Origin of the sequence: Streptomyces sp. NPDC005483 (assembly GCF_040606035.1) — a bacterium.
In the GTDB taxonomy this organism is placed as follows: domain Bacteria; phylum Actinomycetota; class Actinomycetes; order Streptomycetales; family Streptomycetaceae; genus Streptomyces.
Genome location: NZ_JBEXEA010000003.1, coordinates 444,604 through 497,118, shown reverse-complemented (window position 1 = coordinate 497,118; position 52,515 = coordinate 444,604). Strand labels below are relative to the sequence as shown.

77 protein-coding genes (2 of these 77 cut by a window edge) are annotated in these 52,515 nt (G+C 68.3%); 68 read left to right on the top strand and 9 right to left on the bottom strand.

What is annotated here, in order from left to right:
- The 3 genes from ABZT06_RS08545 to ABZT06_RS08535 all read right to left on the bottom strand — a co-directional run.
- Positions 1 to 217 carry the 5' portion of a hypothetical protein gene (locus tag ABZT06_RS08545; RefSeq protein ID WP_355736808.1) on the bottom strand. The gene continues 173 nt to the left of window position 1, outside the view, so 217 of the gene's 390 nt are visible here — the first part of the coding sequence; its start codon is at positions 215 to 217; the stop codon falls past the left edge of the window.
- A 158-nt stretch (positions 218 to 375) separates the two neighbouring features.
- Entirely contained in the window at positions 376 to 729 is a 354-nt protein-coding gene (locus ABZT06_RS08540) for a hypothetical protein (protein WP_355736805.1), read from the bottom strand.
- 390 nt (positions 730 to 1,119) lie between these two features.
- Positions 1,120 to 1,629 (bottom strand): GIY-YIG nuclease family protein, encoded by a 510-nt coding sequence (locus tag ABZT06_RS08535; protein WP_355736802.1) that lies wholly within the window; start codon positions 1,627 to 1,629, stop codon positions 1,120 to 1,122.
- Positions 1,630 to 1,823: 194 nt separating this feature from the next.
- Here ABZT06_RS08535 and ABZT06_RS08530 point away from each other — a divergent pair, with 194 nt between their 5' ends.
- The 17 genes from ABZT06_RS08530 to ABZT06_RS08450 all read left to right on the top strand — a co-directional run bounded on the left by ABZT06_RS08530 (position 1,824) and on the right by ABZT06_RS08450 (position 11,621).
- Complete coding sequence (locus ABZT06_RS08530) at positions 1,824 to 2,576, top strand: GntR family transcriptional regulator (protein ID WP_355736799.1); 753 nt, start codon at positions 1,824 to 1,826, stop codon at positions 2,574 to 2,576.
- A gap of 174 nt (positions 2,577 to 2,750) precedes the next feature.
- The gene (locus tag ABZT06_RS08525; RefSeq protein WP_355736796.1) at positions 2,751 to 2,993 is read left to right on the top strand and encodes a helix-turn-helix domain-containing protein; all 243 of its coding nucleotides are present in this window, start codon (positions 2,751 to 2,753) and stop codon (positions 2,991 to 2,993) included.
- A complete protein-coding gene (locus ABZT06_RS08520) occupies positions 2,993 to 3,427 on the top strand; it encodes a hypothetical protein (RefSeq protein ID WP_355736793.1) in 435 nt (144 codons plus the stop codon). The genes ABZT06_RS08525 and ABZT06_RS08520 overlap by 1 nt, the downstream gene beginning before the upstream one ends.
- Complete coding sequence (locus ABZT06_RS08515) at positions 3,427 to 3,618, top strand: hypothetical protein (RefSeq protein WP_355736789.1); 192 nt, start codon at positions 3,427 to 3,429, stop codon at positions 3,616 to 3,618. Before ABZT06_RS08520 ends, ABZT06_RS08515 begins: the two co-directional genes overlap by 1 nt.
- Positions 3,618 to 3,791 (top strand): hypothetical protein, encoded by a 174-nt coding sequence (locus ABZT06_RS08510; protein WP_355736786.1) that lies wholly within the window; start codon positions 3,618 to 3,620, stop codon positions 3,789 to 3,791. The genes ABZT06_RS08515 and ABZT06_RS08510 overlap by 1 nt, the downstream gene beginning before the upstream one ends.
- A complete protein-coding gene (locus ABZT06_RS08505) occupies positions 3,784 to 4,143 on the top strand; it encodes a hypothetical protein (protein WP_355736783.1) in 360 nt (119 codons plus the stop codon). The genes ABZT06_RS08510 and ABZT06_RS08505 overlap by 8 nt, the downstream gene beginning before the upstream one ends.
- Positions 4,144 to 4,325: 182 nt before the next feature.
- The gene (locus ABZT06_RS08500; protein ID WP_355736781.1) at positions 4,326 to 4,556 is read left to right on the top strand and encodes a hypothetical protein; all 231 of its coding nucleotides are present in this window, start codon (positions 4,326 to 4,328) and stop codon (positions 4,554 to 4,556) included.
- A 228-nt stretch (positions 4,557 to 4,784) separates the two neighbouring features.
- Positions 4,785 to 4,943 (top strand): hypothetical protein, encoded by a 159-nt coding sequence (locus tag ABZT06_RS08495; RefSeq protein WP_355736778.1) that lies wholly within the window; start codon positions 4,785 to 4,787, stop codon positions 4,941 to 4,943.
- Between the two features lie 40 nt (positions 4,944 to 4,983).
- On the top strand, positions 4,984 to 5,175 hold the full coding sequence (locus ABZT06_RS08490) for a hypothetical protein (RefSeq protein ID WP_355736776.1): 192 nt from the start codon (positions 4,984 to 4,986) through the stop codon (positions 5,173 to 5,175).
- A gap of 38 nt (positions 5,176 to 5,213) precedes the next feature.
- Positions 5,214 to 6,641, top strand: coding sequence for a hypothetical protein (locus tag ABZT06_RS08485; protein WP_355736773.1), 1,428 nt, complete (start codon positions 5,214 to 5,216; stop codon positions 6,639 to 6,641).
- A 40-nt stretch (positions 6,642 to 6,681) separates the two neighbouring features.
- Positions 6,682 to 7,239, top strand: coding sequence for a hypothetical protein (locus tag ABZT06_RS08480; protein WP_355736771.1), 558 nt, complete (start codon positions 6,682 to 6,684; stop codon positions 7,237 to 7,239).
- Positions 7,240 to 7,292: 53 nt separating this feature from the next.
- Positions 7,293 to 9,488 (top strand): hypothetical protein, encoded by a 2,196-nt coding sequence (locus ABZT06_RS08475; protein WP_355736768.1) that lies wholly within the window; start codon positions 7,293 to 7,295, stop codon positions 9,486 to 9,488.
- A gap of 209 nt (positions 9,489 to 9,697) precedes the next feature.
- Positions 9,698 to 10,120 (top strand): hypothetical protein, encoded by a 423-nt coding sequence (locus ABZT06_RS08470; RefSeq protein WP_355736766.1) that lies wholly within the window; start codon positions 9,698 to 9,700, stop codon positions 10,118 to 10,120.
- A 195-nt stretch (positions 10,121 to 10,315) separates the two neighbouring features.
- On the top strand, positions 10,316 to 10,504 hold the full coding sequence (locus ABZT06_RS08465) for a hypothetical protein (RefSeq protein ID WP_355736763.1): 189 nt from the start codon (positions 10,316 to 10,318) through the stop codon (positions 10,502 to 10,504).
- Positions 10,505 to 10,591: 87 nt separating this feature from the next.
- Positions 10,592 to 11,122, top strand: a complete 531-nt coding sequence (locus tag ABZT06_RS08460) for a hypothetical protein (RefSeq protein WP_355736761.1) — start codon at positions 10,592 to 10,594, stop codon at positions 11,120 to 11,122.
- Positions 11,123 to 11,130: 8 nt separating this feature from the next.
- Positions 11,131 to 11,424 carry a hypothetical protein gene (locus ABZT06_RS08455; RefSeq protein ID WP_355736758.1) on the top strand — a complete coding sequence of 98 codons (294 nt, stop codon included), beginning with the start codon at positions 11,131 to 11,133 and terminating at the stop codon, positions 11,422 to 11,424.
- Positions 11,424 to 11,621 (top strand): hypothetical protein, encoded by a 198-nt coding sequence (locus tag ABZT06_RS08450; protein ID WP_355736755.1) that lies wholly within the window; start codon positions 11,424 to 11,426, stop codon positions 11,619 to 11,621. The genes ABZT06_RS08455 and ABZT06_RS08450 overlap by 1 nt, the downstream gene beginning before the upstream one ends.
- Before the next feature lie 125 nt (positions 11,622 to 11,746).
- On the opposite strand, the gene ABZT06_RS08445 is transcribed toward ABZT06_RS08450, so the two are convergent.
- Both ABZT06_RS08445 and ABZT06_RS08440 read right to left on the bottom strand, forming a co-directional pair.
- Complete coding sequence (locus tag ABZT06_RS08445; RefSeq protein ID WP_355736753.1) at positions 11,747 to 12,262, bottom strand: hypothetical protein; 516 nt, start codon at positions 12,260 to 12,262, stop codon at positions 11,747 to 11,749.
- Between the two features lie 14 nt (positions 12,263 to 12,276).
- Entirely contained in the window at positions 12,277 to 12,564 is a 288-nt protein-coding gene (locus ABZT06_RS08440) for a hypothetical protein (protein WP_355736750.1), read from the bottom strand.
- A 148-nt stretch (positions 12,565 to 12,712) separates the two neighbouring features.
- Here ABZT06_RS08440 and ABZT06_RS08435 point away from each other — a divergent pair, with 148 nt between their 5' ends.
- From ABZT06_RS08435 to ABZT06_RS08390, 10 genes are all read left to right on the top strand, one after another.
- On the top strand, positions 12,713 to 13,261 hold the full coding sequence (locus ABZT06_RS08435; protein WP_355736748.1) for a hypothetical protein: 549 nt from the start codon (positions 12,713 to 12,715) through the stop codon (positions 13,259 to 13,261).
- A gap of 92 nt (positions 13,262 to 13,353) precedes the next feature.
- Positions 13,354 to 13,725, top strand: a complete 372-nt coding sequence (locus ABZT06_RS08430) for a hypothetical protein (RefSeq protein WP_355736745.1) — start codon at positions 13,354 to 13,356, stop codon at positions 13,723 to 13,725.
- Between the two features lie 115 nt (positions 13,726 to 13,840).
- Positions 13,841 to 14,314: a hypothetical protein gene (locus tag ABZT06_RS08425; RefSeq protein WP_355736743.1), complete on the top strand. Its 474-nt coding sequence runs from the start codon at positions 13,841 to 13,843 to the stop codon at positions 14,312 to 14,314.
- A complete protein-coding gene (locus ABZT06_RS08420) occupies positions 14,311 to 14,571 on the top strand; it encodes a hypothetical protein (protein ID WP_355736740.1) in 261 nt (86 codons plus the stop codon). Before ABZT06_RS08425 ends, ABZT06_RS08420 begins: the two co-directional genes overlap by 4 nt.
- Before the next feature lie 8 nt (positions 14,572 to 14,579).
- Positions 14,580 to 14,894, top strand: coding sequence for a hypothetical protein (locus ABZT06_RS08415; RefSeq protein ID WP_355736737.1), 315 nt, complete (start codon positions 14,580 to 14,582; stop codon positions 14,892 to 14,894).
- 178 nt (positions 14,895 to 15,072) lie between these two features.
- Positions 15,073 to 15,792: a hypothetical protein gene (locus ABZT06_RS08410; protein ID WP_355736732.1), complete on the top strand. Its 720-nt coding sequence runs from the start codon at positions 15,073 to 15,075 to the stop codon at positions 15,790 to 15,792.
- 45 nt (positions 15,793 to 15,837) lie between these two features.
- Positions 15,838 to 16,392 carry a hypothetical protein gene (locus tag ABZT06_RS08405; RefSeq protein WP_355736729.1) on the top strand — a complete coding sequence of 185 codons (555 nt, stop codon included), beginning with the start codon at positions 15,838 to 15,840 and terminating at the stop codon, positions 16,390 to 16,392.
- A complete protein-coding gene (locus ABZT06_RS08400; RefSeq protein ID WP_355736726.1) occupies positions 16,389 to 16,601 on the top strand; it encodes a hypothetical protein in 213 nt (70 codons plus the stop codon). Before ABZT06_RS08405 ends, ABZT06_RS08400 begins: the two co-directional genes overlap by 4 nt.
- A complete protein-coding gene (locus tag ABZT06_RS08395) occupies positions 16,598 to 16,885 on the top strand; it encodes a hypothetical protein (RefSeq protein WP_355736723.1) in 288 nt (95 codons plus the stop codon). The genes ABZT06_RS08400 and ABZT06_RS08395 overlap by 4 nt, the downstream gene beginning before the upstream one ends.
- Before the next feature lie 158 nt (positions 16,886 to 17,043).
- Positions 17,044 to 17,325, top strand: coding sequence for a hypothetical protein (locus ABZT06_RS08390; protein ID WP_355736721.1), 282 nt, complete (start codon positions 17,044 to 17,046; stop codon positions 17,323 to 17,325).
- 118 nt (positions 17,326 to 17,443) lie between these two features.
- Here the strand turns inward: ABZT06_RS08390 and ABZT06_RS08385 are convergent, their stop codons facing one another.
- Positions 17,444 to 18,601, bottom strand: coding sequence for a transposase (locus tag ABZT06_RS08385; protein WP_355736719.1), 1,158 nt, complete (start codon positions 18,599 to 18,601; stop codon positions 17,444 to 17,446).
- Here ABZT06_RS08385 and ABZT06_RS08380 point away from each other — a divergent pair.
- Positions 18,567 to 18,863: a helix-turn-helix domain-containing protein gene (locus ABZT06_RS08380; RefSeq protein ID WP_355736716.1), complete on the top strand. Its 297-nt coding sequence runs from the start codon at positions 18,567 to 18,569 to the stop codon at positions 18,861 to 18,863. The genes ABZT06_RS08385 and ABZT06_RS08380 overlap by 35 nt on opposite strands.
- Positions 18,864 to 19,126: 263 nt before the next feature.
- On the opposite strand, the gene ABZT06_RS08375 is transcribed toward ABZT06_RS08380, so the two are convergent.
- Entirely contained in the window at positions 19,127 to 19,315 is a 189-nt protein-coding gene (locus ABZT06_RS08375; protein ID WP_355736714.1) for a hypothetical protein, read from the bottom strand.
- Between the two features lie 105 nt (positions 19,316 to 19,420).
- On the opposite strand from ABZT06_RS08375, the gene ABZT06_RS08370 reads away from it, so the two are divergent.
- The 9 genes from ABZT06_RS08370 to ABZT06_RS08330 are packed head-to-tail and all read left to right on the top strand — an operon-like array spanning position 19,421 to position 26,770.
- Positions 19,421 to 19,828: a hypothetical protein gene (locus ABZT06_RS08370; protein WP_355736711.1), complete on the top strand. Its 408-nt coding sequence runs from the start codon at positions 19,421 to 19,423 to the stop codon at positions 19,826 to 19,828.
- 20 nt (positions 19,829 to 19,848) lie between these two features.
- The gene (locus ABZT06_RS08365; RefSeq protein ID WP_355736708.1) at positions 19,849 to 21,348 is read left to right on the top strand and encodes a hypothetical protein; all 1,500 of its coding nucleotides are present in this window, start codon (positions 19,849 to 19,851) and stop codon (positions 21,346 to 21,348) included.
- A complete protein-coding gene (locus ABZT06_RS08360) occupies positions 21,342 to 21,629 on the top strand; it encodes a hypothetical protein (protein WP_355736706.1) in 288 nt (95 codons plus the stop codon). Before ABZT06_RS08365 ends, ABZT06_RS08360 begins: the two co-directional genes overlap by 7 nt.
- Positions 21,630 to 21,680: 51 nt before the next feature.
- Complete coding sequence (locus ABZT06_RS08355) at positions 21,681 to 22,028, top strand: hypothetical protein (RefSeq protein WP_355736703.1); 348 nt, start codon at positions 21,681 to 21,683, stop codon at positions 22,026 to 22,028.
- A gap of 12 nt (positions 22,029 to 22,040) precedes the next feature.
- Complete coding sequence (locus tag ABZT06_RS08350; protein ID WP_355736701.1) at positions 22,041 to 23,192, top strand: hypothetical protein; 1,152 nt, start codon at positions 22,041 to 22,043, stop codon at positions 23,190 to 23,192.
- Positions 23,189 to 25,138: a glycosyl hydrolase family 28-related protein gene (locus ABZT06_RS08345; RefSeq protein ID WP_355736698.1), complete on the top strand. Its 1,950-nt coding sequence runs from the start codon at positions 23,189 to 23,191 to the stop codon at positions 25,136 to 25,138. Before ABZT06_RS08350 ends, ABZT06_RS08345 begins: the two co-directional genes overlap by 4 nt.
- A gap of 11 nt (positions 25,139 to 25,149) precedes the next feature.
- A complete protein-coding gene (locus ABZT06_RS08340) occupies positions 25,150 to 25,857 on the top strand; it encodes a hypothetical protein (protein WP_355736695.1) in 708 nt (235 codons plus the stop codon).
- Positions 25,857 to 26,177: a hypothetical protein gene (locus tag ABZT06_RS08335; protein WP_355736692.1), complete on the top strand. Its 321-nt coding sequence runs from the start codon at positions 25,857 to 25,859 to the stop codon at positions 26,175 to 26,177. Before ABZT06_RS08340 ends, ABZT06_RS08335 begins: the two co-directional genes overlap by 1 nt.
- Positions 26,174 to 26,770, top strand: a complete 597-nt coding sequence (locus tag ABZT06_RS08330) for a class I SAM-dependent methyltransferase (RefSeq protein ID WP_355736689.1) — start codon at positions 26,174 to 26,176, stop codon at positions 26,768 to 26,770. The genes ABZT06_RS08335 and ABZT06_RS08330 overlap by 4 nt, the downstream gene beginning before the upstream one ends.
- A gap of 14 nt (positions 26,771 to 26,784) precedes the next feature.
- On the opposite strand, the gene ABZT06_RS08325 is transcribed toward ABZT06_RS08330, so the two are convergent.
- Positions 26,785 to 26,994: a hypothetical protein gene (locus ABZT06_RS08325; protein WP_355736686.1), complete on the bottom strand. Its 210-nt coding sequence runs from the start codon at positions 26,992 to 26,994 to the stop codon at positions 26,785 to 26,787.
- Positions 26,995 to 27,020: 26 nt separating this feature from the next.
- Between ABZT06_RS08325 and ABZT06_RS08320 the strand changes: the two genes are divergently transcribed.
- The 20 genes from ABZT06_RS08320 (at position 27,021) to ABZT06_RS08225 (ending at position 40,370) form a co-directional block, all read left to right on the top strand.
- Complete coding sequence (locus ABZT06_RS08320) at positions 27,021 to 27,890, top strand: NAD-dependent epimerase/dehydratase family protein (RefSeq protein ID WP_355736683.1); 870 nt, start codon at positions 27,021 to 27,023, stop codon at positions 27,888 to 27,890.
- A gap of 14 nt (positions 27,891 to 27,904) precedes the next feature.
- Positions 27,905 to 28,105, top strand: a complete 201-nt coding sequence (locus tag ABZT06_RS08315) for a hypothetical protein (RefSeq protein ID WP_355736680.1) — start codon at positions 27,905 to 27,907, stop codon at positions 28,103 to 28,105.
- A 21-nt stretch (positions 28,106 to 28,126) separates the two neighbouring features.
- Positions 28,127 to 28,513 (top strand): hypothetical protein, encoded by a 387-nt coding sequence (locus tag ABZT06_RS08310; RefSeq protein ID WP_355736677.1) that lies wholly within the window; start codon positions 28,127 to 28,129, stop codon positions 28,511 to 28,513.
- Between the two features lie 18 nt (positions 28,514 to 28,531).
- Positions 28,532 to 29,038 carry a DUF6221 family protein gene (locus ABZT06_RS08305; RefSeq protein ID WP_355736674.1) on the top strand — a complete coding sequence of 169 codons (507 nt, stop codon included), beginning with the start codon at positions 28,532 to 28,534 and terminating at the stop codon, positions 29,036 to 29,038.
- Between the two features lie 14 nt (positions 29,039 to 29,052).
- The gene (locus ABZT06_RS08300) at positions 29,053 to 29,238 is read left to right on the top strand and encodes a hypothetical protein (protein ID WP_355736671.1); all 186 of its coding nucleotides are present in this window, start codon (positions 29,053 to 29,055) and stop codon (positions 29,236 to 29,238) included.
- Between the two features lie 43 nt (positions 29,239 to 29,281).
- On the top strand, positions 29,282 to 29,596 hold the full coding sequence (locus tag ABZT06_RS08295; protein ID WP_355736668.1) for a hypothetical protein: 315 nt from the start codon (positions 29,282 to 29,284) through the stop codon (positions 29,594 to 29,596).
- Positions 29,596 to 30,030, top strand: a complete 435-nt coding sequence (locus ABZT06_RS08290; RefSeq protein WP_355736666.1) for a hypothetical protein — start codon at positions 29,596 to 29,598, stop codon at positions 30,028 to 30,030. Before ABZT06_RS08295 ends, ABZT06_RS08290 begins: the two co-directional genes overlap by 1 nt.
- Complete coding sequence (locus ABZT06_RS08285) at positions 30,023 to 30,226, top strand: hypothetical protein (RefSeq protein WP_355736663.1); 204 nt, start codon at positions 30,023 to 30,025, stop codon at positions 30,224 to 30,226. Before ABZT06_RS08290 ends, ABZT06_RS08285 begins: the two co-directional genes overlap by 8 nt.
- Positions 30,227 to 30,228: 2 nt before the next feature.
- Positions 30,229 to 30,540 (top strand): hypothetical protein, encoded by a 312-nt coding sequence (locus ABZT06_RS08280; protein ID WP_355736661.1) that lies wholly within the window; start codon positions 30,229 to 30,231, stop codon positions 30,538 to 30,540.
- Positions 30,541 to 30,834: 294 nt separating this feature from the next.
- Positions 30,835 to 31,065: a hypothetical protein gene (locus ABZT06_RS08275; protein ID WP_355736659.1), complete on the top strand. Its 231-nt coding sequence runs from the start codon at positions 30,835 to 30,837 to the stop codon at positions 31,063 to 31,065.
- A 340-nt stretch (positions 31,066 to 31,405) separates the two neighbouring features.
- Positions 31,406 to 32,464: an HNH endonuclease gene (locus tag ABZT06_RS08270; protein ID WP_355736657.1), complete on the top strand. Its 1,059-nt coding sequence runs from the start codon at positions 31,406 to 31,408 to the stop codon at positions 32,462 to 32,464.
- Positions 32,465 to 32,517: 53 nt separating this feature from the next.
- On the top strand, positions 32,518 to 32,874 hold the full coding sequence (locus ABZT06_RS08265; protein WP_355736654.1) for a hypothetical protein: 357 nt from the start codon (positions 32,518 to 32,520) through the stop codon (positions 32,872 to 32,874).
- Positions 32,864 to 34,642 carry a terminase gene (locus ABZT06_RS08260; RefSeq protein WP_355736651.1) on the top strand — a complete coding sequence of 593 codons (1,779 nt, stop codon included), beginning with the start codon at positions 32,864 to 32,866 and terminating at the stop codon, positions 34,640 to 34,642. The genes ABZT06_RS08265 and ABZT06_RS08260 overlap by 11 nt, the downstream gene beginning before the upstream one ends.
- The gene (locus ABZT06_RS08255) at positions 34,639 to 36,102 is read left to right on the top strand and encodes a phage portal protein (RefSeq protein ID WP_355736648.1); all 1,464 of its coding nucleotides are present in this window, start codon (positions 34,639 to 34,641) and stop codon (positions 36,100 to 36,102) included. Before ABZT06_RS08260 ends, ABZT06_RS08255 begins: the two co-directional genes overlap by 4 nt.
- Positions 36,083 to 36,856, top strand: coding sequence for a hypothetical protein (locus tag ABZT06_RS08250; protein ID WP_355736645.1), 774 nt, complete (start codon positions 36,083 to 36,085; stop codon positions 36,854 to 36,856). The genes ABZT06_RS08255 and ABZT06_RS08250 overlap by 20 nt, the downstream gene beginning before the upstream one ends.
- 60 nt (positions 36,857 to 36,916) lie before the next feature.
- Complete coding sequence (locus tag ABZT06_RS08245; RefSeq protein WP_355736642.1) at positions 36,917 to 37,570, top strand: hypothetical protein; 654 nt, start codon at positions 36,917 to 36,919, stop codon at positions 37,568 to 37,570.
- A 19-nt stretch (positions 37,571 to 37,589) separates the two neighbouring features.
- On the top strand, positions 37,590 to 38,546 hold the full coding sequence (locus tag ABZT06_RS08240) for a phage major capsid protein (protein WP_355736639.1): 957 nt from the start codon (positions 37,590 to 37,592) through the stop codon (positions 38,544 to 38,546).
- A gap of 74 nt (positions 38,547 to 38,620) precedes the next feature.
- Positions 38,621 to 39,580, top strand: coding sequence for a glycosyltransferase family 4 protein (locus ABZT06_RS08235; protein WP_355736637.1), 960 nt, complete (start codon positions 38,621 to 38,623; stop codon positions 39,578 to 39,580).
- A gap of 10 nt (positions 39,581 to 39,590) precedes the next feature.
- On the top strand, positions 39,591 to 40,007 hold the full coding sequence (locus tag ABZT06_RS08230) for a hypothetical protein (protein ID WP_355736634.1): 417 nt from the start codon (positions 39,591 to 39,593) through the stop codon (positions 40,005 to 40,007).
- Entirely contained in the window at positions 40,008 to 40,370 is a 363-nt protein-coding gene (locus tag ABZT06_RS08225) for a hypothetical protein (protein WP_355736631.1), read from the top strand.
- Here the strand turns inward: ABZT06_RS08225 and ABZT06_RS08220 are convergent.
- A complete protein-coding gene (locus ABZT06_RS08220; protein WP_355736628.1) occupies positions 40,367 to 40,687 on the bottom strand; it encodes a DUF4429 domain-containing protein in 321 nt (106 codons plus the stop codon). The genes ABZT06_RS08225 and ABZT06_RS08220 overlap by 4 nt on opposite strands.
- 35 nt (positions 40,688 to 40,722) lie before the next feature.
- Between ABZT06_RS08220 and ABZT06_RS08215 the strand changes: the two genes are divergently transcribed.
- From ABZT06_RS08215 to ABZT06_RS08165, 11 genes are all read left to right on the top strand, one after another.
- Entirely contained in the window at positions 40,723 to 41,052 is a 330-nt protein-coding gene (locus tag ABZT06_RS08215) for an HK97 gp10 family phage protein (protein WP_355736625.1), read from the top strand.
- Complete coding sequence (locus tag ABZT06_RS08210) at positions 41,049 to 41,441, top strand: hypothetical protein (protein WP_355736623.1); 393 nt, start codon at positions 41,049 to 41,051, stop codon at positions 41,439 to 41,441. Before ABZT06_RS08215 ends, ABZT06_RS08210 begins: the two co-directional genes overlap by 4 nt.
- A gap of 71 nt (positions 41,442 to 41,512) precedes the next feature.
- Entirely contained in the window at positions 41,513 to 42,100 is a 588-nt protein-coding gene (locus ABZT06_RS08205) for a phage tail protein (RefSeq protein ID WP_355736620.1), read from the top strand.
- 102 nt (positions 42,101 to 42,202) lie between these two features.
- Positions 42,203 to 42,610 carry a hypothetical protein gene (locus tag ABZT06_RS08200; RefSeq protein WP_355736617.1) on the top strand — a complete coding sequence of 136 codons (408 nt, stop codon included), beginning with the start codon at positions 42,203 to 42,205 and terminating at the stop codon, positions 42,608 to 42,610.
- A 44-nt stretch (positions 42,611 to 42,654) separates the two neighbouring features.
- The gene (locus ABZT06_RS08195) at positions 42,655 to 43,020 is read left to right on the top strand and encodes a hypothetical protein (RefSeq protein WP_355736614.1); all 366 of its coding nucleotides are present in this window, start codon (positions 42,655 to 42,657) and stop codon (positions 43,018 to 43,020) included.
- Positions 43,021 to 43,042: 22 nt separating this feature from the next.
- Positions 43,043 to 47,515 carry a hypothetical protein gene (locus ABZT06_RS08190; protein WP_355736611.1) on the top strand — a complete coding sequence of 1,491 codons (4,473 nt, stop codon included), beginning with the start codon at positions 43,043 to 43,045 and terminating at the stop codon, positions 47,513 to 47,515.
- A gap of 10 nt (positions 47,516 to 47,525) precedes the next feature.
- Entirely contained in the window at positions 47,526 to 49,757 is a 2,232-nt protein-coding gene (locus ABZT06_RS08185; RefSeq protein WP_355736608.1) for a hypothetical protein, read from the top strand.
- Positions 49,758 to 49,760: 3 nt separating this feature from the next.
- Complete coding sequence (locus tag ABZT06_RS08180; protein WP_355736605.1) at positions 49,761 to 50,852, top strand: DUF5047 domain-containing protein; 1,092 nt, start codon at positions 49,761 to 49,763, stop codon at positions 50,850 to 50,852.
- Positions 50,849 to 51,460, top strand: coding sequence for a hypothetical protein (locus ABZT06_RS08175; RefSeq protein ID WP_355736603.1), 612 nt, complete (start codon positions 50,849 to 50,851; stop codon positions 51,458 to 51,460). The genes ABZT06_RS08180 and ABZT06_RS08175 overlap by 4 nt, the downstream gene beginning before the upstream one ends.
- Before the next feature lie 12 nt (positions 51,461 to 51,472).
- Entirely contained in the window at positions 51,473 to 52,069 is a 597-nt protein-coding gene (locus tag ABZT06_RS08170; RefSeq protein ID WP_355736600.1) for a hypothetical protein, read from the top strand.
- 62 nt (positions 52,070 to 52,131) lie between these two features.
- Positions 52,132 to 52,515, top strand: the beginning of a protein-coding gene (locus ABZT06_RS08165; RefSeq protein WP_355736598.1) for a hypothetical protein. Its footprint extends 600 nt past the window's final position; the window shows 384 of its 984 coding nt (coding positions 1–384); it begins with the start codon at positions 52,132 to 52,134; its stop codon lies off the right edge, out of view.

The following is a 52,515-nucleotide window of genomic DNA, read 5'->3' as shown; positions in this document are numbered from 1 at the left end:
ACCACGCCGGCGGCGCACCCTCCACAGGAGCCGTCGGAGTGTCGTGCTTCGACCCATCCGCCAACTGTCCAATGACCTGCCAACGCTGCTCCTTACCCGCCACCACCGCCGACAGGGCGTAGGGGTAAGGGCCACCATCAGGCACAGCCACCTGCTGCACCTCCGGACTGTTTTTCAGCAGGTCAACGAGGTGATCGCGGAAATCGGCGGGGCGCATTACGTGGTCCTTTCGGGGAGAGCCCGGCCAGTCTACGAGGGCCGAGGCCAGAGGGAAGAGGTAGGGCAGAAGGTGTCGCAGAGGTAGCCAAGAGGACGGCCAAAGCAGCGGCAAAAGGGCCCCGACTAGACCACAGGCGAGGCCCTTCAACGGGCGCGTCAGGCGACGCGCGCCCGGTACGCGGCCCGGATCTCAACCAGTCGGCGCTGCGTCTCCCGCATCGCGTCGAGCCGCGCCTGAAGGGTGTTGATGAGCGTCTCGTAGCCGTCCGGGTCGAGACCATCGATGAAGTGGTCGTCCACCAGCTCGACGACCGCATACGGCAGGCGATGGGAGACGGTCGGCGACCACGGCTCCACCTTGATCAGCGTGGACAGGATGGCGAACTCCTCAGCCACGCCGCTCGCGTTAACCGACAAGGTCAGAGCCTCCGACGGCGTCCAGCACCACACGTCCTCGCGGAAGTGCGGCTGACCCGCCTCGCGAGAATGATCAAGGGTGCAGCCGTCCATGCACGTGTACTCCACCGTCTCGCCCGTGCGCCGATCGATGAACGACCACGAGAGGGGCGTGACCGGCGTCGCAGGCTGAGTGGCGGCGACGGCAGCAGACTCGGGCGCTACAGTGTGCATCGAGACCTTCTCTCTGGTGAGTGATGGGTTGCGGCAGCGAGCGGGAACTCGCTGTGGATGAACTGGCCGGGCGGGTGCGAACCGTCCGGCCGTTCGCTTGTCTGGACGCTGCCACAAGGCGTGGCCTCGCGATCCAGGGGGCTGCAATTCGCGCGGCTGCCCTTGAGGCGTTGCCCCAGGTTGGAGGGCAAGAGCCCTTCGGCGGAACAGGTCGTTCGGTGATCGGGGTCACATTTCCTGGTCGGTGTGTCGCGCCGAGGATTCACGACCTCAGGTGCGGTAGTAGGGCGCCCGGGGGCGCTCTTGGGAGATGAGCCCCTCCGTTACCAGCGCGCGGTATGCCTTGTAGACGCTAGCCACGTCGGCTGGGAATCTCTCTGCGAAGTGCTGGGCCGGGGGCATCGGTGATCCGCTGGGATACAGACCCTGTCCAATCTCGCGCCTCAGGATGTTCGCGATCTGCACGGAGACGGGGGTTGTGCCGTTGATCCCTTGCGTGATCTCTTCGGAAGGCTCGTTGAACGTAACGAAGAAAGACCCTCTGCGCTTGTCGCGGTTGTGCAGGGGTTTCTCCGAGTTGATCGCGTCTGTCTCCATGCGGTCAGCCGTGTTCCGGTCGGTGAGCCACTGGATCTCCTTTCGCGCGACGGATGGCCACCAGGTGGTCCGATGCTTACGCGCGTGATGCGCCCACCGCTGCGCCGGGGCATTCGTGATGCCGATGTACAGCAGCACCCCGTCGGCGTCGTACAGGCGGTAGAGCGCGGTGCGCTCGGGCATGCGTTGCTCCCTTGCGGGTCAGGACGGCATGGCAGCGTGAAGCAGCTCACCAGTGACTAGGCGGTGTGTTTGCTGCCACACTCACCCTGCGCTAGGTCCTTCGAAGGAGTCAAGGGCTTCGCTAGTTTCGCCCAATTCGCATCACGGTTTGGCAGGTAGATAACATCTTCGAAGAAGTCGATCGAGGAGGACCATTGGCACCACGCAAGGGGGAGCCCGGGCGGTTCCTGTACAGGGAGCTTGCAGCGGAGTTCCGCGCCCAGATCCAGTCCGGCGCGCTGGCCCCTGGCGATCTGCTTCCGAGCGAACAGACGCTCATGGATGGGCGTGGACTCGCTCGATCGACCGTCCGCCAGGCTTACGACCTCCTGAAGGCTGAGGGTCTCGCGGCCAGCAAGCAAGGGAAGGGTGTTTACGCCCTTAACCCCAAGAAGATCGTCCGCAACGCACAAAAGCGACTCTCCCGCGAAGTCTGGGCGGCCGGTCGCTCGATCTGGAGTATCGACCTTGAGGGTCGTGATCCCAATGCTCAAGTGGAAGTCGATGCGGACATCGAGGCTCCGGAGTACATCGCTGGAGTCCTTGGTGTCCGTCGAGTGTGCCGCCGTCGCCGCGTCTTCTCGCTCGACGAGCGCACGCTTCAGATCGCCACGTCGTATCTCCCCGCAGATCTTGCGTGCGAGGCCGGCATCGACCAAGCCGACACCGGCCCTGGGGGCATGTATGCGCGGCTCGCCGACGTGGATCGCGCTCCGGTCGACGCGAAGGAGCGCATCAGGGCGCGCATTGCCATGCCTGACGAGGTGGACGTGCTGGAGCTGGGTGCTGGAGCGTGCGTCATCGTGATCGAGCGCACCGTCACGGATGCTGAAGGTCGGATCCTGGAGGTCAATGAGATGACCCTCGATGCTGCGCGGTACGTCCTGGAGTACGACTTCAAGCTGTAACTGCCCCGCCAGTAGCCCCTGCTGACAACCGTCAGTGGGGGCTTTTTCGTGCGCCCAAATCTCTGCGAACTCAGTTCACTTGGCGAGCTTGACAACTCCTTCGAAGGACTGCAAGGTTGAACCCATCGAGACCTCCTTCGAAGGAGTTCGCAACGACTAGACCTTGGAGCCCGCATGATCGCCGAAGGCCGAGCCGCCGAACCGGACCAGGCCGACGAACTGCTGAACGCCAAGCAGGTTGCCGCCCTCATGAAGGTCCACGTCGCCACCGTCTATCGCCTTGCCGACGCTGGCCACCTCAAGGCCATGCGCTTCGGGGTCGGCGAGAAGCGGCGACGCGGCTTCCGGTGCAAGCGCTCGAACGTCGAGGCGTACATGCAGGAGTCCGAGATCCTCACCGACGAGGAGGTGGCCTGATGGCCACGGCAACCCCCACCACCACCCCCACCGCCCCGCTCCCGACCTCTGCCGCCGCATTGTTGGCGAAGTTGGAGCGCGCGTTCCTCCCGCTCCCCGTCGTCCGTGCCGTGACCCGCTACGAGATCGCGACGGCCCGGTTCGACGAGCTGGCCGCGAAGCCCGCATCCGAGCTGAAGCCGGCCGAGGTGGACGCGTTCAGCCAGGCACAGCAGACGATCGCCGAGTCGGTGGCCGTCCTCGCCGAGGCGGAGCGCCTGGACCTGATCGCCCCGGCGAAGGCGGCGACCCGCTACCGGCAGGCTTCCGCCCACTACCGGGTGCTCGCGGCCTGCGGCGACTACGAGGGCTGCGAGTACGTCCGCGACGAGATGGGCCACTGTCTCTGCCAGCTGGAGGCCGCCGGCCGCCTTGACCTCGTCGGCGGTGTGTGATGGCTGTCGACCGCGTGCAGGTGATTGCGGAGGCGCGGCGTCTGCTGGAGTCGGGTGCGCCGGGTCCGGAGGGTGTGAGCCCGCTGGCCGTGCATGAGCGGCTGGAGCGTGGCGCTGATGGTACGGGCTGTGTCGGGTTCGTGGCATTCAAGACGGCGCAGCGGATCGTCGCCGAGAACGTTGGTGCGTGATGGCCGCCCGCCAGGTCCTGGAGCGTTTCCCTGCCGGTTCCCCGCGTGGTTCGTGGCCGGCGGAGGAGTTCGCTGCGGCCCGCCGCGAGGAGGGCCAGGCGGCCGCCGTCGTCATGGACCTCGACACGGACCAGTTCCTCGTCGTCGCGCCGGGCGGTGAGCGTGGTGAGTGACTCCAACACGTACAAGCTGCGCTGGCAGCGGGATGCGCACCGGGCGCTCGGCGAGTTCCTGGCGTCGGCGGTCGAGCTGGGGTTGCCGGCGCTGTCGTGGACGATCGCAACGTCGGGCAATCTGGTCGGCGATGTGGATTCGTTGGCGACGACCCCGGAGCGTATGCGGGCCGCGCACAAGACGTGGGCCGGCTGCCTCGGCGCCGATGTGAAGCCTGAGCGTGTCGGCTCCGACGGTGTCACTCACCTGTACGCGCAGTTCCGGCACGGCGAGGGCCCAACCGAGGTGCGCGGTGCGATCCGCGCCACCATCTACCCGCCCTTCGACGACGGCGGCGAGTCCGATGACTGACGACCAGGCCGCCGAGCTGTCCCGCAAGGTCGCCGAGGCCAACCGCCGGTCCGAGTCCCGGCCCAAGGGCTAGGCCCTAGACCACCGCGCCGGACGGAGAAATCCGACCCCCACGGCACCCGCCGGCGCGGTGCCCCACCCCGCACCACCCACCTTCTGTTGACCACGTGAAAGGCACCCCCATGTCTCCTTACCTGTTCTCCGGCGACTTCGGAGCCACCGAGCTGGGCCGGAAGGTCCGCGCCGCCACGACTGTCGCTGAGGCGTCGGTGCTGTCGATCACGGACCTGTTCGGCGAGTACGCCAAGGCCCGCAAGGCCGGCGACCTGGCCCTGATGCGGCAGATCCGCCTCCTCGCCGAAGGCGACCTGCTCGCCGAACTCGACGGCTTCGACTACCCGGCCGCCGCCTGATGGCTGGCCTGCTGCGCAAGTGGCGCTGCCGGCATTGCGACACCTGGAACGGCCGCCGCGACATCCGCTGCCACTGCTGCGGAAGGCGGTAGCCCTGATCGGCCGGGTGCGGGAATCCCCCGCCCGCACCCGGCGCCCCTCCTGGTCTGGCTGGCCGGCGCATCACCGGTGCGGCGCCCTGCACGACCAGCACCGCTAACCCATCCATCAACCCGAGAGGACCCGTTCATGGGCCGCTTCAGCAACTTTGTCCTCGGCACCCCGGAGCAGCGCGAGCACAACGACCGCTTCAACCACCGCGACACCGACCCGGACAGCGCCGAATACCTGGCCTCCCACGACCGGGTCGTCGCCGCCGAGAGGGCCGCCAAGGAGGAGAAGCGCTGACCAGCGGCCCGCGACCCACCCAATCCGAGAGGACCAGCCCGTGAACAAGCAGGAGGCCGCAGCCCGCGCCGTGGACGCCGGTGCAGTCGCCGCCCAGGCCGTCAACGACTACGGCATCGGCTCCCCGCAGGCCTACAGCGCCCTTGCTGCCGCCGACGCGGTGATGCGGGACGCGCAGAAGCAGGGCTGCAGCAAGGCCGACTTCGACGCCGAACACGCCCGCCGCGGCTGACCGGCTGCCCGACCTATCAACCGAGAGGACTGATCCGCGTGACCGCCACATCCGTCGAGAAGGTCAACGGGACTCCCGTTACCTCGCCCGAACTCGGGGAGGGGCGGCCCAAGCCCGACCAGGAGCAGAGCAGCCCGGCGCAGCAGCCGTCGCGCCGCGAGGAGAAGCGCCTCGACAGCCAGGTCAACCGTCGCGAGGACCGGGAGGATCGGGCCCGGGAGCGGGAGGAGAACCGCAAGGACGCCGAGCACGCCCGCCAGCTCAAGGAGCAGGAGCGGCAGGCCAAGCTGGAGCGCAAGCAGCAGCAGCGCGCCGACAAGGAGAAGGCTCGCGCCAAGCGGCGCAAGGAACGGCGCACCGCCTGGCACAACTTTCAGACCCGCCTCGCCCAGCACATGCCGCTGTGGGGGCTCCCCGTCATCCTCGTGTCGCTGGTCATGGGCTGGTCTGGGCAGGCTGGTGCCGCTGCCCACCTCGGCATGGGTCTGTTCGCCGCGGGTGTTCCGGTTCTCACCGAGGGCATGGTGCTGACGTTCGCTGGCCTGACAGGGCAGGCGATCGAGCAGGGCCGCCCTTACAGGGGCCTGATGCGCATCACGTGGATTACCACCCTGATCGCGGCCACGATCAACGGCGCCGGGCACCTGATCGAAGACAGCTCAGGGCCGGGCATGTACCGGGCCGGCGCCTACGCTCTCGCCTCGCTCGCCGCAATGATCCTGTGGTGGGTCGCAATGCGGTCCAAGCGTGCAGTTCTCTCGGGCAAGACGGCTGACGAGATCGCCCGCTGGAAGCGTCTCGCCCGCCATCATCCGATCTTGGTTCGCCGGGCCCGTCGGATCGCCGACAACACCGGCGTGAAGATCGACGCAGCGTATGCGACGGCGTGGGAGCGGGCGAACGGGGCGAAGCCGGGGGAGCCGTCGATCCGTGAGATCCGTGCGTCCCGGCGGGCCGAGTTCCGTCGCCGCCGGGCGCAGTCGTGGAACGGTCAGCGGGGGTGGAGGACGCACTCGGATGCGCCCGTTGCGGTGCGTCCCGCCGCTGCGGCCGGCGCGACGGAGGTACCTACAGGAGACGATCTCGGTGAGGTGCGTACCCCCGTACAGCCCCCCTTCCTTCCGGTCGCCTTGCTGGTCCCCGGCGCGCGCGGCGGGTGGGTTGAACACCGGGTGCCGGTGCTTCCGATGAGCGCCCCCGAGTGCGTCCCTGCGAAGGGTGACCGATCCGCTACAACCCGCTCCCCGCAAGGGAAGGGCGCAGTTTTCAAGCGCACCCAGAAAGACGTTGAAGGCAGCCGCCTCCAGGCCGTCCGAAAGCTCGTCGCGAAGGCGTCCGCAGACGGCAAGGACCTTCGGAAGCACCCGTCCAACCGATCCGTCATGCGCGCACTCGGCTGCCGCCGCGAGGTCGCCGCCGATCTTCTCGCCACCGCGCTCGCCGAGCGCGGAGTCACCCGCAACTGACCGCCCGAACGACATCCAACCCACCCCTCAGGAGAAAGCCATGAACACCACCTTCCGCCGGATCGTCGTCTCGGGCAGTGCGGCCGTCGCCCTCCTCGGAGGCGCCGCCGCCATCACCACCGCGACCGCCCCGCCGGCCTCCGCCGCCGAAACCCGCGCCGTCGTCGAGAACGCGGTCACCGCGCCGGTGACCCTGCCCGACGGGCGCACCATCCGGATCACCGGCATGGGCGGCTACGGCCACCGCGCCACCGAGGCGCACATCGCCACCGTCGCCGCGTACACGCCGGGCACCGACCTGCCCAACAGCGGCACTGGATCTCAGCTTCAGACGCCGTACAACACTGGCCAGGTACCCGCCAACTATCAGCAGGTTCAGATGCAGACGGGCGGCGGCACCATCGCCGTCGGCGTGGTCGCGATCCTGCTGCTCGGCGTCATCGCCTGGTTCCGGATCAAGGGGCCGGTCAAGGTCGGCGACGCCGTTCTGTTCCTGTTCCTCGGCGTTGCCCTGTCCGGCACCGTCATCGGCGTCATGGCGAAGACGATGACGGAGAACGGCGTCGGCTCCCTCGGCGGAGTCCTCGGCGGCCTGTAGCCCACCCGGCGGGGCCGATCGGCCCCGCCCCGACATCTGGAAGGAACAGGCCAGTGACCACCGACATCCCGCCGCGCCCCACCTACGCACCCCACCCGCTCGCCGTCGAGGCGGAGCAGGAGCAGACCCGCAGCGACCGCATAAAGGCCGCGTTCGCCGAGCAGCGCGGCCACGCCGGCGCCCGCGTCAAGGACTGGCTGAACACCGGCGACATCGACGAAGTAGCCGCCATCCACATGGCGACCGAGGCCAAGCAGCGCAAGCACGACCAGGCTGTTGCCCAGCAGGAACGCCTCGCTGCCCAGGCGCACGCCCGCTTCGCCGTGGCCAAGGCCCAGTCCGAGCAGGACGACCGCACTGTCAGCGCCAGCAGCCTCGCCCGCCTCGCAGGTGAAGTCGCCGAAGCAGACTCCAAGCTGGAAGCCTTGCGGTCCCGCATCGTCCTGCCGCCCAACGACCGGGAGATCGACCGGGCCCGGCACGGCAAGCGCGCAAGTAGGGCCGCCGTGGTCGCCGCGGGCGGACTCGGAGTGGTGCCCATGCTGGGCGCCGCCGTCGAGCAGACCGTCAACGGCCAGCCGATGATCCTGGCCGCCCTCGGTGTTGCCGCAGGCTACGGCTGGTACCTGGTGTCCCGCCCTTTCGACGCCGGCCAGCCTGCGCCTGCCCCGACGGAGCAGCTGGCCGCCCCGGTGGTCGACATGACGAAGCCGGAACCCCAGCCCGGGGTGCGCGAGTTCAACGCCCCGCCGCCCCCCGCGTGCACGGTGCCGCAGCTTGAGGAAGCCCTCCGCAAGATCGGTATGCTGAAGGGCGACGACCAGCTCGCCGTCCTGGCCGTGCCGCAGCGCGAGAAGGACGGAAACACCACCGTCGTGTTCGACCTTCCCGCAGGTCAGACCGTCGCCAAACTCCAGGACAAGATCGAGGAGTTCGCCGGCGGCCTCGGCCGCGACTCCACCATGGTCGACATCGAGAAGAAGGGCAGCGCGGTCCGCACCAGCCTGTGGATCGCCGACCAGGACCCGTTCGAAGACGTCCGCCCGTCGCCGCTGTTGAAGTCCCCTGCGCAGCTCAACGCGTTCAGGGATGGCGTACCGACCTCGTGGAACAAGCGGGGCCGGACCGTGTTCCTGCCGATCCGTAGCTCCAACATCGTCGTCGGCGGCGGCACGCGATCCGGGAAGGGCGTCGCAGCTTCCAACATCGTCGTCGGCGCCGCCTTCGACCCGCGCATCAACCTGCGGATCGTGGCGGGCAAGGAGAACGCCGAGTGGAACGCCTACGCCAAGGCTGGCGTCGCCAGCACGTACTTCAAGCCCAGTCCGGAAAGGCTCTTGGCCCTGCTGCACGCCGAGATCGCCGACATGAAGCGCCGGGAAGCCGAGCTGAACAGGCTCGGCAAGAGCAAGCTGGTCGAGACTGCGATCGGCGAGCTCGGCGGTCTTGAGCTGATCGTGATCGACGAGTTCGCCACGTTCACCCGCAAGGGCAAGCCGCTTCAGGAGGACATCCTGGAGGCCATGGTCAACCTCGCGTCTGTCGCGGTGGGCGCCGGGATCATGTTCGTGATCATCACGCAGTATCCGAACGCCGACGTCTTTCCGACCGAGCTGGCCATCAACTTCGGCACCAAGTGGGCGATGAAGGTCGAGAACGCCGACCAGTCCAACGCCATCCTCGGCAAGGGGCAGTCCGGCATGGGCCGCGACGCGAGCAAGTTCGATCCGCCCCGGCCGGGACTCGGCTGGCTGGTGAACCCGTTCGCCGGGATCACCGACAAGGCCCGCAGCTTCGACATCGACGAGGACGAGCGCGGCGAGGTCACCATGCTCCTGCAGAAGGCCGCGAAGATCCGCGAGAAGGCTGGCCGCCTGGCCGGGCAGTGGGACGACCCGATCGAGCGGCACCTCCTCAATGCCACCGGGCTGTCGTCGGCAGCTGGCGGTCCGAAGCGGGACGGCATCCCGGGCCGAAACGTCCTCCATCACACGCCGGAGCAGCGCATGCAGATGGATGCGCTGCGCCGCTGCCTCAAGGCCATGGATCACCTCCAGCGGGATGTAGCCCAGTTGGAGGAGATGGCCGAGCTGATCGGTGGCGGGATGACGTCGACTCGGCTTGGAGAGCTGCTGCGGGCTGGGGGCGCCGGCGGGGTCGTCAAGGTCGTCATCGAGGGTCGCAGGCGCGTGAACGGCTACCAGAAGGCCGACATTGCGGACGCGCTGAGCCTCCTTGAAGGCAACTGAGGCGCAGCGTTATGTGACCTTTGACCGGGACTGTCACCCGGACAACGCCCGCTATGCCCCGGACTGTCCGGGTGGACAGCCTGGACGGCACCCGGACACCGTCCGGACGATGTCCACCCTCTATCTGCCCTGTCCAGGGGTGCAGTCCGGGGCAAACCATGCCATGTCCACCCGAACAAACCATTACAACCCTCACAAAGGAGACCATCATGCCCAAGACTTGGCAGCCCCACCAGTCCAAGCAGTTCGCCCGCGATCTGGAGCTCGGCCGGACCTACTACTACGTCAACACCCACGACACGAAGCACAATCCCTACGAGGACCGGCACACCTACGGCGAGATCGTCTTCACCGACCGGCTGTGGCCCACGAACAACCCGTGCACGGAGGGCGGGCAGAGCGCCGCCACGTTCTGTCTCAACTTTGGGCCCATGCACGAAGCCCCGCCGCGCAACATGCGCAACCTGGCGGGGCCCGCCCCGCAGGTCGCCGGCCCGGTCCCGCCCGGCTACAGCGCCAAGCTCGACTCGGCTGAGCTGCTCGCGCTGCAGGCCAGCGTCGCCCGCGGCAGCGACCCCCACACCCGGCCCGGCCGCGGCGGCAAGCCCAAGAAGCGCAGCCGCTTCTTCTGATGTGCGATCACTGCGGCAAGGGCCAGAACTCGCACTGCAAGCGCTGCGGGTGCTGCAACCCGCGCGACGCCGAACACCCCGACTGGTGTCCGGTACAGCAGCGCCGCGACCGTGCGCGCGACTCCTGGCAGCACTGACCACCCAAGACGCCGGGGCACCCCCGAACCCAAACCCAACCGATCAAGGAGAGATCGCATGAGCAGCAAGCCGAACTACGGCGACGTCTATGACCACAACAACTTCGACCAGCATGCGACGGTGACCGACCTCTATACCACCGGTCACGGCCCGACCGTGGGCATCGAGGTGACCGACAGCAACGGCACCTACACCACCGCGATGAACGCCGACCTGTTCGACCTGTCCTACACCAAGAGGAAGTAGCCAGACCGGGGCGCCCCTTCCCGCCTGCCAGCACTCAGGGGCGCCCCATCCACCCACCACGCGCATACGCGCAGAAGGCCAACCCACATGACCATGCCCGCCCTGATTGCGGCAAGCCCGCACCCCGCCCCCGAACTAGACCTCGACACACGGCTCGTCCTCCTCAACATCGAGATGGACGCCCGCCTCAAGCAGGCCGCCATCGCCTTCGAGGTCAACACCGCCCACCTCCCCGGCGCCGACCCCATCCCCGACATCCCCACAGTGCTACCCCTCGTGCCCGTATCGGCGCCCGCCCTCTGCCCCTACGACACCCCGCTTGCCGCACTCCTCTGGCGGGCCCGCCACTACATCGCCACCCGAGGACTCCTCCGCGGAGCCCTCCGCGACGACAGCAACATCGAGGGCGCCCGCTGCCCGATCGGCGCCCTCCGCTACGAAGCCGGCGCCAACCGGCACCTCGCCGACGACGCCTGCGTACTCCTCCTCGACGTCATCCAGGCGGAGTTCGCGGACGCCGAAACCATCCCGTCCTGGGTTGATGCCCAGACCAGTCCCGCACCCGTCCTGGCCTGCATGGGCCGGGCCGCCGAACTCGCCCACAGTCGCGGACTCTAGGAGCCCCCATGACTCAGACCCTCGACATACCCGACTTCCTCCAGGGCGTCGTCACCCCCGGCTCGCCCGCCGCCTACACCGAGACCGACCACGTCGAACTCCGTGACCTGGCCGTCCACTTGCTCGCCGACAACCAGCGCCTCCAGCGTGCTGGCCGCGGCATCCGCATGCACTACCTGCTGCACGTTCAGCCCGCCATCGAGCACGCCGTCACCGTCGGCTGGGACCGCGGCGACATCCACGCCGACGCCGACCGCACCTACGGGCAGTGGCTCATCGACAACGCAGGCCGGGAGGCGTGATGGGATTCCGACGCGAAACCCCCGCCGACGACAACCGACGCACCGGCAACCTCATCGACGCCTTCGACAATGCGGCGTCGAACGGACTGGAGGAAGACTTCGAAGACGTCCTCATGACCGGTCTCATGACCGACAAGGCCGCAGCCGCGGCCGGCAACTACCCGCCCGCCGGTCACGGATACCCGCGGCGAGGCTGACCTACGGCACGTCGAAGCCCCGGCCGGAACCTTCCCCGGCCGGGGCTTCGCTGCGGGTACAGCCCGCGTCATCCACCAGGCGGGGACGTGGGGGAGCGGGGCGGGAATCAGGATTCAGGTGTCGTTCAGGCGGCGAACATCTGCCAGTCCTCCGGCTCCCATTCGTGACCTTTCGTGTGGACGTCGCATCGGCTACACCACTCCGTGGGGCCTGCGTTCGAGATGTGAGGCCACAACTCGCATTCGCCGCACCATCCCCCGTCAACGTGCGCTTCGAGGTGGGCAAGGATCTCCGCCCTGCGAGCCTGGGCGCGCTCGTCGAATGCTGACGCCACTTCGACGATGAAGGCGGCTAGGTGTTCGTCGTGCTCCCGCACCCGGAAGACAGCCCAGCCGATCGTAGCCAGATGGGAGTTGATCGCCGCGTCTCGCTCCTGCCGTGCTGTCGCCAGGGCGCCAGAAGTGTGTTCTGGGCAGCCGTGCCAGTGGCAGCCGTCGACGAAGACTGCGATCTTGCAGTACCGGGACGCCAAGTCTGGGGTACCGGGAAGGCCCTCTCCGCTTCGGTCTACATACCGGGCGTCCACGGCGCTTCGGATCAGGTTGGTGATCTGACGCTCGATGCGGCTCGTTTTGGGCATTCAGTCCTCCGGATCTAGCCAGAGGCTTCGCCCCCGGCTGCTTTCTTGGCGCTGACAACGGTTCGTTCGCGCAGCGGCGGGATGCCAGCTGCTTTGGAGATGCGTCCGACGTGCTGGCGCTCGTAGGGGACGTGGCGAGTGACCTCCGAGGGGCCCAGGGTGCGGGCTTTGAGGACGTCAACGATGCCCTCGTTCAGCGCGGTGCGTGCGGCTTCCAGCTGCTCTTCGGCCTTGGTGAAGGCCGCGCTGAGTTCGTCGAGCCGGTCGCGTGCTGCCTGCTTCTTCTTCTCGGTGGCGGTCATGCGTATAAGGATGCCACGCCGTGTCGCATCTCCACTAGACACCCTAGCGATGCATCGCACAGTTGTCACCTCGCGAGACCTCTTGACGATGCAACATGAGGATGCAATAGTGGAGTCATCGCCAGGGAGACCAGCAGGGGAGACGGCAATGACCGCAACGCAGCAGCCCACCATCACCCGCGAACCGAAGTACCCCGGCTACGACACCCTCCTCGACGACGACGGCTGGGGCGAGGACTTCTACCTCCTCATCGACGGCCAGATCATCGGCGGCACCTACCACTGCCCGCCCGGGGACCGCATCCAGGAGGGCAAGCAGTGGGCGTCCTACGGCCCCGCTGGCTACTCCCTCGGCCACGCCACCCGCGAGGACGCCGAACGGGTTCAGCTGAAGGCTGCTGGCGCGGCCGACGCGACGGTAGCCACCGAAGCGGGCTCCGCTCCGGAGCCTGAGCCGGAGCCGCTGCCCGTCACCTGGGAGCAGGCCCTCGCCGAGGCCAAGGAGAAGGGTGTCGGACGGTGCTCCGATCACGCCGCAATGGCCGCCTTCTGTGACGCCAACATCACGCTCATCGTTGGCGCCGTCTCCGGTCAGCTGATCTGGGAGGGCGCCATGCGCAAGGGGATGACGTTCCGCGAACTGGGTCGCCTCGCGAGCCAGGACCCGATCGCATGCTCTGAACTCATGTGGGTCTGACCCACCCCACGGCCCGGCCTTCACCGGCCGGGCCCGCCGAACCACCGCCCGCTTCCAGGCCGCCTACACCGCCGCCGCGTAAGGAGCACCCGATGCGTGACCCGATCGTCAAGGAAGCGCGGCTCCGCATCATGCGGCTGGCGCGCCAGCGGGACACCCTGAAGACGGTTGGGGGTGTAGAGCAGCGCACGTCCGTCAACGACGCCCGCATCGCGCTGTGCATCGCTCTCGGCGTAGACCCCGACGACATCGACCCCACCTCAGGATGCGCCCTCACTCGCAAGGCCTACGAGAACGTCCGGCATTCCTGGCGGTGGAACATCCAGATGCACGGATGGAACGACTGGTGGGAGCGCAACCTCGACGAGGCGCTGGCCTGGTGGAGGGAACGTCGCCCCGAGTTCGTCAACGAAGACGACTGGGACGAATGGCTCTCCGGGATCGTCAAGGAGGACCAGTCGTGACCGTCCTCCGAGCCACGGTCACCGTGCTCTACCCCGTCGACCTGTCCATCGCAGGCCGCTTCCAGTCCCTCGCTGACGCCCTCGTCGCCTGACCGCCCGACCCGATCGGAGAACCATGGACTTCCGCGACGCCCTCAACATCGTCACCGCCGAACTAACCCCCCAGCCCTGGGACTACACCACCGAGGACGGCACCACCCTCCGGATCATCCCCGCCGGCCTCCGCGAAACCGCCGGCTACGCCGAAGTCCTCATCCGCATCACCCAAGCCGACGCCACTGGTCTCGGCGAGTACGGGATCACCGGCCCGGACAGTCGTGGTGTCGCCGAGGTCGGCGTGACCACCACGGACCTGCCCGCCCTGATCGAGGCGCTCAACGAGCGGGCGGGGTGGGAGGATGACCGGCTTGTCGCTGGGATGCTCACCGTGGTCGTGGACGGCCGTGGTGTGGCGGTGACGGTGACGGAGGTCCACTCTGCGGAGCGGGAGGAGACGGTGTCTGTGCGGCTGCCGGAATCCCAGCGTCTCCCGCTCGCGTCGGCGATGGTCCGGGCGTTGGACGTCGCGCGCGGCTGGGAGTCCACGTGATCGCCTTCCCCCGCACCCCCGTCCCGATCCCGGATGCGGTCGCCGCCCTGTCCGCCCACCAACTCCCGCCCCGGGTACGCGCCGCCCGCCGCCAGTCCTGGGAAGCCTGCGTCCACCTCAGTCTGTGCAGGCAGCCCCGGTACGAGGAAGGCAGGCAGGTGGCGCTCGCCGAAATCGCGGCAGCATCGAAGGTGCTCGCCGCGCACAACCCGAAGCTTGTTCACGGCTGGGGCGACCTGCCCGGCCTCAACCGATAGGAGCCCGCATGGAAACCACGGTCTACGAAGCGGCTGTCGACCAGCTCGCCCAGGAGCACGCCCGCGTGGGCAAGACCGAGCACGGCTCTACCGTGACGCCCGGTTTCGTCGTCTGCGCAGGACCGGACGGCAAAGCGCGGATCTCCCACATGACCCCGTCGCCCGACCTTCTAGACCCCGACCGGACCAGTGACGACGACCTCGCGGCAGAACGGCACCGGATGGTCGACGCATACGCGGCCACGCTCATCGCAGCAGGATGGCGAGTCGAGCGGCGCGGCCCCCGATCCCGCTACCCGTACCTGCTGGCGGGGCGGCCGTGACCGCCAGCACAGCCCCCGCCGTCCCGCTGGCCGAGCGGTAGCAGAGGGCCGCCCCCGCCGACCGGGGCGGCCCTCACGCATGCCTGTACTGGGCCATTGGAGCGGATTGTCAACCCCTCATGCCACCATTGGCGCAGTAGTGCCCCCGTTTCTCGTACCACCGCCGAGGAGCCGCACCATGTACGACCCCGCCGCGATCGCCGAGCAATACGAATGGCCGACATGCGTGACCCCCCGCTGCAACCGCCGGCTGTGGACCGTCGAAGCTGACCGATGGGCTTGTCGGCCGTGCGAGGACGTCACCGCGACCCGCATAGCCGAGCTCCCCGCCCTGTTCCGCCAGCTCGACACGACGGCCGCGTTGATGAAGGGCGCCAGCCGCGTCTCCTCCGGCGGTTCCGGTACGCGCACGGCCCCGATCCCGCCCCGCCTCGACGTGTTGAACCTGGTCGGTCCGGGTGGTGTAGCGGCCCGCCTGTCGGCGATCGAAGACTCTTGGCGGGCTACGCTCGGCTGGACGGTCGCCCCGTGGCGCGGCAACCCCGCCCAAGCCGTACCCGAACTGGCCGCGTTCCTCGCCAACAACCTCCTGTGGGCGTGCTCCAGCTACGAGGAGGTCGGGCAGGACATCGACGACCTGCGGCGCCTCCACGGCGAATGCACGGCCCTCGTTAACGACGAACGGCGGCCGGGCAGGGTGCAGATCGGCAACTGCCCCGCGCGAGTCGAAGGCGGGGTGTGCTGGCAGCCGTTGACGGCCCGCGCCGACAGCCACCGGGTGCGATGCGGCAGTTGCAACAGTGCGTGGGAGACGCTCGGGGAGTGGCGGGAGCTGCGGGCCGGACAAGAAGCCGTGCTCGCCGAGAGTGCCCTCGAAAACCACGCGACGGCAGCCTGAACCGCCACCACCCTGAAGCATCAACGCCCGCACGGAAGGCCCGCCATGCAGAAGATCCCCACCCTGTTCGTCCGCGACCCCGACGACCGCCGCCGCGTCCTCACGGAAGTCACCCCAGGCTGCGAATGGGTCCTGGACGGATACGGCACCGCGACCCGCAAGTACGACGGCACATGCATCCTGCTGGACGAGTCCGGGGAATGGTGGGCCCGGCGAGAGGTCAAGCCCGGCAAGGCGGCACCGCCCAACTACGTGCCGGTGGAGCGCGATCCGAACACAGGGAAGACGGTCGGCTGGGAGCCGATAGAGCAGTCCTCGTTCGCGAAGTACCACGCCGAAGCTGCGGAGATCCGCAGCGCCTGGCCTCACGGAACCTACGAACTCTGCGGTCCGAAGATCAACGGAAACCCGGAAGGGCTCGAACGGCACACGCTCATCCGCCACGCCACCGCCGAGACCATCGAACCCAGCCTCGACATTCGCACCTACGACGAGATCGGCGACTTCCTCGCCTGCCACAACTGGGAAGGCATCGTCTACCACCACCCCGACGGGCCCATGGTGAAGATCAAGGCGCGCGACTTCCCGGGGGCCCCGTGAGCACCGTGTACGTCATCACGGAGAACGCTGGCTACGACGTCGGCATGGTCGTCTGTGGCGTGTTCAGCACCCGTCAGAAGGCAGACGACTGGATCGAGACCCAGCGCGCCGAGCATGCCAGCGAGGTCGAAGCGGGCAAGGCTGTCGGGTGGGGCGCGCCGACCTACGACGTCGAGGAGTATCAGGTCGACCCGGAGGTGACGTCGTGAGCGAGGCAACGCCCAACCAGGGCCTCTTCCGGGTCTACGCCGCCAGCTGGCTCATCGCAGCCGTCTTCGCCGTCACGATCACCTTCACGGCCACCGACCTCCCCAAGCTCGGCGTCGCCGTCTACCTCGGCATCGGACTCGCCCTATGGGCGGGCAACATGCTGCTCACCAAGGGCGGACCCCGAAACGGGCACGGACTCTCGCACGCCGTGCTCGCCGCCGCCTTCGCCCTCGTCTGGCCGCTGGTGACCGTGGCGCTGGTCGTGTACTCGGGACGGCCGTAGTCCAGGCGGTACGGCAGCCGAACTAGGCAAGCTGCTTGACGAAAACGGTCGAAGCTGTAATCGTGATGCTTGATCGTGGCACACGAGTCACAACACGCTTCTGGAGCCCCCGCCGTGCTGATACCGGTGGGGGCTTTCGCGTACCCGGGGGAGGTGTCGTGGTCGCCTACCCCAACCCCGACGGGCTCGACATCCACTTCGCTCAACTCGCAGGCAACCGCGACATCGGTGACCTCTGGGAAGCCGCCCGCACCGCAAGCGTGAAGCCCGGCACGATCCGCGTCTGGGTCACCCGAGGAAAGATCGAACCCGTCCTCGACGGCGAAGCAGGCCAGTACTTCCACCTCCCCACCGTGCGGCAAGCAGCAGCAGGCGGCGCCAAATTCACGCCCGCCGACCCCGCCGCCAACAGTCGCGGCCCGCACGCTCACGCCGCCTAGACCCCTGCGCGCGCGTTGACGTCCTGCTCCACCATCAGGTGGAGCATTCTCTCCCTGGCGTCCGCTCGCGCGGCTCGCCTTGAGTTGGGTTCCTGTTTCATTGGGTCCCGCCTTCCGCTTACGCGGCTGGTCTTACGGTCCCTCCGCAGGCGTTTTCCTTGTCCGCCCGTCCGGCGGCCAAGATGATTCGGGCCGCGTTGACGTCCCGGTCGTGGATGGTCTGGCATGCGCCACAGGCCCAGGTGCGGATATCGAGAGGCTTGGGTCCGTCGATGACGAAGCAGACGTGGCACGTCTGCGAGGACGGCAGCCAGCGGTCGACGCGGTGGAAGGTTCGCCCGTAGCGGGCGGCCTTGTACTCCAGCATCGACACGAACTGCGCCCAGCCAGCGTCGTGGACGGACTTCGCGAGCCGCGTGCGAGCGAGACCCTTCACCGACAAGTCCTCGACGTACACCGTTTGGTTCTCGCGGATCAATGTCGTGGAAAGCTTGTGGTGGTGGTCCCGACGTGCGTCGGCGACTCGGGCGTGCAGCCGCGCTACACGGACGACGGCCTTCCTGCGGTTGCTGCTGCCCTTCGCCTTACGATTGAGGGCCTGCTGCGCCTTGCGGAGCTTGCGTTCCGCGCGGCGGAAGAACTTCGGCGAGGAGATCTTGCGGCCGTCGGAGAGGACAGCGAAGTGCGTCAGTCCGAGATCGATCCCGAGCTCGCCGTCCGCCTCCGGCAGCACCTCGTGCGGGTCCGTCTGCACGACGAAACTCGCGAAGTAGCGGCCCGCAGCGTCCTTGATGACGGTCACCGATGACGGATCCGACGGCAGATCTCGCGACCAGTGGACGGGAAGCTCGCCGACCTTCGGCAGACGCAGCTTCCCGGCAGGCGTGATGGCCCAGCGGTCGGACTTGGTGTAGCGAGCCGTTTGCCGGCTGTCCTTGCGGGACCGGAACCGGGGCGCGCCGATCTTCGGGCCCTTGCGTTTTCCGGACAGGGAGTCGAAGAAGTTCCGGTACGCCGTATCCAGATCTCGTAGCGCCTGCTGCATCACGCCTACCGGGGCGTCAGATAGCCAGGCGCGCTCGGGAGTTCGCTTGGCCTCGGTGATGAGCCTTTTGGCTAGGTCGCCAGTCTTCGGGAATGGCATGCCCGCTGCGTGCGCCTCGCGCCGTACCTGAAGAGCACCGTTCCATACCACTCGCACGCAGCCAAAGGTGCGGGCGAGTGCCTGCTGTTGACCACGGGTGGGGTACAGCCGGAACTGGTACCTGAGCTGCACAATCCACCCCCTTAATCCCACTCGGTGCGAACAGGAACAGTCTATCGTACTGAGTGTGAATAGTGCCGACTTTCTGACCACGGACGAAGCCGCCGAGCTCCTCGGCGTTGAACGTCGATCCGTGTACACCTACGTCCAGCGCCTCGCAGGTTTCCCGCAGCCCGAGCGCATTGGTCGCACATTGCTGTTCGAACGGAAGGCGCTGCTGGAATGGCGGGCTAAGCATCCGCGCCGCCGTAGGCCTGGTCCGACCCAGAACTAGAAGGCGTCCTGCGCGCGGTGGCAGCAGCGCAGGACGGGCTTTGAAGCGCCACGCGCTCAGCCCACCCGTCCGCCCGGCCCTAGCGGGGGCCGGGCGGACAACAACAGCCGGGGCAGGCCGCTCACTCCGAGCCCCGACGTCCCGCCGCCCGCAGCCCCCCGCGCGGGCGGCGGGACCGCCAAGCACCCGAGGAGCCCCGTGCGCCGTCCCGTCATCACCGTCCTGTTCGTCGCCGGATTCCTCGTCGGCCCGGTTGCCTGCAGTCACGACAAGCCGACACCCGCGCCGTCGTCCACAACGCGGTCGCCATCGACGAGCCGGCCGCCCACCAGCCCGACATCGTCGATGCCCACTCCGTCCCCGACGGAGTCGCCGAGCGAGCCGGCCGCCTCGCCTGTACCGAGCGAGTCCGAACAGGGCAGCCCGTCCGCATCCGGCTGAGGAGGCGTCATGGCCAACGAGCACGCATTCGTCCTGACCGTCGAGGCTTCCGGCGAGGTCACCCCCGCCCAGCCCGACGACGACATCAGCCAGCCGGAGCCTGAGGAGGCCGAGCAGTGACCGCAGGACTCGCCCCCAGCCTCGTCTCCGGCTGGCTCAACACGCTCCGCACCACTGGCAACGGCGGCGCCGCCTACTCGGCCGTGGCCGGGACGTTCGTGCAGCTGCACACCGGCGACCCCGGCGCCGCAGGGACCTCCAACGTGTCCGTCGGCTCTACGACCCGCAACAGCTTCATCTTCTCCAGCTCGTCGTCCGGCTCCGCACTCTCGCTCGGCACGGCGCCGTCGGCGTGGACCAACGGCGGCACCAGCGAGACGCTCACCCACATCTCGGTGTGGACAGCCTCATCTGCCGGAACGCTTCTGTTCACGGTGGCGCTGACCGCATCGAAGGCGTGGGCATCGGCGGACTCGTTCTCGCTCGCGACGCTCAGCGCTGCGCTAACTCCCCAGGCGGCCTGACGCCCTGACGGGGAGGCGCCATGGCCACCTTCACCGACGACTTCAACCGCGCCGACGGCAGCCCCGGCGCCAACTGGACTCAGGTGTCCGGCACCTGGTCGATCGTCTCCAACCAGCTCAGCTCGGGGAACGCGGGCGGAACGATCATCCTGCGCGCCACCGGTGCGATGGCGACCAACGACCACTCGGTCCAGACCACCATCGCCGCCACCGCAGCCGTCAGCCACGGCGTGTGGGCGCGCGGCAACAGCACCATCAGCCAGGGCTACCTGCTCCGCAACGACGGCACCAGCTGGAATATCTTCTCCGTCGTCGGCGGCAGCTTCACCAGCATCGGCAGCTACGCCGCCGCAGCCGTCGCAGGCGACGTCGTGAAACTCCAGGTCGTCGGAACCGCGATCAAGGGCTACATCAACGGCACCCTGCGGATCTCCGTCACCGACACGGCCGTCACCACCGGCACCAGCGTCGGCATCCGCGCCGAGTCGACGAACGCCCTCCGCTTCGACGACTTCACCGCGACGGACGTCACCTCCGGCACCACAGGCGACGCGGCATCAGCCAGCACCGCCACACTCTCCGCCACGGGCCTGCGAGCCACCGCAGGTTCCACCGCGCTCGCCGCGACCGCAACCCTGGCCACGTCAGGGCTGCGGGCCGCCACAGGCGGTGCAGCGCTCGCGGCCACCGCGGGCCTGGCTGCGGGCGGGGTGCGCGCCACAACCGGCGACGCATCCGTCACGGCCGCGGCCAGCCTCGCAGCAGACAGCACCCGGGCGACATCAACAGGATCGGCCGCCACCGCAACGGCGACCCTCACCGCCGACGGCACCGTAACCACCAGCGGCGATGCCGCCCTCGCAGCAACAGCGGCCCTGGCCGCAGCCGGGCAAAGAGCAGCAGGCGGCGACAGCGCACTCACGTCCACCGCGAGCCTCGCGGCAGCCGGACAGTACGGGGCCAGCGCCGCCGCCGACATGGCGATCACGTCCGCGCTGGCCGCCGGCGGGCTCATAGACCACCCCGGGCAGGCCGCACTTGCCGCGACCACCGCGCTCACAGCGGACGGACTGCGCAACACCCAGGCCGACACAGGCATCGCAGCCGCAGCAGACCTGGCCGCGCAAGGGCAAGTCGCATGCGCCGGTGACGCTTCCCTGACGGCCACGGCCACCTTCACGGCTGGCGGAGTTACTGGTGTACCGCCCGTGCTCGGGGACGCCGCCCTCGCCGGGACAGGCACCCTCACCGCGGCTGGCGCCCGCGCAACGTCCACAGGGGCCGGCCTCGCCGCCGCCGCAGCCCTCGCCGCGGCAGGCGCCACAGCAGCTGCCATCAACGCTGCGATCGCAGTCACGGCCACCCTCGCGGCCAGCGGGACGACGCACTCCACCCGCGACGACGTCGACATCACCGTCGGCGCCCCCTACAGCCCGTGGACCACAGGGGCACCGCACGGAGACCCGTGGCCCATCGGCACGCCGCAGACCGGCGGTTGGGGGGCAGGAGCACCGTGCTGATCCCCGCCTCCTCCACCGAGTACCTGCACATTCCCGTCACCCTGCCTGCGGGTGTCGACTCCAGCGCCACCCCGGTCCGGGTGGCGCTGGTCTCCCACCGCGCGAACCCCGCCGACAGCGAATGGCATGACGCCGCCTGGTCCGGCAGTGACGCCCGCATCCTCATCGGCCCCGGCACCAGCCTGGCCCTCGCTGCAGGCGACTACCGGGTGTGGATCAACCTCGACCCGCCCGGCAGCGAAGACGTTGTCCGCAAAGCCGGAATCCTCACCATCACCTGAGAGGAGGCGAGTTCGATCGCCGATTCACTGACCAACACGGCCGAGAACCGGATGCTCGACTGGATCCTCGGACTGTCCAGCACGGCCCCCACGACGCCCATGAAGGTGGCGCTCGTCACCGCCAACGGCACGGACACCGCGGCGGGTGCGGAGGTCACCGGCGGCTCCTACGCCCGTCAGACCCTCACGGTGGGCGCCGCATCCTCCGGGGCGACCAGCAACAGCGCAGACATCGTCTTCGCGGGCATGCCCGCCGCGACCGTCGTCGGCGTCGAAATCTGGGACTCTGCGGGCACGCCGGTCCGTCTCTGGTACGGGCCGTTCGCCGCCTCCCGCACTGTCGGCGCCGGTGACGACCTGCGGATCGTCGCCGGAGCTCTCGCACTGTCCTTGAGCTGATCGGGGGCCCGCATGCCGAGCCTCTCCAGCCTCGTCGACAATTTCAACGACAACGTCATCGCCCCCGACTGGGGCAACGCCTACGGAGGCGTCACCGAGAGTGGCGGCAAAGCCCACGTGCCGTGCGTCGCAGGCTCCTACGCCGGCTACCAGACCTCCTACACGTGGACCATGGCCGGGGCCTCCTTCTTCGTGAAGGTCGTCACCGCCCCCGCGGCATCGACGGCAACCGAGGCGTACTGCGCCGTCATGGTCAACGCGCCCGGCATCAACGACAACACCGGCCCCACCTTCGGCTACCGGTGCGGCTTCACCGTCAACGCCGTCACCGGCATGCTGCGCATGCAGTCCGACACCGGATACTTCGACGCCGGCGCCGTCGAGATTGGCTACAGTCCGGTCACGCACGCCTTCCTGCGGCTGCGCGAGGACGGCGTCAACGTCTACTGGGACACCAGCCCCGACGGCACGACGTGGACGAACCGGCGCACCCTCGCCACCCCCGCCTGGATCACCGCCTCCGTCGATCAGTGCGCCGTCGACATGTCCGCCCACCGCGATGCGGGCGTCACCGACGAAGCCACCCTCGACCTGTTCAACACGCTCTCCGACGGCGCCGTCTGGAACGCCTCCGCCACCCTCTCCGGCGACAGCAGCCTCACCGCCGCAGCCCAACTCGTGGCCAGCGCCTCCGCCGAACTCGCCGGGGACACCACGCTCACAACTGCCGCGATCCTCACCGCGAACGCCACGGCCACCCTCACCGGCGAATCCGAGCTGAGCGCTGCCTTCGCGGGCGGAGACGACGACCTTCCGGAGGGGGTGGCCGGATTGGCGGCAGGCGAATGGGACCTCGTGATCGAGCAGGGCGCCACCTTCAGCCAGGTCTTCGACTGCACCGTCGACGACCCCGACTTCACGTGGGCCGGGTTCACGGCGCGCGCACAGATCCGCTCCGAAGCCTCCCCCAGCGGGGACCTACTCCTTGACCTCACCTCGTATCTGGCCATTGTCGGCGGCACCGTCACCCTCAACATTCCCGCCGCTGTGACTGCCACCGTCACCCGCAACGGCCGCTGGGACCTCGAACTCGTCCTCGGATCCGGCGTCGTCCGCCTCCTCAAAGGCAAAGCGATCATCGACCCGGAGGTGACCCGCGAATGAGAATCCAGGTCACCGGCGAGAACGCCCCGGGCGTCACCGTCGACGGCCGCCGCGGCATCGTCATCGAAGCCCAAGTCGGCCCCGTCTTCTCCGTCAACGGGCGCGCAGGAGCCGTCAGCGGCCTCGCTGAAGCAGCCGACGTGCCCGCCATCGCCGACACCGCCGCCGCCGACGCGATCACCAGCCACGTCGCCGCCACAGACCCCCACGGCGACCGCGCCTACGCCGCCAACCTCACCCCCGTCGACTGGATCAACGCCACCAAGACGCCCTACAGCGCCACAGGCGACGGCACCACCGACGACACCACCGCCCTCCAAAACGCACTCAACGCGGCCGGAACCGGCGGAACCGTCTACCTGCCTGCAGGCACCTACCGCACCTCGGCGCCCCTCACCATCCCGCCCGGCGTCACCCTCCGCAGCAGCCACGGCGACCACTTCGACAACCTGAGCGGCTGGACGCAGATCAACGCCCGCATCAAACCGCTCGCCAGCTTCTCCGGCGTCTCGGCGATCCGCATCCTCGACGCACCCCTCGGCGGGTATGCGGCCAAATCGTGCGAGCAGCGGCTCCTGGACCTCACCCTCGACGGCACCGCCCTCCCCGGCGGCAACAGCATCGACGGCGTCCAGGCCCAAGGCACCATCCGCGGCCTCGTCTTCGAGAACCTGTCGATCAAGAAGTTCGGCGGGCACGCCATCTACTTCACCTACAACTTCTCCGCCCCCGCCGGACTCCCACAGGCCCCCTACTCCAGCCGCCTGCGCCGTATCGTCGCCTCCGACACCGGCGGCAACGCCTTCTCGTTCAACAACACCACCGACACGACAATGATCGACGTCGAGTCGATCGCGGCCGGCGGCTACGGCTTCTACCTGTCCGGCTGCGGCAACAGCACACTCATCGCCTGCCGCGCCGAATGGAACCTGCGCGGTTTTCACATCGTGCCCGGCAACGCCCAGTTGTCCCTGCTCGGCTGCTCCACCGACCGCAACACCCAGAACGGCATCCTCGTCACCGGCGGCTCCGCGGGAGCCACCGTCGTCATCACCAACGCGCGCCTCAACCGCGACGGCCGCAACGGCGGTACCGGCGGCGGCAACTACGCGGGCCTCAACGTCGACACCAGCCCCGCCTACGTCATCGCCACCGACATCAGCGTCCTCACCGGCATCGACGACGACGGCTCCGGCACCCGCAGCCCCCAATACGGCTTCTCCGCCACCGGCAACACCTACGTGGCCGTCAACTCCGGCACCCTCAACGGCAACACCGCAGGATGGCGGGACGGAGGCGGCAACACCCGCCTGCAGCGCGGCCTCAACATCCGCGAAATCGTCGGCGACCCGGCCGCCCCCGCGAGCACGCTCGACGGCGGCGGAACCTTCGACGGCATCACCGGCAGCCTCTCGGTCGCCGGAAGGGCCCTCGGCGTTCCCAGGCCCGCAGACCACAACCTCGTCGCCTGGACACAAGACCCCGCCACCATCGGCAACGGCACCGCCGGAACCAGCGGGACGCTCTACCTATCGGCGGTCTACGTGCCGAAGTACACCACCCTCACAAAGCTCATCTGGGGAAGCAACGGCGCAGGCAGCGGCGCCACCGCCGGCCGAAACTTCGTCGGCCTCTACAACGCGGCAGGAACCCTGCTCGCCAGCGTCGGCGTCGACGCGCGCATCACCGGCACAGGAGCCTTCACCGAGACCATCAACGTCACCGCGACACCCGGCCTGTACTGGGTGGCGTTCCTCGTCACCGCCACGACCATGCCGCAGATCTATCGCGGCGGCACGCTCAGCGGCGGCCTCCACAGCGCCAACCTCAGCGGAGCCTCACTGCGCTACGCCACCAACGGGACCGGGCTGACGGCGCTTCCCGCCCCGATCACACCGGCCAGCAACACGGCCACGAACCTGACCTACTGGGCCGCCGTCGGATAGGAGCCCGCGCCATGGCCGACGACCTCCTCGTCATCATCCCCACCCGCGGCCGGCCCCACGCGATCCCCGAGATCATGCAGGCGTGGGACGACACCGGGGCCACCGCGGACGTGCTGTTCTGCGTCGACAAGGACGACCCCGAGCTCACCGGGTACAAGCAGCAGGCCAAGGTCTACGCCGACGATGCGCGCGTCCGGTTCGTGTTCTGGGCGCGGAAGCGGCTCGTCGGCACGCTCAACCAGGCCGCGGTGAAGAACGCGCCGGACTACCGGTTCCTCGCGTTCCTCGGCGACGACCACCGGCCCCGGCCCGCCGCCACGCCGTGGGATGAGCGGATCCGGATCTGCCTGTCCGGTGGGCCCGGCATCGTCTACGGCAACGACCTCCTGCAAGGCGAAGCCATGGCGACCGCCGTGGCGATGACCTCAGACATCGTGACGACGCTCTCGTACATGGCGCCTCCGGCCATGGTCCACTTGTGCGTCGACCTGGTCTGGGTTGCTTGGGGTTGCGGCATGGGCCGCATCACCTACCTCGACGACATGGTCATCGAGCACCTACACCCTGCCGCATCCAAGGCGGAGATGGATCAGGGCTACGAGGAGTGCAACAGCCCGGAGCAGGTGTCCGCCGACTCGGCCGCCTACTACGACTACCGCGACAACGGCGGCCTCGAAGCCGACCTGGACAAGCTGCGGAAGCTCGTCGAGGAGGGCTGATGGATCCCTTCGTTCCCAAAGGGGAGCCCCGGCCTGGCAGTACCCAGACCTGCGGCTACAAGCCGTCCGGAGCGTCCGAGGACTGCGGCAAGCCCGCAACGTGGCACGTCATGTGGGACGTGCAGCTGGACAACAGCCTCACCTGCGATGACCACATGGCGCTGATCCAGCAGCGATGGATGTACGCCGACCGGCACCCCGTGACCGCCGACTGCACCATGCCGGGCGCGCTCTGGGTGTTCGTCAACGACAAATGCGAGTTCCCGACCTCCGCAACCTCGGCGGCACGCCGAGCTGAGATGCCCGTGGAGGTCGCGTGACCGCCGAAGCCGTCATCGAAGCCTGGGACCAGGCCGACCCCGACGCGATCCATCCGCTGCGCCGCGTCTCCGAAGAGGCCTACTGGGAGTCCGGGAAGGCGCAGGCCGCGATGCTCGCCACCGTCATTCCCGACGGGGCGAAGGTCATGGACTTCGGCTGCGGTGACGGACGTGTCGCCATCCCCATGGCCGGACTCGGCTACGAGGTGACCGCCGTCGACTCCTCACAGCGGATGCTCGACCGGCTCACCGAACGCGCCCCCGACATCACCGCCGTCCACGCCGCAGCCGACGGCATCGCCGCCCACCTCGGCCGCCGCCGGATGGACGCCGTCTACAGCCTGGCCGTCCTCATCCACCACAGCTACGCGGACTGCCTGCACATCATCGGTCGGCTGCGGGCCGCGACCAAGCTCGGCGGGATCCTCGTCCTCGACTGGCCCGCCTCCGATCAGCCCGCCGAAGCTGACAGTTGGATCGGCGTGACCACCTGGTCCCGCGAGCAGCAGGCCGACGCGTGCGCGCGGATCGGACTCGAACCCGTCGACAGCGGTCTGCCGTGGGGCGTGTACCGGGCCGTGAAGGCGGGTTGACGGCGCAGAGATCTCTACGGGAGTTCGTCAAGAGCCGACGTGTCGATCAGATCGATGTCGTCCTGGAATGCCCGGATCAGCACTGCAACCTCGATCTGCTCCGGAGTGGGACGGAGTGGCAGGAACACCTCGCACTTCCACGGGTGCGCGTTCCGGTAGTACGCCGCACCCGGATCGAGGATGCCGCCGTTCTTGTAGCCGCCCGCGACCTCTTCAGACTCCATGCTCCGTATCGTGTCAGGAGGTGCCCGTGCGCGTCTTCCTGAGCGGCCACAAGGGCTTCGTCGGCCGTCACCTGCACGCGGCGGTGGAGGCCCGAGGCTGGGACGTCACAGGCATCGACCTCGCCGACGCCAGCGGCGACGCCCTCGACTTCTTCCGCCACGACGACACCCCCTTCGACCTCGCGATCCACTGCGCGGCGATCGTCGGCGGCCGGGCCAGCATCGACGGCAGCCCGCTCGGCGTCGCCACCAACCTCGCCCTCGACGCCTGGTACATGCGGTGGCTCATCCGCACCGGCACGCCGAGGGCGGTGTTCTTCAGCTCGTCGGCGGCCTATCCGGTCGCGCTTCAGCAGCCCGGCGACGTGCGGCGCCTGTACGAAGAGGACATCAACCTCGCGTACATGGAAGAGCCGGACAGTACCTACGGATGGGCGAAGCTGACGGGGGAGAAGCTCGCCACCTACGCCGAGGCCGAAGGTTGCCGGATCCTGATTCCCCGGCCGTTCAGCGGCTTTGGCGAGGACCAGGACCCGTGCTACCCGTTCCCCGCGTTCATCGCCAGAGCCAAGCGGCGCGACGACCCGTTCGAGATCTGGGGATCCGGCAGCAGCACACGCGACTGGATCCACATCGACGACCTGATCGGCGCCACCCTCGCACTCCTCGACGCCGACGTCACCGGACCCGTCAACCTCGGCTGGGGCAGGGCGACATCGTTCGACGAGCTGGCCCGCATGGTCACCGACGCGGCAGGCTACCGACCCCACTTCAAACACCGGACCGACGCGCCGCAGGGCGTCCACCACCGCGTCAGCGACCCCAGCCGCATGCTCAACCACTACGTACCGCGCGTGACGCTCGAAGAGGGCGTGCGGCGAGCGCTCAACACCTGACGGGAGGTGGCGCCGTGCAGGCCAAGCCGGAAGACATCACCGTCCACGCCGAGCCCTACACCGACGGCAGCAGCGCCATCCTCACCCTGCGCTGCTTTGGATGCCTCGGCTACGAACTCGGCAACTGGGACCCCAAGTGCGACGACAACGCCACCCCCACCGTCGCCGACCTCCTCGCCGCCATCGCAGCCCACGAGCACGTTCTCATCGGCTGAACCCACGGAAGGCCCGCGCCCATGGCTTCCAACACTGACCTGCCCGCCAGCGAGCCGATGGCTGCCGACGACCTCTGCGAGCACGCATGGTCGTACAACAAGCCAGCCCACGCCAACGCCTCGGTCCGCATCTGCAGCCTCTGTCACACGATCGACGGCGAAGACCTGATGCGCACCCTCAATGAGTACGCGCAGGAGTATGCGAAGCTCTACCAGCCGAGCCCCGTCAGCCTCATCTACGGGCACTCCAACGGCCAGACCATCAGCGTCGTCGACCAGGACGGCGGCATGCCCGAAAGCTCGCGAGAACGAGCCCTGCTTCGCGCGCTGCTTATCCACACGCTGAAGGCCGTCGAGGAACGAGACAACCCGCTACGACTGGTCTCCGTCCCCGTCGACCCGCACTGACCCCACGGAGCCCGCGCCATGGATCTCCACGCCTGGATCACCCAGCAAGTCGCCAAGACCGAACGTGCTGCAGCGGCAGCCCGAGACGACATCGCATCCCTACTCGCCTGGCACGCCGCTGGATCCCTGATCGCCGAACGGCACATCAACCTCAACCGCCCGGAGGCCGTACTCCGCCGCTGCGAGGCGGACCGCCGCATCCTCGCCCGACACCAGATCGATCCGGCGCACGCGGAAGACAGGCTGTACGCCACCGCCTGCCACGGCTGCGGCACCTTCGGCGACTGTGACGACCCGAACGTCGACAATCTCAACGACTGCCCCGAGCTGCTCGACCTCGCGCACGCCCACGGGCTGACGGACGAGACCCTCGGCGGGCTCGACAGGCCGGAAGCCCCCGAGCCCAAGCGGCACCCCGAAGGCCTCGGCGGAATGCTGCGGGATGCCTTCGCTGACGCGCTCACCCTGCCCATCACCACCAGCGACGTGCCCGAAGCGCTACGCGGACCCCGCTGGAAGCCCTGAAAGGACTCCGCGCCATGAGCAAGTTCGTTGTCATCCGCTACCAGGGCCTGAGCCCTCAGCGCATCGAAGCGGAGTCCTTCACCTACGACGGCGACGACAAGATGTTCGTCTTTCGCGACGCCAGCAAGAAGACCGTGGCGCTGGTGCCCAACGAAGGCGTGTCCGTCGTGGCGACATCCGCCGTCGTGGACAACCCCTGACCTCGACGCGCTCGGCGTCCCCAACCCCACAGGAGCCCGCGCCATGGCCCGCTACCGCAAGAAGCCCGTCGAGATCGAAGCCGTGCAGTGGTGGGTCAACGGTGACCACCCCGAGGACGGGCATCCCGAGCACGAGGGGCGCGTAGTCCGGTATTTCCGGCACCCAGACCCTGAGTACGCCGGAGACAAGCTGCACGAACCGTGCAGCCGCATCTGGCACGTACACGGCTGGATCGACACGCTCGAAGGCGGCCACACCGTTTGCCCGGGCGACTGGATCGTCACAGGAGTCCAAGGCGAGCGCTACCCAGTCAAGCCCGACATCTTCGCCGCCACCTACGAGGCGGTGACCGACTGATGGCCCGCCTGCAGATCCTCGAACTCCCCGAAGGCAGCGACGACGACCGGCCGCCATTCGTGCTCGTCGTCGACCAGTGCATGCCGCAGCGCATCGCCCTCGGAGCAGACGCCCCGTACCGCGACTACTGGCAGGACCTCGCCGACAAGATCGGGGCCCGAGGCGTCATCGTCACCCCCGAGACCGTCGACATCCCCGCCAACGACACGCCGGTCGACCCCGACGGATACCCGCTGAAGATCCGGGTCGAGCCCGACTTCGAACAGTTCCGCCAGCAGGTACAGGACGAGATCCGCAAGGCGGAGGCCGAACTGCGGGATGCGATCAGGCACGAACCGATGCCGAAGCCTCACCCAAACCGGTGCTGCACTCTCGCCTTCCAAACCCTCGGCCGTCAGCACATCGACGACTGCCCCGGCACGACCGATGCCTGACGTCACCGTCAAGCTGTCCGACGGCATCCGCGAGATCACCGTCGAAGTCACCGGCGCCGACGACGCACTCCGACGAGCCGAAGAAACCGCCACCCGGCTGTACGGAGTCGCCACCGCGAGCACACCGGCCGGACAGCGCGCCGGCTTCGGCGGATGGGCACTCAACAGCGACACCGAACGCAGCCCCGAGGAGTAGCGATGAGCGGCGGCAGCTACAACTACCTCTGCTACATGCAAGACCTCGAAGACCTGCAATCCCACCGCCACGACCTCGAAGAGATGGCTTCCCGGCTCGCAGGCCTCGGCTACGCCCAGGACGCCGCACGAGAGACCGAAGAACTCCTGCTCCTGCTCCGGCAATGGGAGACGCGCGCCGCTGCCCGAGTTCAGCGCCTCGCCGACGTCTGGCACGCCGTCGAATGGTTGGACTCCAGCGACAGCGGTGAAGACGGCGTTCGCGAGGCGCTCGCCAAGTACCGCAACGACGCGGAGGGAACCCCGGCACCATGAGCGGCGGATGGAAGAACTCAGACCGCAAAAGCCGGCTGCCGTCAAACTGGGCTCGCCTCCGTGCCGAGACCCTCGCCCGGAACCCGATCTGCGTCCTCTGCGGAGTGCGACCATCCACGCACTGCGACCACATCAAAGCCAAAACCGACGACCACAAGCAGCTCCAAGGAGTCTGCGAGCCCTGCCACATGCGGAAGTCGTCAGCCGAAGGGAACGCCGCCCAGCGCGCCAACCCGCGACCCGGACGGAAACGGCCCGGCGAGCAACATCCCGGTCTTCTGTGAGGCGGTGACCATGCCCGCCTACCTCGTAGTCCACGCCGAACGGCGAGGCGACGACACCGTCATCGAAGACCCCAACCTCACCGTCGAGTTCGTCGACGGCTGGGTCCTCTTCAAAGACCGCGACCTCATCAAACCCGACCGCGTCGCACTCGCCATCCCCGCTGCGCAAGTCCTACGCGTCGAACGGGTAGACGAAGAACAAGCCCCCGTAGACCAGGAGCCCGCGCCGCAGAAGGAGTGAGACCTGTGGCCAATCGTGCGAAGTCCAACCGGCGCATCGTCCGCGAAGGGCGTCGGTATTGGAGTGATCGTCCGACATCCAACGGCAAGGCGGCCGGCATCGGATACGCGCCTCGCAGCGGGGCGTTCACGCGCTGCGTGTCCAGGACCAGCCGGTTCCTCGGGCCTCGGGCTAAGGGATTCTGTGCTCTGCGCTTCCATGAGGCGACAGGCATCTGGCCCGGCAGCAAGGCCAACAGGGGTTCCAGCCGGAAGCGTTGATCAACCTCACAACCGAAAACGCCTGCGGGTAGCTCCCGCAGGAAGGAAGGCCCGATGTCTCCAGGCATCGGGCCTTCCGCATGCCTGGAGACAGAATGAGACCTGAGTGGATCAACTGCGCCCAATGTGACCAGAAGGCCCCCGTGGCTGGCGACGGACCGATCCCCAAGTACTGCTCCGCCAACTGCCGTTCCCGCTTCAACAAGACTCGGGCGCGCGAGACCGGCAGAGCAGACGAGTGGGAGCGGAGACGCCTCACGCGCCAGGCACAAGCCGCTGCTGCTCGGGAAGAAGCTCGACGATCTGCTGCGGTGCCGTGCCCTTACTGCGCGACCCCCATGACCAACCCCCGCCGCAAACAGTGCGGTAAGTCGGAATGCAGGAAAGCCTTCAACGCGGAGCGCATGCGCGAGTACCAGCGCCGCTACAAGGAGAAGCACGGGCACTTCCAATCCCGCCTGTATGACCGGGGGAAGAAGAGGCAGTACACGATCACCTGCGCGCGGTGCGATCGGCAGGCAGTGGTGACCAAGCGCGGAGCGAGTTACTGCTCGCATACGTGTTGGTACGAGGTGAGCCACGCGAAGCACGCCCAGGTTGAGCTCGCCTGGAAGCCGCTGCTAGCGGCGCCGCGCATGGCCCGACCGGTAGTGCTTCGCCCGTTGCGGCGCCGCTGGTTCAGCGCATGCTGTCCGATGTGCAGAGCCTGGTTCGTGACCGACAATCCACGCGACCAGAACTGCTCCCCCCGTTGTGGCCGACGATCAGCGAAGGACAAGCGCCGAGCGCTGGAACGCAACGCCTTCGTCGCACCCGTCAGCCGGCCCGAGGTGTACGAGCGGGACCACTGGACATGCCAGCTGTGCGGTGAGGCTGTAGCACGGGATGAGGTCGTTCCACACCCTCAAGCGCCGACACTCGATCATGTCGTTCCGTTGGCGCAAGGTGGAACGCACGAACCAGCGAACGTTCAGCTGGCCCACTACCTCTGTAACTCGATCAAGACCGACAGGCTCCAGCTCGATCAGCGAGCAGTTGAGGAACTCGGGTCTCGAATCGGACAGATAGGGGCAATACCCCCCTATGGGGCTTTTCGGGGATCGGGGCCGTCTAGAAGCTCTGGATCTGCAAGCGCCTGAGCTGTATTTTTTCGGCCCCTGGTGGGCCTCCACGAGGCCCCAGGAGGGTCGCCATGTCCAAGATCGAACCCCCTGAGGGTCTCGGCGATAAGGCCCTGGTGGTCTGGTCGGAGATCGCGGGGAACTATGAGTTGCGCATCGATGAGCTGCGGGTCCTGGAGGATGCCTGCCGGGAGATCGATCTGATCGAGCGGCTTGAGGCGGAGCTCGTGCATGCCGACCTGATGGTCACTGGCAGCATGGGGCAGCCGGTCGCGTCCCCTCTGGTTCAGGAACTGCGGCAGCACCGGGGCGTCCTCGCTCGCCTGCTCGGCTGGCTGAAGCTTCCGGATGAGGAGGCGCCGGCGAAGGGCAATGCGTCGGCTTCGGCTCGCCAGGCCGCGATGGCGCGTTGGGGCCGTGGCGCGTAGGCGGTCGGTCGAGCGCCAGGACGACGGGCATGACGAGGTCATCGGCTGGTATCGGGAGCGGCTGCTGACGGTTGCTCCACGCCCCGAGCTGGAGTGGGAGCCGAAGCTGATCGGCCCGACCTGGCAGCGGAACCCGGACGGCACCTGGCTACTGCCCGAGGCGACGCTCGGCTGGGAGTTTCTCGGCTGGTGCGGCGTCTGGTTGCAGCACTCCCGCGGCGTCCCGTGGCGCTTCACCGACGAGCAGGCTCGCTTCATCCTCTGGTGGTTCGCACTCGATGAGGCGGGGGCGTTCGCGTACCGCGATGGGGTCCTCCAGCGCTTGAAGGGTTGGGGAAAAGACCCGGTCGGTGCCTGCCTGTGCGCGGGGGAGGCTCTCGGCCCGTCCCGCTTCGCTGGCTGGGCCTCGGACGGTACGCCGATCGCAACGGACAGTCCGGAAGCTTGGGTGCAGACCGCGGCGGTCAGCTTGGAGCAAACGAAAAACACGATGCGGCTCTTCCCCTCGCTTTTCACGGCGGAGGCGAAGGAGCACTACCGCATCCAGGTCGGCAAGGAGACCGTCAACGCCCTCGGCGACTCGCGGCTGATCCAGGCCGTCACGTCGTCGCCGTCGACGCTCGAGGGCGCACGGGCCACGTTCGTGCTGCTCAACGAGACGCATCACTGGGACTCGTCGAACTCGGGCCACGACATGGCCGACGTCATCGAGCGGAACGCCACGAAGTCAGCGGATGGCGCGGCACGAACCCTGCGCATCACGAACGCCTATGAGCCTGGCCAGGATTCGGTGGCCGAGCGGGACAGGGAAGCCTGGGAGGCGGTGGATGCCGGCCGGGTGATGGATTCGGGTCTGCTGTACGACTCGCTCGAGGCCCCGCCGAAGGCGCCGTTGACGGTGGAGGACGCTCCGGCGGTGATCCGGTCGATCCGCGGTGACGCAACCTGGCTGAACGTGGACCGGATCGTGAAGTCCATTGCTGACGTCAGGAATCCACCCAGCAGGTCGCGCCGCTTCTGGTTCAACATGATCGTTGCGGCCGAGGATGCTTGGATGGCGCCCTACGAGTGGGACGCCTGCAAGGCCGACGCCCTTGAAGTCCTGGACGGCGAAGAGATCGTCATGTTCTTCGACGGATCCAAGTCTGATGACGCCACAGCGCTGGCTGGCTGCCGGATGTCGGACGGGCACGTCTTCACTTTGGGCGTGTGGCAGCGCCCGGCGAACTGGAACCTCGACGTGCCATGGTCGGTGCCGCGCGACGAGGTCGACGGTGTCGTGGAGCGGGCGTTCAATGCCTACAAGGTGCTGGCTTTCTTCTGCGACCCGGGCTCGGGCCAGGACGAGGACGGCGAACGCTACTGGTACTCCTACCTCGACAGGTGGGGCCAGGAGCACGGTTCGAACCTGATCCTGCACGCCGTCACCGCGGGACCGAAGCAGCACGCGGTCCGCTGGGACATGGGCGCCCCGCGGCATCAGGAGGAGTTCACCGATGCGGTGAAGCGCACGGGTGAGGACATCCTCGAGCGCCGTCTTACGCACGACGGCCACAAACTGATGCGCTCCCACGTCGCCAATGCCCGGCGGCGGACGAACGCTTGGGGGATCACGATCGGCAAGGAGCATCGTGAGTCTGCCCGGAAGATCGACCTCGCGGTGTGCATGGTTGGCGCCCGGATGCTTCGCCGGAAGCTCCTCAACAGCAAGCAGTACGGGAAGCGGCCGAAGTCGCGCGGCAAAGGCAGGGTGGTGGTGTTGCGGTGACCGTTTCCATCCCCGAACTGCCGTTGGTGTACCTCTCGGATGACGAGCTGGCGCTGGTGAACATGCTGCGCGCGGACATGTTGCGTGACCGGTGGGCGCTGATGCTGCGGGACGCGTATTTCAACGGCGAGCAGCTGGTCCGCGATCTGGGGATCAGTATCCCGCCGCAGTTGAAGGGCCTGCACACGGTCATCGGTTGGCCGCGGGTGGGCGTTGAGTCGCTGGAGGAGCGCCTCGACTTGGAGGCGTTCCGGTGGGCGGACGGCGCGGATTCCAGCGATCTCGCGGAGATCGCCGAGGCGAACGATCTGTTCGACGAGTCGAGTCTGGCTCACCTGGATGCGCTGGTGTACGGCCGGGAGTATCTGGCGGTCGGCTCGGGGGACTGCGGCGAGGATTGCCCGCCGCTGATCTCGGCGGAGTCCCCGCTGGATATGACGCTGATGTGGGATGCCCGGCTGCGGATGGGTACGGCTGCGCTGCGGGAGTGTGCGGCTGACACGTTCATCGAGTCGGGGCCTGAGGAGCGGATGCTGGTCCTGTATCTGCCGGACCAGACGGTGATGTGCCTGCCGAACGAGTCGGGTGGCTGGGAGGTCGTCGACCGGGACATCCACAATCTCGGTGTTGTGCCGGTGGTGCGGATGGCGAACCGGCAGCGGACTGCGGATCGGGTCGGCAAGTCGGAGATCACCCCGGAGGTCATGTCGATCACGGATGCGGCGTGCCGCAGGTTGATGGGTATGGAGGTGGCGGCGGAGTTCTTCGGGGCTCCGCAGCGCTACATCTTGGGGGCGTCGGAGTCGGCGTTTCAGGACGCGGACGGTACGGCGAAGAGCGCGTGGGAGACGTACATCGGCCGGGTGCTGGCGTTGGAGCGGGACGAGGACGGCCAGGTGCCGGCGGTGGGCCAGTTCGCGGCGCATGACCCGACGGGCATGACGAAGATCATCGACCTGTACGCGCGGATCATGTCGTCGCAGTTCGGTCTGCCGCCGCACATGCTCGGTTACACCACCGACAACCCGGCGAGCGCGGACGCGATTCGGTCGACTGAGGCGAAGCTGGTGAAGCGCTCGGAGCGGCGGATTCGCCGCTTCGGTGCGTCCTGGCAGCAGGCCATGCGCCTCGCGCTGTGGGTGCGGGACGGTGAGCCGCCCGACAAGACGCGCCGCATCGAGACGGTGTGGCGGAATCCAGCAACGCCCACGGTGGCCGCCCAGGTGGATGCCACGGTGAAGCTTGTACAGGCGGGTGTCCTGCCGGCCGACAGCGACGTCACGCTGGAGATGGCCGGCTTCACGGAGGGGCAGCGGCAGCGGATTGCCGTGGACCGGCGCCGGTCGAGTGCTGCCGCGGCCGGTGGTGGTTTGCTGGAACGTTTGGCTTCGCTGAACGAGCAGCCTGCCGCGAACCTGCCGTCGGCGGCGGAGGTTTCCGGTGGCGACAACAGTCTCTGACGGTGGCCGTGACCCGGACCGATATCGGGCCGCTCAACTCGGCCTGACACGCCTGCTGGTGCGGGATGTGCGCGGCCTGCGGCGGCTCATCATCCCGTCGCGGCTGCGCACGTCGGTTCCGGACTGGATGGCTGCCGTGCAGGCGATCGTCGACCAGTACGCGCGAACGTCGGCCGGCCTGGGCGCCGAGTTTTATGACGCCCAACGGGACGCGGCGGGCGTGCCCGGCTCGTTCACGGTGCCTGTCGCGGATCCGCCGCCGCAAGCGCAGACCGAGGCGGGTCTGCGGTGGGCGACGAAGGACATCTGGGAACGCGAGCCGGATGTGGCGACGGCTGCGCAACTCGAACCGCTGGATGCACGGTTGGAGCAGGCGGAGAAGAAGGCCGAGTTGGTCGCGCAGAAGCTGGTCGCCGATACGGGCCGGGCTACGGTCATTGACGCCGTGCGTCAGGATCGGCAGGCGACAGCCTGGGCGAGGTCAGCGGCACTTGGGGCCTGCGCCTTCTGTAAGTTGCTTTCCTCGCGCGGGGCTGTCTATGCGCAGGACACAGTCCGCTTCCAAGCCCACGATGGTTGCCACTGCGGCGTGACCCCCGTCTTTGCGGGTCAACGCTTCGAGCAATCCCCGCACGCCCGCGAGTGGGCGCGGCTGTACCAGGAGTACGCCGCCGGCCACTCCGGCAGCCAACTGGCCCGCTTCCGTCGGGCGCTGGCTGAGCACGACAGCAATCCGCTCCCTGGAGCTTTCTGACCCTGGTCGCCCTGGTGGCGGCCTTTCTCATTTCGACAGCCCCTGGAGGGCCGATTCGTCATGCCTGAAGAGACCGAGCAGACCAGCGAGCAGCAGGAGTCCGGCACCGAGGAGACCGTCGACGAGACGGCGACTGAGGAGCAGGACGGCAGCGAGTCGACGGAGGACGCCCAGGAGGCGGACTCCGGCGGCGAGGAGAAGCCGTTCGACCGGAAGCAGGCCGAGGCGAAGATCCGCAAGGCGAACCAGGAGGCCAAGAACCTCCGGCAGCGCCTGAAGGAGCTGGAGCCGAAGGCTGCGGAGTTGCAGGCCATCAAGGATGCCGAGAAGTCGGAGTCCGAGCGTCTCAACGACCAGCTGGAGCGGGCCAATGCGCAGATCGCGGCGACGCGTGAGCGCCTGGTGAAGGCCCGCGTTCAGGCGATCGCAGGCGCTTCTGCGGACGACCGGGCGGCCTTCGCTGACCCGGAGGACGCGGTCGGCGCTCTGGATCTGAACTCGTACATCGATGGCGATGGCGACATCGACGAGGCGGCCATTGAGGCCGACCTCCAGGCGCTGTTGGAGCGCAAGCCGCATTGGGCGAAGAGCCAGCCCCAGGAGGGCCCGCGGCGTCCCGCACCGGATCGCACTCAGGCGTCCGGCGCCAACAAGACAAAGGCCCCCAGCCCGCGCGATGAGTTCGCCGGGTGGCTGAGTTCGCAGCTCAAGTAGCTGCGGGAGAAGAGATATCATGGCGGTCACCGCCCCCCTCACACTGTCCAGCGTCAGCGCCTCACTGCTGCCGCGCACCATCACCGGCCCGATCTTCGAGAAGTCCACGGAGCAGTCGGCCATCATGGCGCTCGCTCGCCGCGCGCCGCTGGCCCTGGACGCCACCACGTCGGTGCCGATCCCGATGGATGTCCCGACGGCCGACTGGGTCGGGCAGGCGGCGAAGAAGCCCCTGTCGACGGGCGGCGTCGACGTGAAGCAGATGCAGGCCAAGAAGCTGGCCGTTCTGATCCCGGTCGCAATGGAGGTCGCGAAGACCAACGCGGGCGGCCTGTTCGACCAGCTGCAGAGCGACCTGCCGACAGCGTTCGCGCGGGCCTTCGACCACGCAGCGATCCACGGCAAGACCATGAAGGGCGCCGCCGGCCCCTTCTCCGAGTACCTGGCCGCGACACCCAACAGCGTCGCCCTCGGCACCGCTCCCCGCAACGAGGGAGGGGTCTGGGCTGACCTGGTCGACGGGATGTCACTCGTGATCGACGGCGACTGGGACTACACCGGAACCGTCGCCGACCCGAGGCTGAAGCCGACGCTCCTTCGGGCAACTGACGCCAACGGCCAGCTCATCCTCATCGAGACCCGCACGTCCGGTAACGACATGGCGGAGGCGGGCACGCTGATCGGCGAGCCTCTCGCGTACTCGCGAGGTGTCTCTGGCAAGCAGCGGCGTCAGTCGACGTCAACGGACACCGGCCTGCGTGCGATCGGCGGCGACTGGAGCCAGGCGGCATACGGCGTGGGTATGGAAATCACTGTGCGCCTGTCCGACCAGGCCACCTACGTGGACGAGGAGGGCGGCGTGCACTCCGCGTTCCAGGAGAACCTCGTCCTGATCCTCGCCGAGGCCTACTACGGCTTCGTCATGGGTTCCGAAGACGCCTTCGTGAAGTACACCGGCACCCCTTCGGGGTCCTGATGGCGAGGGCTGTCCCGGCTTCCGCGCCGGGCGGGGCAGCCAAGCCCCTGCAGATCGTCGCCAGGGTTCACGCCATGCCGCCGGAGCACAATGCGGGCGCCGAGCACATGCTCGTGTCGATGCTCCGCCCGCTGGTGGAACGCGGGCACGACGTGTCCGTGTGGCTGTCCCGCTACGGCAAGGCCAGCAAGGAGTACGAGTACCGCGGCATCAAGGTCATCCCCTTGGAGGCGCGCCTGGACTTCCCGACGGCGGTTCGTCGGGCGGATGTGCTGGTGGCGCATCTGGAGACGGTGCCGTCGACGGCGTCGCTGGCCCGCGGCTACGGCAAGCGGCTCGTGGTGGTGTGCCACAACACGCACCGGCCGACGTTCCGCGACATGGCTGCTGGCGGGACGTCGCTGGCGGTCTACAACAGCCAGTGGATGCAGGCGGAGGCGGAGCTGTTCTTCGCCGAGTACCCGAAGAGTATCCGCCCTGCCGACAGCCTGATCGTGCGTCCGCCGGTGGTCGCTGACGAGTATGCGACGAAGCCCGGCAAGGCCATCACGCTGATCAACTGCAACCCGGAGAAGGGCGGCAAGGTCCTGAAGGCCCTCGCCGAGCGGATGCCGGATCAGCAGTTCCTCGCCGTGAAGGGCGCCTACGGGGAGCAGATCCTCCCCGACCTGCCCAACGTCGAGATCGTCGAGCACGTGGACGGCGCCGACATGCGGGAGAAGGTGTACGCCCGCACGCGAGTGCTGCTGATGCCGTCGTCGTATGAGTCATGGGGCCGGGCCGGATGCGAGGCGCTCGCGAGCGGGATTCCCGTGGTCGCGCACCCCACCCCGGGGCTGTGCGAGTCGCTGGGTGAGGCCGGCATCTTCGTGGACCGCGAGGACGTGGCCGGCTACGAGGCGGTCCTGCGGAAGCTGGGCACCGCAGCCGAGTACCGGCTGGCCAGCAAGCGGGCCAAGGCCCGCAGTGTCGAGCTCAACCCAGCTGCAGATCTCGCCGCCTGGTGTCAGGCCGTGGAGGGCTCGACCGGATAGGAGGCGCGCGGTGGCGTTCATTCCTCCGACCGTCGAACAGCTCGGCCTGTACTTGGGGCTGGACGAGATCGACGGGGACCGTGCAGACCTGCTGATCACTACGGCGATTTCGCTGTGCCAGACCGTCGTGAAGCCGCTCCCTGAGGGTGCGGAGGCGGTGGTGCTGTCGGTGGCGGGCCGCGCGTATGTGAATCCGCAGCAGGTGTCCTACGAGACGATCGGCCCGATGTCGGTGCAGCGCCCGTCCGGTTCGGGCGGCCTGTATCTGACGAAGTCCGACAAGTCGGCGCTCAAGTCGCTGGCGGGCCGCGGCGGCGCGTTCACGGTGGATCCGACCCCCGCAGCTGCGGATCCTTCACCCACCTGGCCGGTCGATGAAACCGAGGGCTACGGCCTGGAGTACGAGCCGGGCTGGGGGTGGATTTGAGTGCCCGCCCCGTACCCGTTCGGGGAGACAGTGCGCATCCTCCGCACCGGCGCATCCCCGGGCCGGGATCCACGCGGGCAGCCGCTTCCTGGCCCCGACGAGTCGTTCGATCTGCCGGGCTGTGTCGTCACCCCGCGGGCGGAGACGCCCCAGGTGGGCGGCGCCGAGCAGCAGGCCCGGGACACGGTCATCGTCGGCTGGACCGTGTATGCCCCGGCTGGCAAGCCGCTGCGCACTACGGATCAGGTGATGGTGCGGGGCATGAAGTGCCAGATCACCGGCGAGCCCGGCGACTGGGGCCATTCCCCGTTCACCGGGACTCGTGGCGTCATCCAGTTCGCGGCCGACCGGGTGACCGGCTAACCGCGGGCCTGCTCGACGGCGGCGACCAGCTTCTCGGCTGCATCGTTGCTCTTGTACGGGATGGAGAGGGAGTGCGGGTCGCTGTACGGCGGTCGTCCTCCCTGCATGACGCCACTCTTCTCTCCGGCGGCCGTGCTGCCTGGAAGAAGGAACTGTACGTAGCCGTGGAACAGGCGGGTTGCCGGCTTGCGGTGGGTTCCGGTGACGTCCGCGGCTCGGAGGCGAACAGGGGCTGGCGGCTGGCCGACGGGTGTCTTGGTGATGGTGATCCATTCGCCGTCGAAGCTGATGCTGCCGAGTACGCCCTTGACGTCCATGTCCGCCCCCAGTGGTACGAGTTCGTGGAGGGGTTATGGCAGCACGGTTCAAGATGAAGCGCAAAGGTGTCGGCGAACTCCTGCGCTCACCGGGCATGCAGGCGGAGATGCTGCGCCGTGCGAAGGTCATTGAGGGTGTCGCGATCGCGCTCTCGCCGGTGGACGAGCGCAGCCCGGACCCTGGCCACTATCAGCGGTCGTGGTCGACGGACAGCACTCCCCGTGGCGGTCGTCGCCGGGACAGGGCGGTCGGCTACGTCCGCAACAGCGCCTACTACGCCCGCTGGGTGGAGTACGGCACCGAGAAGGTACCTGCGCACCATGTGCTGCTTCGCGCGGCGGCGTTGGGCGGTCGGAACCAGTGACGGCGATCGTCGACATCGAGGCCGAGCTGATTCCCCGCGCCCAGGCCGTGTGGCCGGACGCGGTGGTGCGCGATGAGCTCGACAACAACCTGCTGAACGAGCTGCCGACGATCCAGTTCGAGCAGATCCCCGCAGGCAGCGACGACGGAATGCGGCTGGCCCGCATGCTCGTCGACATGAACGTGTACGCCGCTACCAGGGCGGCTGCGTTCACTCTGGCCCGTGAGGTGCACGACTGGATCACCAGTGTGCTGCGTGGTTCGACGACCGCCACGGTGGTGATCGGCCGCACCGGCTGCCTCTCTCTGCCTGCCGTGCGGGACTACGAGAACACCGCCCTTCGTCGCGTCGGCGGCACCTACGAGTTCTTCTGTCACCCGGTTTCCTGACCGGCTTTGGGCCCGCGCCGGACCCCTTCAACACCCGCCCGTGCGCGGGCTTTCGCATGTCTGGAGACATCATGGTCAACATCACCCGCGCCGCGGACCTCGCCCTGGTGGGAGCGAACGGTGGGGGATGGGTGGCGCCGGTCGGTTCGACGGCACCTGCCGATCCTCGCAACCAGCCGGCGTCGCCGTGGGCGCCGCTCGGCGCCATCTCGGACGACGGCCTGACCTACGGTTTCGACGAGGATTCGCAGGAGTTCACTCCGTGGGGCCTCACCAGCCCGTTCCGCACGCAGATCACCAAGTCGGTTCGCACGTTCGGGCTGACGGTGTGGGAGACGTCGCGGGTGGCGGTGCAGTCGCTGCAGTACCGGCTGGACGCCGCCGATCTGGTCCCGGACGGCGACGGGCTCACGAAGTACGCGGAGACGGCGTCGCCGGTGCCGGACCGCAGGGCGTTCTGGTTCCTGGTGATCGACGGGGACGCCTACAAGGGCTTCTACGTCCCGCAGGGCGAGATCAACGACCGTTCCGACGTCAGCTTCAAGCAGGACGAAATGTCCGGCTACGAGTGGACGATCACGACCTACCCGGACGAGTCCGGGAACACGGTCTACCACGTCGACAAGATCCCTGTAACGCCCGCCTACAGCGGGTCCTGAGCTGGTGGACGGGCCGTAGGCACTTGCGGGTGCCCCGTTGGCGCGGGCCCGGCCCGTCCACCTTCACCATCTGCCCGCGCCGAGAGATAGGGAGCCCGCGCCATGCCGAGCACCAGCAGCAGGAAGCCGGGGGCGGCACGCGCCGCAACCCGGACCGCCACCACCCGCCGCAAGACCCAGCCGGATGAGGAGCCGGAGGTCACCGCGGCCGAAGCGCAGGAGACCGAGGCGGTCAGCAACTATGTGACCGCCATCCTGTGCGACGAGGAGATCCGCATCATCCCGCCGGGCGCCTGGCGGCAGTCGTGGCAGCGCCTGGCCGCACAAGGACAGATCGACGCGTTCGCGCAGATCGTGATCCATCCGGACGACTACGACATCTACCTGGACGTCGACCCGACGAACGAGGAGTGGGGCGAGTTCGTTCAGGACGCCGCCGACCGGGCCGGTGAGTCCCTGGGAAACTCGCGTGGACCCGCGCTGTCGTCGAGGAGCACGCGGAGGCGCTAGAAGCCGACCTGCTGCGCTACTACAACGGCGTTGATCTGCTGGACGTGCACCGCGGGCAGATGTCGTGGCGGCGGCTGCGGGTCCTCATCCAGCAGCTGCCGCCCGAGTCGGCCACCTGGACTGCCCTGCGTAACGCCATGCCGGAAGAGGAGCTGGCGGAGCAGAGCGAGAAGGGTGAGCCGGAGAAGGGCCGCTGGTCGCAGGCCGAGCAGCTCTTGGCGATGGTCGCCGACCGGGTAGCCCGCCTTGAGTACGTCCTGCTGTGCGTCAACACCGAGCAGAAGTCGAAGAGGCCGAGACCCCCGGAGCCGATCCGGCGGCCCGGCGCGAAAGCGCTCCGCCCGAAGCAGCACATGTCCGACGCGCAGGCCAACCACCTGTTCACGCTGATCAACGGGGGCGCCGCGTAGGGGCGCCGGGAGGAGGCTCCCGGTGCCTGCTATCTCTGTCGGTTCGGTCGAAGTTGATGTTCTGCCCAACGCATCCGGCATCGAAGGCCGCCTCCGCGCGGCTCTGGTGCCTCCGGCGTCGCAGATCGGTGACGAGGTCGGCCGGATCATCGGCCGGCAGATCGTCCAGCACATGACGCCTGCGATCACGCAGGGCATCAACAACGGCGCGAAGGCTGCTCGTCCGGCGGCAGTCCGGCAGGGCGACGAGACGGCGGGTGCGTTCTCCCGTTCACTGAAGGCCCGGCTGGAGGCGGCGTTCCGGTCACTCCCGAAGGCCAATGTCACGTTGTCGACGACCGGCTTCGACGCCGACATGGCTCGCCTGCGCGCCCGTCTGGAGACCCTGTCGGGTAAGCGGATCGGCATCGACGTCGATGCGGCGACCGCGCTCGCGGAGATCACCGATATTGAGGCTCGTCTGACGCGACTCGGCGCCCAGCACCCGAACGTGCAGGTGCGCGCCGACACGGCACGGGCGTTGGCTGAGCTGGCCGCGCTGCGCGCCGAGGTCGATGCCGTCGACGGCAAGAATGTCGACATCGACGCGAGCGCGGCAACAGCCAGCATCAACGGTCTCGTCTTCGCGGCGATCGCGCTGGGGCCAGCGATCCTGCCGGTCCTGCCGGTGATCGCTGCGGGGCTTGGTGCTGTCGCCGCCGCAGGCACCGCAGCCGCTGCAGGCGTCGGCGCGATAGCCCTGGTGGCCGTGCCTGCGTTCAAGCAGATCAGTGGCGTGCTGCAGGCGCAGAAGGCGGCCCAGGACGCGGCGGCGAACTCCACGCTGCGGGGTGCGCAGGCGAACGGGGCGGGTGCTTCGAAGGCCATTCAGATGGCGGGGGCGCAGCAGGCTTTGGCGACGGCCCGCCGGAACGCGGCCCGTCAGATTGCTGACGCCGAACGCGGCGTGAGTGACGCGGTGCGGCAAGCGGCGCAGGCGAACGCGCAGGCCGCCGCACAGGTGAAGCAGGCCCGGCAGTCGCTGTCGGACGCCTACGTCCAGGCCGCGGACCGCATGGGGCAGGCCAACGAGCAGGTCGTGCAGGCGGAACGCGACCTGGCCGCAGCACAGAAGTCCGCCCGTCAAGCTCAGCTGGATCTGACGGCGGCCCGCAAGGAAGCCTCCCGCCAACTCCAGGACATGAACAACCAGCTGGTCGACTCGCAGCTCGGCGTGCGGGATGCCGAACTGCGGGTGGCTGAGGCGCGACAGAACCTCAACGCGGTGAACGCCGCCGGGTCGAAGGCGACCGCATTGCAGCGGCAGCAGGCTCAGCTGCAGTTCGACGAGGCCAAGCAGCACCTGAAGGAGCAGCAGCTTGAGGCCCAGCGTCTCAAGTCCGATACGGCGGCGGCGAACAAGGCCGGCGTCGAGGGCAGCGACACCGTCAAGAGCGCCCAGGAGCGGCTCGCTGCCGCCCAGCAGGGGGTTGTCGATAAGACGACTGCGTTGAAGAAGGCGCAGGATAACGTCGCGAAGACGCAGATCGAGAACACCAGGGCGATCGCGGATGCTCAGCAGAAGCTGTCCGAGGCGCAGAAGAACGTCTCTGAGGCGCAGCGGCAGGGCGCCGAGAACATTGCCCGCGCCCAGGAGCGTGTCGTGCAGGCCCAGCAGTCCGGGGCTGATTCGATCGCCTCGGCGCAGCGGCAGATTGCCTCCGCGTCGCAGTCGGCGGCTGGGGGCATCGATCAGGCTGCGATCGCGCAGGCCAAGTACCAGGCCGCGCTGGCGAAGCTGACACCGTCGGCCAGGGCCACTCTGAACGCTTTCATCGATCTGCGGACGGCGTTCTCGGCCTGGTCGAGGGCGCTGCAGCCTGCCGTCATGCCCATTTTCACCCGGGCGCTGAACGGGCTGAAGAACAGCCTGCCGAGCCTCACCCCGTTCGTGCTGGCCGCGGCCAAGGCGATCGGTGACCTGCAGGATCGTGCATCGCGGGGCTTCAAATCGCCGTGGTGGCGGCAGTTCAAGACGGAGCTGGCTGGCTCGGTTGGCCCCGCGATCACTGGCCTGGGTGTGTCCTTCGGTCGGATCTTTAAGGGCATGGTCGGCATCATCGACGCCTTCCTGCCGCACATGGACTCGATCTCGACGCGCATGCAGCGGATCACGGGCCGTTTCGCCAACTGGGGCACCAGCCTGAAGGGTTCTCCGGCGTTCGAGAAGTTCTTGGACTACTCGGCGCGGCAGGGACCGATCGTCGCCGACGCCCTGGGCAAGGTGTTCAGCGCGTTTTTCGATGTCGGCAAGGCCATGTCGCCGATCGGCACGGTGCTGCTGAAGGTGCTTGGTGGTCTGGCGGAGGCAATCAGCATCATTGCCGCGAATGCGCCGTGGCTGGTGCAGGGTATCTACGCCGCCTATGTGGCGACGAAGCTGTGGACGATCGCCGTGTGGGCGTTCAACGCGGCGATGGCCGCCAACCCGATCACGCTGATCATCATCGGGATCGTCGCGCTGACTGCAGCGGTCATCTACGCCTACAACAAGTTCGGCTGGTTCCGGACCGCGGTGCAGGCCACCTGGGCGGCGATCCAGACGGCCGCCCTGTGGGCGTGGAACAACGTCCTCAAGCCCGTCTTCATGCAACTCTGGACCGGGCTGCAGCAGCTCGGCCGGGCCGCGATGTGGCTGTGGACGAACGCCATCAAGCCTGCCTGGGATGCGATTTCGCTGGCGGCCCGGATCCTGCTGACTGCGATCGTCGTCGCCGTCATCCTGCCGATAATCGTCGCGTTCAAGATTTTCGGGGCGATCGCGGGCTGGCTGTGGCGGAGCGCGATCAAGCCCGCGTTCGAGGCGATCGCGGCACTCGCCGTATGGCTCTACAGGAACGTACTGAAGCCGCAGTTCGACGCGATGGCCGCCGTGTTCCAGGCGGTCGCGAGGGTCGGCGTGTGGCTGTGGAAGAACGTCCTCGGCCCCAACTTCCGGGCCATCGGTGACGCCGCGAAACTCCTGTACACGGGCGCGATCAAGCCCGCGTTCGGGTGGATCGCCGACCGGGCGACCTGGCTGTGGTCGAAGGGCGTGAAGCCGCAGTTCGACCTGCTCAAAGCGGGCGTCAAGGCTGTCGGTGACGCGTTCAGGGCGGCGAAGGACTACATCGGCGAGCAGTGGTCGAAGGTCCGTGACCTGGCCCGCAAGCCGGTCCAGTACATCGTGGACGTCGTCTACAACAACGGCATCCGCGGCGTCTGGAACAAGGTCGCGAGCGCCTTCGGGGCGCCGCAGTTGCCGAAGTTCAAGTTCGCGTCCGGCGGCATCATGCCCGGCTACACACCGGGCCGTGACGTGCACCGGTTCGTGTCACCGACCGGCGGCCAGCTGGAGCTGTCGGGCGGCGAGGCCATCATGCGGCCCGAGTTCACCCGCGCGGTGGGCTCCGGGTTCGTCGGCCAGATGAACTCCCTGGCCAAGTCACGCGGCTCCGACGGCGTGAAGGCGGCCCTGGCGCCCCTCCTGGGCGGCAACCCGCACACCCCGACGGACACCTCCCTGCGCTACGCCAACGGCGGCATCACGCAGAAGTTCGCGGACGGCGGGATCTTCGGCTGGATCGGCAAGGCCGCCTCCGCCACCCTCGGTGCCGGTACGGCGGCCTGGAACGGCATCAAGAAGGGCGCGTCCTGGCTCGGCGACACCCTGGAAGGGTCGGCGAAGGCGGGCGTGAAGACCGTCGTCAACCCGCTGCTCAGCGCCTTCCCCGGCATGGACACCGGCTTCGGCAGACTGCTCCGCAAGATGCCGGACCGGATCATCGACGCCCTGTTCGGCTACAGCAAGGAGGCCGACAAAAAGGGCGCCGGAGGAGTCGGCGGGCCGCGGATCTCCGCGGCACTGAAGTGGGCGAAGAGCCAGAACGGGCTGCCCTACCAGTGGGCGGGCAACGGCAACCCGTCCTGGGACTGCTCCGGGTTCATGTCGGCGATCGAGTCCGTCATCCGAGGCCAGAAGCCGCACAGGCGGTGGGCGACGATGGCGTTCTCAGGCAAGACGGCGCCTCCCGGCTGGGTCTACCACGGCAACTCGCCGTTCCGTATCGGCATCACGAATGCCGGTGTCGGTCACACGGCGGGAACGCTCGGCAAGACCAACGTCGAGTCCAGCGGAGGCCGCGGCGTCCACTACGGCCCGACCGCCCGCGGATACAACGACTCCCTGTTCACCAGCTGGTACGGGTTCAAGCCGGGGTCCTACGACTCCGGCGGATACCTGCAGCCCGGCATGAACCTCGCGTTCAACGGGACCGGCAGGCCGGAGCCCGTGTTCACCACGGCGCAGGCCAACGCGCTCACGTCGATGGCAGCACGCGGCACATCGGGTCCGGCCAGCTTCGAAGGCAGCCTCTACCTCGACTCCGGCGAGTTCCTCGGCCGGGTCCGCGGCGAGGCAACCACGGTCATGCAGCAGGGCCAGCAGCAGCTGATCAGCGCACTCAACGCGAGCTGAGGAGGTTCTCTTGGCGATCCCGGGCAACCTCCTCAGCTCAACGACGGAGACCATCGACCCGAACACATCCGGGTGGACACCCAAGCTGAACTGCACGATCGGCCTGGGCGTGGGCGGCAGGACCGGCGGTGGCGGCTGCCTGTCCGTCCGGTCGGTGGCGGCGGGGGAGATGCAGGCCCGCACCGTCTCCTCCTATCCGGTCACCGCAGGCACCGTCTACTACGCGTTCTCCGACACCGCCGGTGTGGTGGGGGAGCGGATCGGGATCCGGTGGCTCAACAGCAGCGGCACCGAAATCAGCATCACCTGGTCGCTGACGACGATGGCGTCCTCGTCGGGCTGGCACCGTGTCAGCGTCGCCGGGGCCGCCCCCGCAGGCACCGTCACCGCCCAGGTGCTGCTGTCGTCGACCGAGGTCGGCGTCACGGTCTCCCACTACTGGGAGAACGTCTACCTGGGCTTGCCGCTGCGCACGACGGGCAACCTGCTGCCGTTCAACACCGAGTCCACCGAGGTCGACGCCTCGGGCTGGGCGGCCGTCGTCAACGCCACCGTCACCCGCCAGGTGCCTGTGATGAACTGGGCGGTCACCAACTACCTGGCCGGCGGCCACACGCTGGCGGTGACGGCGGTAGCGGCCGGCAACGCTTCGGTGCTGGCGGTGGACCACCCGACGGTGACGCCCGGCGTGGAGTATCTGGCCTACGCCTACCTGCAGCCGCCCGTGCTCACCTCGCAGGCATGGATTGAGCTGCGCTTCTACGACGCCGTCGGCAACCAGGTCGGCGTTCAGCGCTCGACGCTGGCACCTCCGGCGACGACGGGCATGTACCGGCAGCGGGCCTCCATGGTCGCCCCGGCGAACGCGGCCACCTGCTCGGTGGCTGCCGGCCTGGACAGTGCGTCGGCCGGGCAGGTGCTGCGCCTGGAAACCGTGGTGGTGGTGACGGCGCCGTCGCTGCAGGCCGGCTCGGTGCTGCCGTATGCGGACGCCTCGTTCGAGCAGGGTGTCGCCGGGTGGGCAACCACTACGGGTGTCGCAACCCTGGCCCGCACAACGCCGTGGGGCAGCAGCTTCTTCGACGGCGCCTACGCCCTGGCCATCACCTCGGCGACCGCGACCGCATCAACGATCCGCTCCGCCAAGTTCCCGGTCACGGCAGGCGTGAACTGGCGGGCGCAGGCGATTGCCCACCCGGCGGCCGGATCGTGGTCGAGCGTCCTGGTGCGGGTCCGCTGGTACAACGCCTCCAACGTCGACCTCGGTGCCTCCACCGGCAACGCCTACACGCTTCCCGGCTCGTCCTGGTATGCGCTGGCATCGGATGCCACCGCGCCGGCAGGCGCCACGCAGGCGGCGATGGAATTGGTGGCGACCGCATCGGCGATCAACTCGGTGCTGCACATCGACCAGATCGCACTCTGGCAGGTGCTGCCACTCACTGCGGTCGAGGCCCTCGACGACGACGGCTACATCGTGCTGACGCTGCGGGAGCTCCCCGTCGACGACTACACGATCACCATCTACCGGGTTGGCCAGGACGGCTCCCGGACTCTCGTGCGGGGCGCGTCGGGGCTGATCGACCGGCAGCTCATCACCTCCGATCTGCTCATCGCCCAGGATCATGAGGCGCCGATCGGGGTGCCGGTCTACTACCGCGTCGAGATCCGAAGCACCGACGACACCGTCAACGCCGTGCGCACCTCGGCCAGCGTCACGATCACGCTGGCCGACATCAACGAAGCCTGGCTGAAGGATCCCGGGAACCCGCAGCGCAACCTCAAGGTGGTGGTGCAGCAGGCCCCCGACTGGACGCGGCCCATCGACCAGGCCGCGTTCGTGGTCCGGGGGCGCCGCAACAAGGTGGTGCTGTCCGGGATGCGGCAGGGCCTGGAAGGCGACCTTGCCGTCTGGACCCGCAGCGACGCCGAACGGCAAAGCCTCCACCTGCTGCTCAACTCCGGCAACACCCTGCTGTGGCAGGCCAACCCGGGCATGGGCGTCGACGACATGTACGTCAACGTCGGCCAGATAGCGGAAGCCCGCACCGGGAAACTCGCGCAGGACGTGTGGCGGGCCTGGACGCTCCCGCTGACCGAAGCCGACCTGCCGGCGACGACCGGCATGAACGGGCCTGCCGGCCGCACCTGGCAGGACATTCTCACCGAGTTCAACACCTGGCAGGACGTCCGGGACACCTTTGCCACCTGGGAAGACGTGCTGCTGAACCGGCGGGGGTGAGGCGTGTATCCCGTCTCCGACCGGTTCCTGGCCCGCCTCGCCGAATCCCACACCCCGGTCACGCTGGTGCAGCTGTTCCTCACCGACGGCCGCGTCATCGAGGTGCCGCATACGGGCGGCAGTGTGACCGTGGACCGGGGGCAGGCGAACCGGCGCACCTGCACCGTCACCGTCGCCGACGTGACACTGATCCCACACACCCCCGCCGATCAGCTCGCCACCTATGGGGCCCGGCTGAGGATCAGCCGCGGCGTCGACTACGGCGACGGCAGCCAGGAACTGGTGCCGCTGGGCGTGTTCCGTCTCGACAGCGTCGACGGAGACGTCACCCAAGGCCCGGTGACGCTGCAGGGCAAAGACCTCTCTGCGATCATCGCCGATGACAAGTTCACGGCCCCATACCGGGCTACCGGCACCGTGGCCAGCGCGATCGCCGCGCTGATCCAGCGCAGCATTCCCGGCGCCGACGTCGTCAGCACCGTCGCCTCCACCACCATCGGCACCCGCGTCTACGACGTCGAAGCCGACCCGTGGACCGGCGTGCAGGAGATCGCCGCAGCAGCCGGTGCGGAGTGCTATGTCACCGCCGACGGCACCTTCACCATCAGCACCCTGCCCGACCTGCTGACGACGGAGCCGGTATGGGCGATCGAAGCCACTGAGGGCGGCGTCTACATCAAGGCCACCCGCGGCATGTCCAGCGACGGCGTCTACAACGGGGTCCAGGCCCGCGGGGAGAACACCTCCGACAACGTCGCCCCGGTCTCCTCTCTCGTCGTCGACAACGACCCGAACTCCCCGACGTACTGGTCGGGGCCTTACGGGCGGAGGCCCTTCTTCTACAGCTCGTCGACTCTGGTCACCACGGCGCAGTGCCTGCAGGCGGCGACGCTCAAGCTGGCCCAGCTCAAAGCCCCGAACGCTTCCGGGGACGTGTCATCCCTGCCCAACCCGGCCCTGGAGCCGGGCGACGTGCTGCGGATCATGCACGAAGACGGCAGCCGCGAACTTCACCAGGTCGCCTCCTTCTCCGTGCCCCTCGACAACGGCGGCGAATTTCCCATCGCCACCATCTCCGCCAAGGAGGACGCGTGAGCGACAAGTCGACGCTCGCCGTCAACCGGAACCTGGTTGCCGCAGTCGCACGCAAAGCGCAGCGAGTCGGCGAAGCAGCCCCATCGGTGCGCGGCTCCGACTGGCGGCTCGCCGTGGTCACCGCCGACAACGGCGACGGCACTGTTGCAGCCGACGGCATCCCCAACATTCGCTGCATGGAGTCCTACGTGCTGCCCGCGGTCGGCGACGTCATCGTCATCGACCAGTCCAGCTCAGGGAACTGGCTGGCCTGGGGGCGCGCCGCCACCACACCGCAGACGTGGACGGCCCTCACCCTCGCCTCCGGCTTCCAAAACCCCGGCCACGGCTACACCGCCGCATACCTGCGCGAGGGCCGCCGGATCTGGCTGCGGGGACGCATCGGCCCCACCTCCGGGTCGATCGCCGACGGCGCCACCCTGCTCACCCTGCCTGCCGCAATCCGGCCCGAAGGCGCAACAGCCGTCTCCTGGGCGGTCAGCCGCGACGCCGCAGTCCTGCCGGCCACGATCCGCCTGGAAATCCTCACCACCGGCGTGATCAGAACCTTCCAGTCCTCCAACCTGCCGACCTGGATCGCACTGGACGGCATCTCATACACGACCTAGAAGGGATGCCTTGTGCCGACCACGGACGACTACGGGCAGGGCGTCAACATCGCGTCCCTGACGGACGCCCCGGACGCGAACAAGCTCGCCAAAGACCTCGCCAACGCGATCGCGCCCCGCTCGGTGATGCGGTTCGCGTCCGCATCAGCCCGCGGCGCCGCCCTCTCCGGGACAACCGCGCCCGTGGAGGGCATGGCCACCTACCTGATGGATGTGAACCGGCTGGAGGTGTACGACGGCTCGGCCTGGATGACCCCACTGCAGTCCCTGTCGAGCACCAACAGCGGCCTGTCGGCTGCCTCCGGGTTCGCGGTCGTCGATTTCGCCGGCTACCGGGAGGGCCGCGTCACCGCCATCGACGCGTTCCTGACGCGCACCGGGGCCACCATCAACGAATCAGGCGGCAACATCGCCGACACCGTGTGCTGCACCCTCCCGTCCGGCTGGCGGCCCACGCACCAGACCATCAACGGCTCCTGGGACTCGGGTGTCGCGGGCGGCGGGTTCGTTGTCGGCACCGACGGCATCTGCACGCTGCGCTCCGCCACCGGCGACATCAGCAACAACTCGAACCTGCGCCTGCACGTCGTCTTCATCAAGACCACCTGACCTGCCGCATCCCCGCCCGCGCCCCGGTAGGGGCCTTTTTCATGCCCAGAGAGGGGCCCACCTTGCCTACTGGCCCGCAGCGCTATCCGGGCGCCAGCACCACAGCCTGGCATCAGGCGAAGTGGGGCGGCGACCTCATGGAAGTCAACGTCTGCGTCCTTCACACGACGGAAGGCGTCGGCCTGCCCAGCTACGACGGCGGTTCAATGGCGCCGAACCTGACGGCCGTCGCCGACTTTGCCGCCCAACGCCTCAAGTGGTACCAGCACTTCGACATCGACCGCTCATCCCGCGCCCTGCAGAACCTCGCCGGCGGCGTACAGACGAACACGCTCAACGTGACGCAGGTAGAGCTGGATGGCACATGCGACTACTCCAAGCGCCAGACCTGGGGCAGTCGGGTCGCGGGCAAGGACTACATCTACTGGGGTAATCCGCCGGACTGG

Coding starts and splice junctions, on each gene's coding strand:
- ABZT06_RS08270 (WP_355736657.1), top strand. CDS start 31,406: ATGCCTGGAGACAGAATGAGACCTGAGTGGATCAACTGCGCCCAATGT.
- ABZT06_RS08350 (WP_355736701.1), top strand. CDS start 22,041: ATGCCGAGCCTCTCCAGCCTCGTCGACAATTTCAACGACAACGTCATC.
- ABZT06_RS08300 (WP_355736671.1), top strand. CDS start 29,053: ATGAGCAAGTTCGTTGTCATCCGCTACCAGGGCCTGAGCCCTCAGCGC.
- ABZT06_RS08200 (WP_355736617.1), top strand. CDS start 42,203: ATGCCGAGCACCAGCAGCAGGAAGCCGGGGGCGGCACGCGCCGCAACC.
- ABZT06_RS08435 (WP_355736748.1), top strand. CDS start 12,713: ATGACCGCAACGCAGCAGCCCACCATCACCCGCGAACCGAAGTACCCC.
- ABZT06_RS08215 (WP_355736625.1), top strand. CDS start 40,723: ATGGCAGCACGGTTCAAGATGAAGCGCAAAGGTGTCGGCGAACTCCTG.
- ABZT06_RS08220 (WP_355736628.1), bottom strand. CDS start 40,687: ATGGACGTCAAGGGCGTACTCGGCAGCATCAGCTTCGACGGCGAATGG.
- ABZT06_RS08430 (WP_355736745.1), top strand. CDS start 13,354: ATGCGTGACCCGATCGTCAAGGAAGCGCGGCTCCGCATCATGCGGCTG.
- ABZT06_RS08455 (WP_355736758.1), top strand. CDS start 11,131: ATGACTCAGACCCTCGACATACCCGACTTCCTCCAGGGCGTCGTCACC.
- ABZT06_RS08205 (WP_355736620.1), top strand. CDS start 41,513: ATGGTCAACATCACCCGCGCCGCGGACCTCGCCCTGGTGGGAGCGAAC.
- ABZT06_RS08450 (WP_355736755.1), top strand. CDS start 11,424: ATGGGATTCCGACGCGAAACCCCCGCCGACGACAACCGACGCACCGGC.
- ABZT06_RS08275 (WP_355736659.1), top strand. CDS start 30,835: ATGCCCGCCTACCTCGTAGTCCACGCCGAACGGCGAGGCGACGACACC.
- ABZT06_RS08535 (WP_355736802.1), bottom strand. CDS start 1,629: ATGCCCGAGCGCACCGCGCTCTACCGCCTGTACGACGCCGACGGGGTG.
- ABZT06_RS08465 (WP_355736763.1), top strand. CDS start 10,316: ATGAGCAGCAAGCCGAACTACGGCGACGTCTATGACCACAACAACTTC.
- ABZT06_RS08470 (WP_355736766.1), top strand. CDS start 9,698: ATGCCCAAGACTTGGCAGCCCCACCAGTCCAAGCAGTTCGCCCGCGAT.
- ABZT06_RS08340 (WP_355736695.1), top strand. CDS start 25,150: ATGGCCGACGACCTCCTCGTCATCATCCCCACCCGCGGCCGGCCCCAC.
- ABZT06_RS08280 (WP_355736661.1), top strand. CDS start 30,229: ATGAGCGGCGGCAGCTACAACTACCTCTGCTACATGCAAGACCTCGAA.
- ABZT06_RS08510 (WP_355736786.1), top strand. CDS start 3,618: ATGGCCGCCCGCCAGGTCCTGGAGCGTTTCCCTGCCGGTTCCCCGCGT.
- ABZT06_RS08345 (WP_355736698.1), top strand. CDS start 23,189: ATGAGAATCCAGGTCACCGGCGAGAACGCCCCGGGCGTCACCGTCGAC.
- ABZT06_RS08405 (WP_355736729.1), top strand. CDS start 15,838: ATGCAGAAGATCCCCACCCTGTTCGTCCGCGACCCCGACGACCGCCGC.
- ABZT06_RS08335 (WP_355736692.1), top strand. CDS start 25,857: ATGGATCCCTTCGTTCCCAAAGGGGAGCCCCGGCCTGGCAGTACCCAG.
- ABZT06_RS08285 (WP_355736663.1), top strand. CDS start 30,023: ATGCCTGACGTCACCGTCAAGCTGTCCGACGGCATCCGCGAGATCACC.
- ABZT06_RS08425 (WP_355736743.1), top strand. CDS start 13,841: ATGGACTTCCGCGACGCCCTCAACATCGTCACCGCCGAACTAACCCCC.
- ABZT06_RS08460 (WP_355736761.1), top strand. CDS start 10,592: ATGACCATGCCCGCCCTGATTGCGGCAAGCCCGCACCCCGCCCCCGAA.
- ABZT06_RS08410 (WP_355736732.1), top strand. CDS start 15,073: ATGTACGACCCCGCCGCGATCGCCGAGCAATACGAATGGCCGACATGC.
- ABZT06_RS08325 (WP_355736686.1), bottom strand. CDS start 26,994: ATGGAGTCTGAAGAGGTCGCGGGCGGCTACAAGAACGGCGGCATCCTC.
- ABZT06_RS08290 (WP_355736666.1), top strand. CDS start 29,596: ATGGCCCGCCTGCAGATCCTCGAACTCCCCGAAGGCAGCGACGACGAC.
- ABZT06_RS08540 (WP_355736805.1), bottom strand. CDS start 729: ATGGACGGCTGCACCCTTGATCATTCTCGCGAGGCGGGTCAGCCGCAC.
- ABZT06_RS08480 (WP_355736771.1), top strand. CDS start 6,682: ATGAACACCACCTTCCGCCGGATCGTCGTCTCGGGCAGTGCGGCCGTC.
- ABZT06_RS08445 (WP_355736753.1), bottom strand. CDS start 12,262: ATGCCCAAAACGAGCCGCATCGAGCGTCAGATCACCAACCTGATCCGA.
- ABZT06_RS08365 (WP_355736708.1), top strand. CDS start 19,849: ATGGCCACCTTCACCGACGACTTCAACCGCGCCGACGGCAGCCCCGGC.
- ABZT06_RS08295 (WP_355736668.1), top strand. CDS start 29,282: ATGGCCCGCTACCGCAAGAAGCCCGTCGAGATCGAAGCCGTGCAGTGG.
- ABZT06_RS08245 (WP_355736642.1), top strand. CDS start 36,917: ATGCCTGAAGAGACCGAGCAGACCAGCGAGCAGCAGGAGTCCGGCACC.
- ABZT06_RS08235 (WP_355736637.1), top strand. CDS start 38,621: ATGCCGCCGGAGCACAATGCGGGCGCCGAGCACATGCTCGTGTCGATG.
- ABZT06_RS08265 (WP_355736654.1), top strand. CDS start 32,518: ATGTCCAAGATCGAACCCCCTGAGGGTCTCGGCGATAAGGCCCTGGTG.
- ABZT06_RS08310 (WP_355736677.1), top strand. CDS start 28,127: ATGGCTTCCAACACTGACCTGCCCGCCAGCGAGCCGATGGCTGCCGAC.
- ABZT06_RS08355 (WP_355736703.1), top strand. CDS start 21,681: ATGCTCGACTGGATCCTCGGACTGTCCAGCACGGCCCCCACGACGCCC.
- ABZT06_RS08440 (WP_355736750.1), bottom strand. CDS start 12,564: ATGACCGCCACCGAGAAGAAGAAGCAGGCAGCACGCGACCGGCTCGAC.
- ABZT06_RS08375 (WP_355736714.1), bottom strand. CDS start 19,315: ATGACGCCTCCTCAGCCGGATGCGGACGGGCTGCCCTGTTCGGACTCG.
- ABZT06_RS08495 (WP_355736778.1), top strand. CDS start 4,785: ATGGGCCGCTTCAGCAACTTTGTCCTCGGCACCCCGGAGCAGCGCGAG.
- ABZT06_RS08520 (WP_355736793.1), top strand. CDS start 2,993: ATGGCCACGGCAACCCCCACCACCACCCCCACCGCCCCGCTCCCGACC.
- ABZT06_RS08415 (WP_355736737.1), top strand. CDS start 14,580: ATGGAAACCACGGTCTACGAAGCGGCTGTCGACCAGCTCGCCCAGGAG.
- ABZT06_RS08305 (WP_355736674.1), top strand. CDS start 28,532: ATGGATCTCCACGCCTGGATCACCCAGCAAGTCGCCAAGACCGAACGT.
- ABZT06_RS08515 (WP_355736789.1), top strand. CDS start 3,427: ATGGCTGTCGACCGCGTGCAGGTGATTGCGGAGGCGCGGCGTCTGCTG.
- ABZT06_RS08240 (WP_355736639.1), top strand. CDS start 37,590: ATGGCGGTCACCGCCCCCCTCACACTGTCCAGCGTCAGCGCCTCACTG.
- ABZT06_RS08500 (WP_355736781.1), top strand. CDS start 4,326: ATGTCTCCTTACCTGTTCTCCGGCGACTTCGGAGCCACCGAGCTGGGC.
- ABZT06_RS08525 (WP_355736796.1), top strand. CDS start 2,751: ATGATCGCCGAAGGCCGAGCCGCCGAACCGGACCAGGCCGACGAACTG.